The sequence below is a fragment of the Pseudonocardia sp. P-1 genome (genome assembly GCF_058111925.1).
Window position 1 is genome coordinate 3,724,662 of sequence record NZ_CM176614.1, and the last position, 56,376, is coordinate 3,781,037.

The 56,376-nt window shown below is 75.7% G+C and carries 51 protein-coding genes and 3 pseudogenes (2 of these 54 running past the window's edge); 36 read left to right on the forward strand and 18 right to left on the reverse strand.

Features of this window, described 5'->3' with window-relative positions; genetic code table 11:
• Both AC0GKK_RS18330 and mftE read left to right on the forward strand, forming a co-directional pair.
• Positions 1–1,742: the end of an oxidoreductase gene (locus AC0GKK_RS18330; RefSeq protein WP_489882196.1), read on the forward strand. It extends 2,806 nt beyond the left edge of the window; the window shows 1,742 of its 4,548 coding nt (coding positions 2,807–4,548); its start codon lies beyond the left edge, outside the window; it ends in the stop codon at positions 1,740–1,742.
• The gene (gene mftE, locus AC0GKK_RS18335) at positions 1,724–2,446 is read left to right on the forward strand and encodes a mycofactocin biosynthesis peptidyl-dipeptidase MftE (protein WP_489882197.1); all 723 of its coding nucleotides are present in this window, start codon (positions 1,724–1,726) and stop codon (positions 2,444–2,446) included. The genes AC0GKK_RS18330 and mftE overlap by 19 nt, the downstream gene beginning before the upstream one ends.
• A gap of 7 nt (positions 2,447–2,453) precedes the next feature.
• Here mftE and AC0GKK_RS18340 read toward each other — a convergent pair whose 3' ends face one another.
• Complete coding sequence (locus AC0GKK_RS18340; protein WP_405414630.1) at positions 2,454–3,587, reverse strand: alkaline phosphatase family protein; 1,134 nt, start codon at positions 3,585–3,587, stop codon at positions 2,454–2,456.
• A 96-nt stretch (positions 3,588–3,683) separates the two neighbouring features.
• On the opposite strand from AC0GKK_RS18340, the gene mftF reads away from it, so the two are divergent.
• The 7 genes and pseudogenes from mftF to AC0GKK_RS18375 all read left to right on the forward strand — a co-directional run bounded on the left by mftF (position 3,684) and on the right by AC0GKK_RS18375 (position 11,612).
• Entirely contained in the window at positions 3,684–5,177 is a 1,494-nt protein-coding gene (gene mftF / locus AC0GKK_RS18345) for a mycofactocin biosynthesis glycosyltransferase MftF (RefSeq protein ID WP_489882198.1), read from the forward strand.
• Between the two features lie 383 nt (positions 5,178–5,560).
• Positions 5,561–6,076, forward strand: a complete 516-nt coding sequence (locus AC0GKK_RS18350) for a (2Fe-2S)-binding protein (protein ID WP_482638445.1) — start codon at positions 5,561–5,563, stop codon at positions 6,074–6,076.
• Position 6,077: 1 nt separating this feature from the next.
• Positions 6,078–8,561: a xanthine dehydrogenase family protein molybdopterin-binding subunit gene (locus AC0GKK_RS18355; RefSeq protein WP_350591019.1), complete on the forward strand. Its 2,484-nt coding sequence runs from the start codon at positions 6,078–6,080 to the stop codon at positions 8,559–8,561.
• Positions 8,558–9,409, forward strand: a complete 852-nt coding sequence (locus tag AC0GKK_RS18360; protein WP_350591020.1) for an FAD binding domain-containing protein — start codon at positions 8,558–8,560, stop codon at positions 9,407–9,409. Before AC0GKK_RS18355 ends, AC0GKK_RS18360 begins: the two co-directional genes overlap by 4 nt.
• Before the next feature lie 89 nt (positions 9,410–9,498).
• A complete protein-coding gene (locus AC0GKK_RS18365) occupies positions 9,499–10,215 on the forward strand; it encodes an SRPBCC family protein (protein ID WP_350591021.1) in 717 nt (238 codons plus the stop codon).
• A 139-nt stretch (positions 10,216–10,354) separates the two neighbouring features.
• Positions 10,355–11,307 (forward strand): annotated as a pseudogene (locus tag AC0GKK_RS18370) (P1 family peptidase).
• Complete coding sequence (locus AC0GKK_RS18375) at positions 11,304–11,612, forward strand: hypothetical protein (RefSeq protein WP_062398168.1); 309 nt, start codon at positions 11,304–11,306, stop codon at positions 11,610–11,612. Before AC0GKK_RS18370 ends, AC0GKK_RS18375 begins: the two are co-directional and overlap by 4 nt.
• A 59-nt stretch (positions 11,613–11,671) precedes the next feature.
• Here AC0GKK_RS18375 and AC0GKK_RS18380 read toward each other — a convergent pair whose 3' ends face one another.
• The gene (locus tag AC0GKK_RS18380) at positions 11,672–12,193 is read right to left on the reverse strand and encodes a PepSY domain-containing protein (protein WP_482638444.1); all 522 of its coding nucleotides are present in this window, start codon (positions 12,191–12,193) and stop codon (positions 11,672–11,674) included.
• 148 nt (positions 12,194–12,341) lie between these two features.
• On the opposite strand from AC0GKK_RS18380, the gene AC0GKK_RS18385 reads away from it, so the two are divergent.
• From AC0GKK_RS18385 to AC0GKK_RS18400, 4 genes and pseudogenes are all read left to right on the forward strand, one after another.
• Complete coding sequence (locus tag AC0GKK_RS18385; RefSeq protein ID WP_482638443.1) at positions 12,342–13,802, forward strand: hypothetical protein; 1,461 nt, start codon at positions 12,342–12,344, stop codon at positions 13,800–13,802.
• A pseudogene (locus AC0GKK_RS18390) lies at positions 13,799–14,536 on the forward strand (hypothetical protein); the annotation flags it as partial. The gene AC0GKK_RS18385 and the pseudogene AC0GKK_RS18390, both read left to right, overlap by 4 nt.
• A gap of 529 nt (positions 14,537–15,065) precedes the next feature.
• Positions 15,066–18,620, forward strand: a complete 3,555-nt coding sequence (locus AC0GKK_RS18395; RefSeq protein WP_489882199.1) for a hypothetical protein — start codon at positions 15,066–15,068, stop codon at positions 18,618–18,620.
• 922 nt (positions 18,621–19,542) lie between these two features.
• A complete protein-coding gene (locus AC0GKK_RS18400; RefSeq protein WP_346103301.1) occupies positions 19,543–20,535 on the forward strand; it encodes a DUF2399 domain-containing protein in 993 nt (330 codons plus the stop codon).
• A gap of 18 nt (positions 20,536–20,553) precedes the next feature.
• Here the strand turns inward: AC0GKK_RS18400 and AC0GKK_RS18405 are convergent, their stop codons facing one another.
• The 3 genes from AC0GKK_RS18405 to AC0GKK_RS18415 form a co-directional block, all read right to left on the reverse strand.
• Positions 20,554–20,970 carry a PepSY domain-containing protein gene (locus tag AC0GKK_RS18405; RefSeq protein ID WP_346103299.1) on the reverse strand — a complete coding sequence of 139 codons (417 nt, stop codon included), beginning with the start codon at positions 20,968–20,970 and terminating at the stop codon, positions 20,554–20,556.
• Positions 20,971–21,077: 107 nt separating this feature from the next.
• Positions 21,078–22,355, reverse strand: coding sequence for a HAMP domain-containing sensor histidine kinase (locus tag AC0GKK_RS18410; protein WP_489882200.1), 1,278 nt, complete (start codon positions 22,353–22,355; stop codon positions 21,078–21,080).
• Positions 22,355–23,065, reverse strand: coding sequence for a response regulator transcription factor (locus AC0GKK_RS18415; RefSeq protein WP_346103295.1), 711 nt, complete (start codon positions 23,063–23,065; stop codon positions 22,355–22,357). The genes AC0GKK_RS18410 and AC0GKK_RS18415 overlap by 1 nt, the downstream gene beginning before the upstream one ends.
• 103 nt (positions 23,066–23,168) lie before the next feature.
• Here AC0GKK_RS18415 and AC0GKK_RS18420 point away from each other — a divergent pair, with 103 nt between their 5' ends.
• A complete protein-coding gene (locus tag AC0GKK_RS18420; RefSeq protein ID WP_405414648.1) occupies positions 23,169–23,630 on the forward strand; it encodes a hypothetical protein in 462 nt (153 codons plus the stop codon).
• An 84-nt stretch (positions 23,631–23,714) separates the two neighbouring features.
• On the opposite strand, the gene AC0GKK_RS18425 is transcribed toward AC0GKK_RS18420, so the two are convergent.
• Both AC0GKK_RS18425 and moaA read right to left on the reverse strand, forming a co-directional pair.
• On the reverse strand, positions 23,715–23,999 hold the full coding sequence (locus tag AC0GKK_RS18425) for a MoaD/ThiS family protein (RefSeq protein ID WP_251786767.1): 285 nt from the start codon (positions 23,997–23,999) through the stop codon (positions 23,715–23,717).
• A gap of 2 nt (positions 24,000–24,001) precedes the next feature.
• A complete protein-coding gene (moaA, locus tag AC0GKK_RS18430) occupies positions 24,002–25,060 on the reverse strand; it encodes a GTP 3',8-cyclase MoaA (protein ID WP_489882201.1) in 1,059 nt (352 codons plus the stop codon).
• Positions 25,061–25,330: 270 nt separating this feature from the next.
• On the opposite strand from moaA, the gene AC0GKK_RS18435 reads away from it, so the two are divergent.
• Positions 25,331–25,609 (forward strand): hypothetical protein, encoded by a 279-nt coding sequence (locus AC0GKK_RS18435; RefSeq protein ID WP_251786765.1) that lies wholly within the window; start codon positions 25,331–25,333, stop codon positions 25,607–25,609.
• 27 nt (positions 25,610–25,636) lie between these two features.
• On the opposite strand, the gene AC0GKK_RS18440 is transcribed toward AC0GKK_RS18435, so the two are convergent.
• Positions 25,637–26,857: an acyl-CoA dehydrogenase family protein gene (locus tag AC0GKK_RS18440; protein ID WP_062398139.1), complete on the reverse strand. Its 1,221-nt coding sequence runs from the start codon at positions 26,855–26,857 to the stop codon at positions 25,637–25,639.
• Between the two features lie 107 nt (positions 26,858–26,964).
• On the opposite strand from AC0GKK_RS18440, the gene AC0GKK_RS18445 reads away from it, so the two are divergent.
• From AC0GKK_RS18445 to AC0GKK_RS18465, 5 genes and pseudogenes are all read left to right on the forward strand, one after another.
• Positions 26,965–27,369: a TOBE domain-containing protein gene (locus AC0GKK_RS18445; protein WP_062398137.1), complete on the forward strand. Its 405-nt coding sequence runs from the start codon at positions 26,965–26,967 to the stop codon at positions 27,367–27,369.
• Positions 27,370–27,464: 95 nt separating this feature from the next.
• The gene (locus tag AC0GKK_RS18450) at positions 27,465–28,238 is read left to right on the forward strand and encodes an ABC transporter permease (protein ID WP_476654956.1); all 774 of its coding nucleotides are present in this window, start codon (positions 27,465–27,467) and stop codon (positions 28,236–28,238) included.
• A 95-nt stretch (positions 28,239–28,333) separates the two neighbouring features.
• Positions 28,334–28,693 (forward strand): annotated as a pseudogene (locus tag AC0GKK_RS18455) (ATP-binding cassette domain-containing protein); the annotation flags it as partial.
• Positions 28,694–28,780: 87 nt separating this feature from the next.
• Complete coding sequence (locus tag AC0GKK_RS18460; RefSeq protein WP_405414652.1) at positions 28,781–29,350, forward strand: TOBE domain-containing protein; 570 nt, start codon at positions 28,781–28,783, stop codon at positions 29,348–29,350.
• 184 nt (positions 29,351–29,534) lie between these two features.
• The gene (locus tag AC0GKK_RS18465) at positions 29,535–30,716 is read left to right on the forward strand and encodes a S8 family peptidase (protein ID WP_489884034.1); all 1,182 of its coding nucleotides are present in this window, start codon (positions 29,535–29,537) and stop codon (positions 30,714–30,716) included.
• On the opposite strand, the gene AC0GKK_RS18470 is transcribed toward AC0GKK_RS18465, so the two are convergent.
• Positions 30,713–31,576, reverse strand: a complete 864-nt coding sequence (locus tag AC0GKK_RS18470) for a hypothetical protein (protein ID WP_489882202.1) — start codon at positions 31,574–31,576, stop codon at positions 30,713–30,715. The two genes, AC0GKK_RS18465 and AC0GKK_RS18470, sit on opposite strands and share 4 nt — an antisense overlap.
• Before the next feature lie 47 nt (positions 31,577–31,623).
• On the opposite strand from AC0GKK_RS18470, the gene AC0GKK_RS18475 reads away from it, so the two are divergent.
• The 4 genes from AC0GKK_RS18475 to AC0GKK_RS18490 all read left to right on the forward strand — a co-directional run bounded on the left by AC0GKK_RS18475 (position 31,624) and on the right by AC0GKK_RS18490 (position 36,483).
• Positions 31,624–33,255 carry a phospholipase D-like domain-containing protein gene (locus AC0GKK_RS18475; protein ID WP_489882203.1) on the forward strand — a complete coding sequence of 544 codons (1,632 nt, stop codon included), beginning with the start codon at positions 31,624–31,626 and terminating at the stop codon, positions 33,253–33,255.
• Positions 33,256–33,334: 79 nt separating this feature from the next.
• Entirely contained in the window at positions 33,335–34,999 is a 1,665-nt protein-coding gene (locus AC0GKK_RS18480) for an AMP-binding protein (protein WP_489882204.1), read from the forward strand.
• 104 nt (positions 35,000–35,103) lie between these two features.
• Entirely contained in the window at positions 35,104–35,490 is a 387-nt protein-coding gene (locus AC0GKK_RS18485; RefSeq protein ID WP_062398128.1) for a cold-shock protein, read from the forward strand.
• Between the two features lie 69 nt (positions 35,491–35,559).
• Positions 35,560–36,483, forward strand: a complete 924-nt coding sequence (locus AC0GKK_RS18490) for an MsnO8 family LLM class oxidoreductase (RefSeq protein ID WP_489882205.1) — start codon at positions 35,560–35,562, stop codon at positions 36,481–36,483.
• A gap of 18 nt (positions 36,484–36,501) precedes the next feature.
• On the opposite strand, the gene AC0GKK_RS18495 is transcribed toward AC0GKK_RS18490, so the two are convergent.
• From AC0GKK_RS18495 to AC0GKK_RS18505, 3 genes are all read right to left on the reverse strand, one after another.
• The gene (locus AC0GKK_RS18495; protein ID WP_178375886.1) at positions 36,502–37,011 is read right to left on the reverse strand and encodes a DUF2771 family protein; all 510 of its coding nucleotides are present in this window, start codon (positions 37,009–37,011) and stop codon (positions 36,502–36,504) included.
• Between the two features lie 43 nt (positions 37,012–37,054).
• Positions 37,055–38,581 carry an MFS transporter gene (locus AC0GKK_RS18500; RefSeq protein WP_251786760.1) on the reverse strand — a complete coding sequence of 509 codons (1,527 nt, stop codon included), beginning with the start codon at positions 38,579–38,581 and terminating at the stop codon, positions 37,055–37,057.
• 99 nt (positions 38,582–38,680) lie between these two features.
• On the reverse strand, positions 38,681–39,493 hold the full coding sequence (locus AC0GKK_RS18505; protein ID WP_489882206.1) for a glutaminyl-peptide cyclotransferase: 813 nt from the start codon (positions 39,491–39,493) through the stop codon (positions 38,681–38,683).
• Positions 39,494–39,532: 39 nt separating this feature from the next.
• On the opposite strand from AC0GKK_RS18505, the gene AC0GKK_RS18510 reads away from it, so the two are divergent.
• From AC0GKK_RS18510 to AC0GKK_RS18535, 6 genes are all read left to right on the forward strand, one after another.
• On the forward strand, positions 39,533–40,366 hold the full coding sequence (locus tag AC0GKK_RS18510; RefSeq protein ID WP_318299325.1) for a DUF3027 domain-containing protein: 834 nt from the start codon (positions 39,533–39,535) through the stop codon (positions 40,364–40,366).
• A 200-nt stretch (positions 40,367–40,566) separates the two neighbouring features.
• Positions 40,567–42,657, forward strand: a complete 2,091-nt coding sequence (locus AC0GKK_RS18515; protein WP_489884035.1) for a sacsin N-terminal ATP-binding-like domain-containing protein — start codon at positions 40,567–40,569, stop codon at positions 42,655–42,657.
• On the forward strand, positions 42,558–43,172 hold the full coding sequence (locus AC0GKK_RS18520; RefSeq protein ID WP_489882207.1) for a hypothetical protein: 615 nt from the start codon (positions 42,558–42,560) through the stop codon (positions 43,170–43,172). Before AC0GKK_RS18515 ends, AC0GKK_RS18520 begins: the two co-directional genes overlap by 100 nt.
• Positions 43,169–44,443 (forward strand): D-inositol-3-phosphate glycosyltransferase, encoded by a 1,275-nt coding sequence (gene mshA / locus AC0GKK_RS18525; protein ID WP_489882208.1) that lies wholly within the window; start codon positions 43,169–43,171, stop codon positions 44,441–44,443. Before AC0GKK_RS18520 ends, mshA begins: the two co-directional genes overlap by 4 nt.
• On the forward strand, positions 44,440–44,919 hold the full coding sequence (locus AC0GKK_RS18530; protein ID WP_489882209.1) for a type III secretion system chaperone family protein: 480 nt from the start codon (positions 44,440–44,442) through the stop codon (positions 44,917–44,919). Before mshA ends, AC0GKK_RS18530 begins: the two co-directional genes overlap by 4 nt.
• 123 nt (positions 44,920–45,042) lie before the next feature.
• Positions 45,043–46,620, forward strand: coding sequence for an AMP-binding protein (locus AC0GKK_RS18535; protein WP_482638440.1), 1,578 nt, complete (start codon positions 45,043–45,045; stop codon positions 46,618–46,620).
• Positions 46,621–46,711: 91 nt separating this feature from the next.
• Here the strand turns inward: AC0GKK_RS18535 and AC0GKK_RS18540 are convergent, their stop codons facing one another.
• The gene (locus AC0GKK_RS18540; protein ID WP_482638439.1) at positions 46,712–47,275 is read right to left on the reverse strand and encodes an LEA/WHy family protein; all 564 of its coding nucleotides are present in this window, start codon (positions 47,273–47,275) and stop codon (positions 46,712–46,714) included.
• A 189-nt stretch (positions 47,276–47,464) separates the two neighbouring features.
• Here AC0GKK_RS18540 and AC0GKK_RS18545 point away from each other — a divergent pair, with 189 nt between their 5' ends.
• Positions 47,465–48,784, forward strand: coding sequence for a heparan-alpha-glucosaminide N-acetyltransferase domain-containing protein (locus AC0GKK_RS18545; protein ID WP_489882210.1), 1,320 nt, complete (start codon positions 47,465–47,467; stop codon positions 48,782–48,784).
• Positions 48,785–48,823: 39 nt separating this feature from the next.
• Here the strand turns inward: AC0GKK_RS18545 and AC0GKK_RS18550 are convergent, their stop codons facing one another.
• Positions 48,824–49,762: a helix-turn-helix domain-containing protein gene (locus AC0GKK_RS18550; RefSeq protein WP_489882211.1), complete on the reverse strand. Its 939-nt coding sequence runs from the start codon at positions 49,760–49,762 to the stop codon at positions 48,824–48,826.
• Between the two features lie 161 nt (positions 49,763–49,923).
• Here AC0GKK_RS18550 and AC0GKK_RS18555 point away from each other — a divergent pair, with 161 nt between their 5' ends.
• Both AC0GKK_RS18555 and budC read left to right on the forward strand, forming a co-directional pair.
• Positions 49,924–50,367, forward strand: a complete 444-nt coding sequence (locus AC0GKK_RS18555; RefSeq protein ID WP_100878794.1) for a VOC family protein — start codon at positions 49,924–49,926, stop codon at positions 50,365–50,367.
• A 24-nt stretch (positions 50,368–50,391) separates the two neighbouring features.
• Positions 50,392–51,165, forward strand: a complete 774-nt coding sequence (gene budC / locus AC0GKK_RS18560) for a meso-2,3-butanediol dehydrogenase (RefSeq protein WP_489882212.1) — start codon at positions 50,392–50,394, stop codon at positions 51,163–51,165.
• A 5-nt stretch (positions 51,166–51,170) separates the two neighbouring features.
• Here the strand turns inward: budC and AC0GKK_RS18565 are convergent, their stop codons facing one another.
• Positions 51,171–52,130: an FAD-dependent oxidoreductase gene (locus AC0GKK_RS18565; protein WP_489882213.1), complete on the reverse strand. Its 960-nt coding sequence runs from the start codon at positions 52,128–52,130 to the stop codon at positions 51,171–51,173.
• Positions 52,131–52,212: 82 nt separating this feature from the next.
• On the opposite strand from AC0GKK_RS18565, the gene AC0GKK_RS18570 reads away from it, so the two are divergent.
• Positions 52,213–52,638, forward strand: a complete 426-nt coding sequence (locus tag AC0GKK_RS18570) for a PaaI family thioesterase (protein ID WP_489882214.1) — start codon at positions 52,213–52,215, stop codon at positions 52,636–52,638.
• Here the strand turns inward: AC0GKK_RS18570 and AC0GKK_RS18575 are convergent.
• Entirely contained in the window at positions 52,626–53,258 is a 633-nt protein-coding gene (locus AC0GKK_RS18575) for a TenA family protein (protein WP_100878791.1), read from the reverse strand. The two genes, AC0GKK_RS18570 and AC0GKK_RS18575, sit on opposite strands and share 13 nt — an antisense overlap.
• Positions 53,259–53,452: 194 nt before the next feature.
• On the opposite strand from AC0GKK_RS18575, the gene AC0GKK_RS18580 reads away from it, so the two are divergent.
• Both AC0GKK_RS18580 and AC0GKK_RS18585 read left to right on the forward strand, forming a co-directional pair.
• Entirely contained in the window at positions 53,453–54,784 is a 1,332-nt protein-coding gene (locus AC0GKK_RS18580; RefSeq protein ID WP_489882215.1) for an amino acid permease, read from the forward strand.
• A gap of 46 nt (positions 54,785–54,830) precedes the next feature.
• Positions 54,831–55,595, forward strand: coding sequence for a GntR family transcriptional regulator (locus AC0GKK_RS18585; RefSeq protein WP_345640370.1), 765 nt, complete (start codon positions 54,831–54,833; stop codon positions 55,593–55,595).
• Positions 55,596–55,602: 7 nt separating this feature from the next.
• Here the strand turns inward: AC0GKK_RS18585 and AC0GKK_RS18590 are convergent, their stop codons facing one another.
• Both AC0GKK_RS18590 and AC0GKK_RS18595 read right to left on the reverse strand, forming a co-directional pair.
• Positions 55,603–56,112 (reverse strand): VOC family protein, encoded by a 510-nt coding sequence (locus AC0GKK_RS18590; RefSeq protein WP_100878790.1) that lies wholly within the window; start codon positions 56,110–56,112, stop codon positions 55,603–55,605.
• A 57-nt stretch (positions 56,113–56,169) separates the two neighbouring features.
• A protein-coding gene (locus tag AC0GKK_RS18595; protein WP_345640492.1) for an Lrp/AsnC family transcriptional regulator crosses the window boundary here: on the reverse strand, positions 56,170–56,376 show its 3' portion. The gene runs 225 nt beyond the window's last position; 207 of the gene's 432 nt are visible here — the last part of the coding sequence; its start codon lies beyond the right edge, outside the window; the stop codon is at positions 56,170–56,172.

Genomic DNA, 56,376 nt, shown 5'->3' on the forward strand with positions numbered 1-56,376 from the left:
AGCTCAACCACAACGGCGCGCAGGGGTCGGGGATGTACTCGCGCACGGCCGTCGTCGGGCCCTCACCGGTGCCCGACCCGATGTTCCGCGAGGTCCCCGCCGAGCTCGACGCGGCCGGGATCGGCGCGGTCGTCGACGCCTTCGCCGACGTCGCCGCGCGCTGCGTCGAGGGCGGGTTCGACGGCGTCGAGCTGCAGTGCTCGCACGCCTCGCTGCTGCGGCTGTTCCTGTCCCCGGCCACCAACCGTCGCACCGACGCCTGGGGGAGCGACCGGGCGAAGCTGGTGCTCGACGTCGTCGCCGCCGTCCGCACGGCCATCGGCCCGGACCCGGTTCTGGGCCTGCGGATCGGCGTCGACGAGCGCATCGAGGGCGGCATCACCCCCGCCGACGGCGCCGACCTCGCCCGCCGTCTCGCCGCGACCGGGCAGGTGGACCACCTCAACACCTCGATCGGCGTCGCCACCTCGACGCTGCACCTGATCGAGCCGTCCATGCACACCCCGCCGGGCTACGCCGGGCACCTCGCCGCGACCCTGCGCCGCGCCGTCCGTGCCGCCGGGGCGGACCTCCCGGTGATCGGGGTCGGCCGGTTCACCACGCCCGCCCAGGCCGCCGCGGCGCTGGACCGTGGGGAGTGCGACCTCGTCGGCGTCGCCCGCGGGCAGATCGCCGACCCCGGCTTCGCGAACAAGGCCCTCACCGGACGCCCGGTACGCCGGTGCGTCGGGTGCAACCAGGACTGCATCGGCCGGGTCGGGCTGAACCTGCCGCTGGGTTGCGCGGTCGACCCGGCCGCCGGGCGCGAACGGCTCGTCCCGCCCGCCCGGGCCGCCGATCCCGGCGCGGGGCGAGTGCTCGTCGTCGGGGCCGGGCCGGGCGGGCTCGCCGCGGCCGCCGCGCTCGCCGGGCGCGGGCACCGGGTGCTGCTCGCCGAACGGGCCGGCACCCCCGGTGGACGGCTCGCCCTCGCGGCGACCGCGCCCGGGCGGGCCGAGCTCGGCCACGTCGTCGCCGACCTGCTGCGCGAGGCGCACGCGGCCGGGGTCGAGATCCGGTACGGCACGACCGTCGACCGCGGGTTCGTCGAGGAGCTGGAGCCCGCGGCGGTCGTCGTCGCCACCGGGTCGGTGCCCGCCGTCCCGTCGTGGGACCCGGCGCGGCTGACCGTCCCCGTCGACGACGTGCTGGCCGGGGTGCGCCTGCCCGCGGGCCCGGTGCTCGTCGTCGACGAGCTCGGGTTCCACCAGGCCACCTCGGTCGCCGAGCTGCTCGCCGCCCGCGGGCACGCCGTCGAGGTCGTCACCCCGGCGCTGGTCGTCGGGCAGGACCTCGGGCTCACCCTGGACCGCGAGGGGTTCCGCCGCCGCGCGCACGCCGCCGGGATCCGCTGCAGCACCGACCTCGCCGTGCTGGGGGTGCTGCGCAGGGGTGAGCAGAGCAGCGAGCAGAGCGGCGCCGAGCCCGACTGCACCGTGGAGCTGCTGCACCACCCGACCGGCCGCACCGAGCGGCGCGACGTCGGCGCCGTCGTCGCTGCGACGGCCACCGTCCCCGCCACCCGCCTGTGGGCCGCGCTGGCCGGCGGGCCGTGGCCGGTGCACCGGATCGGCGACGCGCTGACCCCGCGCCGGTTCGACGCCGCGATCCGTGAGGGCCGCCTCGTCGACCTCGCGCCGACCGCGCCGCGCCGGACCGGGGCCCGAGCGGGCAGGCTGGGACCGTGCTCCTCGCGGATCTGACCTGGCCCGACCTCGACCCGGCCGCGGCGTACACGCTGCTCGTGCCGGTCGGCTCCACCGAGCAGCACGGCCCGCACCTGCCGCTGGGCACCGACACCGCCGTGGCGTCGGCGGTCGCGTCGGCGCTGCACGACGCCGACCCGGGGCTCGTCCTCGCCCCCGCCCTGCCCTACGGCGCCGCCGGTGAGCACGAGGGCTTCCCCGGCACCGTGTCGATCGGGGAGGACGCGCTGCGCACCGTCCTCGTCGAGTACGGCCGCTCGGCGTGCCGGTGGGCGTCGCGGCTGGTGCTGCTCAACGGGCACGGCGGCAACGTCGCCGCGCTCCGCTCGGCGGTGACCCTGCTGCGCCACGAGGGCCGCGACGCCGGCTGGCTGTCCTGCGTCGCCGACGTCCCCGGGGTGCCGCTGGACGCCCACGCCGGGCGCTACGAGACCTCGCTGCTCGCCCACCTGCATCCCGGCCTGGTCCGCGCCGACCGCGCCGAGGTGGGCGACACCCGGCCGCTGCGCGAGGTCATCGGGGAGCTGCGGGCCGGGGGGATCGCCGCGGTCAGCCCGAACGGCGTGCTCGGTGACCCGGCCGGCGCGTCGGCCGGGGAGGGGCTGCGGCTGCTCGCGGCGATCACGGCGACGGCGTCCGCGGCGGTCACCGCGTGGGACCCCGACCCCGGCACCGGACGCCTCCGCCCGCCGCCGGCGTAGCGCGGGGTCACGCCGCGGGGTGCACCAGCAGGGGCACGAGCTGCTCGGCCGTGGTGAACGAGCCGTGCTGGCCGGGCAGCGTGGACAGGAACGGCTCCGCCTCGCTCCGGACCACCGCCGCCGTCCCGTGCAGCGCGGCGACGACGTCGCCGACCCGGTCGAGCACCCGGTCGGTGACCGGCCCGAACCAGCCCCGGGCCACCGCCTCCTCCCGGCTGACGACGGCGGCGTCGTCGCCGAGCACCGCCTGCCAGGCGGCCAGCGCGTCGGACGCCGCCCCGGGCTCGGTGTAGACGTGCCGGGCACGCGGGTCCCCGCCGAGCAGCGCCACGCCGTCGGACAGCGCCGGGGTGGTGTCGGCGTCGACGGTCCGGTCGACGGTGACCATGCCGTGGTCGCCGGTGACCGCCAGCAGGGTCCCCGCGGGCAGTGCCTCCAGCAGCATCGCGAGCAGCGCGTCGACCTGGCGCAGCTGCCAGCGCCACGCCGGGCTCCCGGGGCCGTACAGGTGACCGACCTTGTCCAGGTCGGCGTGGTAGCCGTAGACCAGCCGCGGGCCGGGGCCCTCCACCCCGGCGAGGATCTCCACGGCCAGGTCGCCCAGCGCGGCGACCCCGCGGTACTCGCCGCCGCGCAGCCCCGACCGGGTCAGCCCGGACGTCCGGAACTCCAGCGGCGACACCGACCGGACCGCGACGCCCGCCGCCGCGGCCCGCTCCAGCACGGTCGGCTCCGGCTGCACCCGCTCCGGGACGAGCCGCTCCCGCAGATCCCGGCGGCCCGAGGACCAGCCCAGCGCGTCGAGCAGCTCGCCGTCGACGCGGAACCGCAGCCCGAGCGTGCCGTGCGCGCCCGGCGGCAGCCCGGTGCCGAGCGAGGTCAGGCTGATCGGGGTGGTCGAGGGGAACCCGACGGTGAGCGGTCCGGCGTCGGCGAGCCCGGCCAGCACCGGCGCGTCGGCGGCGTGGGCGTGCAGCAGCTCGTGGCCCAGCCCGTCGACGAGCAGCAGCACCGCCGCTCCTGCCCGCGGGAGCCCGAACGCGGCCGGCCGGTCGTCGAGCGGGGCGCCGATCGCGTGCAGCAGCGCGGGGAGGACGTCGGCCAGCGTCGCCGAGCCGTAGCGGGGGAGGACCTCGGGCATGCCCCGGAGTCTGCCCGGCGGGACCCGTGCGGACCACGCCGATCGGGCAGGTGCGGGTGTCGACCCGCGACGGCCGGGGATGGAAGGCTCCCGCAGGTGACCGCCGCCCGGACCGACCCCGACCGTCCCTCCGCCACGACCCCCTCGGGCCCGGCGGACCGGCGGCTCCCGGACGGCTTCCGGGTGGTGCTCGACCGTCGCACCCGGCGGCTCGACGGCGGCGCGGCGCTGCTCGGCGGCGCTCCGCCCCGGCTGGTGCACCTGTCCGCGCGGGCCCGCGCGCTGCTGCCCGCCCCCGGGCGGCCGCTGGTCGTCACCGGTCCCACCGAGCGGTCCCTGGCCCGCACCCTGCTCGACGCCGGGCTCGCCCACCCCGTCCCCGACGCCCCGGCCGGGATCACCGCGGCCGAGGTCACCGTCGTCGTGCCGGTGAAGGACCGGCCGCTGGACCGGCTCCTCGCCGCGCTGGCCGGGACCGGGGTGGCCGGCCCGGTCGTCGTCGACGACGGGTCCACCGACCCGGCACCGCTGCGCCGCGCCGTCGAACGGGCCGGGGGGACGGTGCTGCGGCACGACACCCCGCGCGGCCCGGCGGCCGCCCGCAACGCCGGCCTCGCCGCCGCGACCACCCCGTTCGTGGTGTTCCTCGACTCCGACGTCGTCCCCGAACCCGGCTGGCTCCCCCCGCTGCTCGCCCACCTCGCCGACCCCGCGGTCGGTCTCGTCGCACCGCGGATCGTGGCGCCGGACCCGGAACGGGGCGGCGGGCTGCGCGGGGCGGTCGGGCGCTACGAGGCGGTGCGGTCGTCGCTGGACCTGGGCCCCGACCCGGCACTGATCGTGCCGCGGTCCCGTGTCGCCTACGTGCCGAGCGCGGCGATGCTCGTCCGGGTGTCGGCGGTCGGGCCCGTCGCGTTCGACCCGCGGATGCACGTCGCCGAGGACGTCGACCTCGTCCTGCGCCTGCACGCGGCCGGCTGGGCGATGCGCTTCGAACCCGTCGCGCGGGTCGCTCACGACCACCGCACCCACCCGGGGGAGTGGCTGCGGCGCAAGGCGTTCTACGGCACCGGGGCGGCGCCGTTGGCGCGCAGGCACCCCGGGGCGGTGCCGCCGGTGGTCCTCTCCCCCTGGACGGCGGCGGTCTGTCTGCTCCTGCTCGCCCAGCGGCGGGGGGCGACGGCGCTCGCCGCCGTCGTCACCGGGGTCGCGACCGAACGGCTGTCCCGGAAGCTGCCTCGGCTCGACCACCCGCGGCGCGGGGCGGCCCTGCTCACCGCGCTCGGCCTGTCCGGGGCGCTGTGGCAGACGGCGTCGGCGCTGACCCGGCACTTCTGGCCGGTCGCCGCGCTCGCCTGCCTGGTGTCGCGCCGGGCCCGCCGCGCGGTCGTCTCGGCGGCGCTGGCGGAGGGGCTGACCGACTGGTGGCGCCACCGCGACCGTGACCCGCGGGTCCGGACCGGGCCGCTGCTGCACCTGCTCGCGCACCGGCTCGACGACCTCGCCTACGGTGCCGGTCTGTGGTGGGGGGCCGTCGAGCACCGGACCTCCGCCCCGCTGCGGCCGACCGGTCCTGGCGCACGACCCTGACGCAGGTTAGGCTTCCCTGACCTCCGGCGTTGCACCACTCCATCAGGACTGGTCTGAACGGGTGATTCGTGTTGCGTCACGGATCCGATTCTGAGGGCGCCTCTCGCCCACCTTCTCCGCGCCTGCGGTTGCGCACGACAGGCTGTCGCCGTGACGTCGGCACCACGCCAGTCGACCTCCGGTCGCCCCGGTTCCGGCTCCTTGCACCCCAGGAAGATCGGGAGTGTGATGTGGGCGCTGCCACACGAGACGTGCGGCAACTTTTCCGGGCGCGCCGGCGTGGTCGCGAGACAAGCGACGGCGATCGGCGTTCCTCGGACGAAGTCCCCGGTCAGACCCCGCGCTTCGGAGCGTGCGTGGTCGCGTACGAGGAGTGAGAGTTCATGACAGAGGTCCGGGTCACCGTCGACGGCGTGAACTACGCCGACGACGTCGAGCCCCGCATGTTGCTCGCGCAGTATCTGAGGGAGACGCTGGGCAAGACGGGGACGCTGATCGGCTGCGACACCAGCAACTGTGGTGCCTGCACGGTTCATCTCAACGGGCAGAGCGTGAAGTCCTGCTCGGTGCTCGCGGTCCAGGCGGACGGCGCCGAGGTCACCACCATCGAGGGTCTCGCCCGCGACGGTCAGCTGCACCCGGTGCAGGAGGCCTTCCGCGAGTGCCACGGCCTGCAGTGCGGGTACTGCACGCCGGGAATGATCATGGCTTCGGTGGACCTGCTCGGGGACAACCCCGACCCGTCCGAGCAGGAGGTCCGTGAGGGCATCGAGGGCAACCTCTGCCGCTGCACGGGCTACCAGAACATCGTGCGCGCCGTGCAGACCGCGGCGAAGAACATGAAGCCGGGAGCCGCTCAGCCCTCCGGCCAGGCCGCCCCGGTTGCGGGAGGTAACTGACGTGACGACGACCGCCGAACCCACCACGACCGGCGAGATCGGCAAGGCCCGGGTCCGCAAGGAGGACCAGCGCCTCATCACCGGCCGGTCCCGCTACACCGACTCCATCACCCCTCCGGGAACCGTCCACATCGCCGTCGTCCGGTCGACGATCGCGCGGGCGACCATCACCTCGATCGACAAGTCCGAGGCCGAGAAGGCCCCGGGTGTGTTCGGCGTCTACACCGCGGCCGACCTCGGTGCGGAGGAGGTCGGCATGCCCTGCGCGTGGCCGATCACCCCGGATCAGAAGGCCCCGCAGCGCCCGGTGCTCGCCGTCGGCCGCGTCAACTTCTCCGGTGAGGGCGTCGCCGTCGTCGTCGCCCGGTCGGCCGCCGCCGCGCGCGACGCCGCCGAGCTCGTCGAGGTCGACTACGAGCCGCTCGACCCGGTCCTCGACATGGAGGCCGCCGCGCAGGACGGCGCCGAGCTGGTCCACCCGGACCTCGGCACCAACGTCTCCGCGACCTGGGTGTTCGACTCCGCCGCCGCCGGCACCGGTGCCGACGTGGCCGAGGCCATCAAGGCCGCCGAGGCCGACAGCGACTCCGTCGTCGTCCGCCGCCGCTTCCGCCAGCAGCGCCTGATCCCCGCGTTCATGGAGCCCCGCTCCTGCGTGGTGGACCCGACCGGTGAGCAGCTGACCATCTGGGCCGCGACCCAGGTGCCGCACATCCTGCGCACCATGACCACGGTGACCCTCGGGGTGCCGGAGTCCAAGCTGCGTGTCATCGCCCCCGACGTGGGCGGCGGCTTCGGCGGCAAGATCGGCGTCCTGCCCGAGGAGATGCTCTGCGTGCTGCTCGCGCAGAAGCTGGGCAAGCCGGTCAAGTGGACCGAGACCCGCAGCGAGTGCATGCTCACCGCGCACCACGCCCGGGACCAGATCCAGGACCTCGTGATGACCGCCAAGAAGGACGGCACCATCACCGGGTTCGACGTCCACCTCTACGCCGACATGGGCGCCTACCTGGGCCTCGTCGGGCCGGGTGTGCCGATTCTCGGCGCGTTCATGTTCAACGCGATCTACAAGATCCCCGCGCTGAAGTTCACCTGCTCCAACGTCTTCACCAACAAGACGCTGACCGACGCCTACCGCGGCGCCGGCCGTCCCGAGGCGACGTTCGCCATCGAGCGGATGATGGACGAGCTCGCCGTCGAGCTCGGCCGCGACCCGATGGAGCTGCGCGAGCAGAACTGGATCAAGCACGAGGAGTTCCCCTTCACGACCGTCGTGGGCCTGACCTACGACACCGGCAACTACGAGCAGGCCACGCAGCGCGCGATGGACCTGTTCGACTACGCCGGTCTGCGCCGTGAGCAGGAGGAGCGCCGCCGCTCCGGCGACCCGGTCCAGCTGGGCATCGGCATCTCGACCTTCACCGAGATGTGCGGCCTCGCGCCGTCCCGCGTGCTCGGCTCGCTGGACTACGGCGCAGGCGGCTGGGAGGCCGCCAGCATCCGGATGCTGGCCACCGGCAAGGTCGAGGTCACCACCGGTGCCTCCGCCCACGGCCAGGGCCACGAGACGGCGTTCTCGCAGATCGTCGCGGACAAGCTGGGCGTCGCGTTCGAGGACGTCGAGATCCTGCACGGCGACACCCAGGTGGCGCCGAAGGGCCTCGACACCTACGGCTCGCGCTCGCTGGTCGTCGGCGGTGTCGCCATCGTCAACGCCGCGGACAAGGTGATCGAGAAGGCGACGAAGATCGCCGCGCACCTGCTCGAGGCGTCCGAGGACGACATCGAGTTCGCGAACGGGCAGTTCACCGTCCGCGGCACCGACAAGGGCAAGGCCATCCAGGAGATCGCGTTCGCCGCGTTCATGGCGCACGACTACCCGGAGGGCATGGAGCCGTCGCTGGACTCCGACGCCGTCTTCGACCCGGAGAACTTCTCCTACCCGCACGGCACGCACCTCGCCGCGATGGAGGTCGACACCGACACCGGCCGGGTCACGCTGCGCAAGTACGTCTGCGTCGACGACATCGGCAACGTCATCAACCCGCTGATCGTCGAGGGCCAGGTGCACGGCGGTCTCGCCCAGGGCATCGCGCAGGCCCTGTTCGAGGAGGCGAACTACGACGACCAGGGCACCCTGGTCAACGCCACGTTCGTCGACTACACGATCCCGTCCGCGGCGGACCTGCCGAGCTTCACCACCGAGACCGTCTCTACCCCGGCGACGTCCAACCCGCTCGGTGTGAAGGGCGTCGGCGAGGCGGGCACCATCGCCTCGACCCCGGCCATCCTCAACGGTGTGCTCGACGCGGTCCGTCACCTCGGCGTCGACGAGATCGACATGCCGACCACCTCGCAGCGCGTGTGGCGTGCCCTGCAGGTCGCCAAGGGCAAGAGCCCGCAGGAGACCCCGAGCGACACCCACGCGCCCGGCGCCGGCCTCGGTTCCATCGACCCGAACAACCCCAAGGGAGAGGTCCAGTGATCCCGGCGAAGTTCGACTACGTCCGGCCCTCCTCGGTCGAGGAGGCCGTGTCGGCCCTGCAGTCGGCCGGTGAGGACGCGAAGATCCTGGCGGGCGGGCAGAGCCTGCTGCCGGTGCTGCGCCTGCGGATGGCCGCGCCGAGCACCGTCATCGACCTCGGGGGCATCCCCGAGCTCAAGCGGATCGGCGAGGACGACCAGTACGTCATGGTCGGCGCGATGGCCACCCACCACGAGGTCATGCGCAACGACCTGGTGAACACCCACGTGGAGCTCATCGCGCGGGCCACCGAGACCGTCGCGGACCCGCAGGTCCGGCACCGCGGCACCCTGGGCGGCGCGCTCGCGCACGCCGACCCGGCCGGTGACCTGGGCGCGGCCGCCCTGGCGATGGACGCCGAGTTCGTCATCCTGGGTGCCGGTGGCACCCGCCTGGTGACCGCGGCGGACTTCTTCCAGGACTACTTCACGACCGCGATCGGCGAGGGCGAGATCCTCACCATGGTCCGGTTCCCGAAGCGGACCGGCTGGAAGAGCCACTACGAGAAGTTCAACCGGGTCGCCCAGGCGTGGTCGATGGTGGCCGTCGCCGTGGCGCTGAAGGTGGACGGCGGGACCATCACCGAGGCCCGCGTCGGCCTGACCAACATGGGCAACGTGCCGATCCGGGCGACCGGCGTCGAGGCGGCCCTGGTGGGCAAGGCGGCCGGTCCGGACGTCGCGAAGGCGGCCGCCGAGCACGCGCTCGAGGGCACGTCCGCTCCGAGTGACGCGGACGCCGCCGCCGACTACCGTGAGCACCTGGCGAAGGTTCTCACCGGTCGTGCGGTGCTGGCCGCGGCCGGCTGACGTACCCGAGGAACACACCGACGCCGGCGCCGGCCCCGGAACCCCCGGGACCGGCGCCGGCGTTCGTTCGAGGAGGCTGGGCAGAGAAGATGCAACTGGAGAACAAGTTCACGATCGCGGCGCCGATCGAGGACGCGTGGAAGGCCCTCAACGACCCGGAGCTCATCGCCCCGTGTTTCCCCGGGGCCACCCTGACCGAGTACGAGGGCGACTCGTTCCAGGGCACCGTCAAGGTCAAGCTCGGCCCGATCTCGCTCACGTACAAGGGCAAGGGCACCTACATCGAGCGTGACGACGCGAACCACAAGGTCGTCATCGACGCGTCCGGCCGCGACGCCCGCGGCAACGGCACCGCGAAGGCCATCGTCACCGGCACCATGGTCGCCGACGGCCCGGACAAGACCTCGGTCACGATGGTCACCGACATGACCGTCACCGGTCGTCCGGCGCAGTTCGGCCGCGGCGTCATCTCCGACGTCGCCGACAAGATCATCGGGCAGTTCTCGAGCTGCGTCGCGGACAAGCTGACCGGCCCCGGTGCGGCGACCTCCAACGGCGCGGGCCCGAAGCACGCGGCCGACCAGACCAGCCCGATCCCGGCCGTCCCGCCGGGCCCGGGTGAGCAGGCCGCGCCCGCCCCGGTGAAGCGGACCTACCAGCCGCAGAGCAGCCCGGTCGAGGCCATCGACCTGCTCGACTCGGCGGGTGCCCCGGTGCTCAAGCGCCTCGGGCCGGTGCTGGGCGGCGTGGGCGCGCTCGTGCTGCTGGTCGTGCTGATCCGGCGTCTGCGCGGCGCGAAGGGCTGAGTCCCCCGCACGTCCCTCCGGGCCGGTACCGCGTTCCGCGGTGCCGGCCCGTGGCGTTGCGGGGCAGGATGGAGCGGTGCGAGCGGGCGAGCGGAACGGGCTGACCGACGTCGAGGGCCTGCGGGTCGGGCACGCGGCGGTGAACGGGCCGGGTGCCCGCAGCGGGACGACGGTCGTGCTGACCCCGCCGGGCGGCGCGGTCGCCGGCGTGGACGTGCGCGGCGCCGCGCCCGGCACCCGGGAGACCGACCTGCTCGACCCGGTCGCGACGGTCCAGCGCGTGCACGCCGTCACCCTGTCCGGGGCAGCGCCTTCGGTCTCGACGCCGCGTCCGGCGTGATGGCCCGGCTGGAGCGCGACGGCGAGGGGTTCCCGGTGCCGGGCGCCGTCGTGCCGATCGTGCCGGCCGCCGTGGTGTTCGACCTCGGTCGCGGCGGTGACCCCCGGGTCCGCCCGACCGCGGCGACCGGCACGGCCGCCTACGACGACGCACACGCCGGCCCGGTCGTCCAGGGTTCGGTCGGGGCGGGCACCGGCGCGGTGTCCGGCGGGCTGCGCGGCGGGATCGGGTCGGCGTCCGCGGTGCTCACCGAGGGCTCTGCCGCCGGGACGACGATCGCGGCCCTGGTCGTCCTCAACTCCGCCGGTGCGGCCGCGGACCCGGCCACCGGTGAGGTGTACGGCGCCCGGCACGGTCTGCCGGGCGAGTTCGCCGCCGGGGTGGCCCCGGCCCTCGCCCCGCCGGAGCGGCTCGCCGAGCTGTACGCGGGGCACGTGAACCCGCTGGGGACGGCGACGACGCTGGTGGTCGTCGGCACCGACGCGGCCCTGGACAAGGTCGGCTGCACCCGGCTGGCGACGATGGCGCACGACGGCCTGGCCCGGTCGATCTCGCCGGTGCACACGATCCGCGACGGCGACTGCGCGTTCGCGCTGGCCACGGGCACCCGGGCCGCACCGGACGTCGCCGGGGTGTTCGCGCTGCAGGCGGCCGCGGCGGAGGTGACGGCGCGGGCGGTGGCGCACGCGCTGCTCGCGGCGGAACCGGCGCCGGACCGGCCGTCGTACTCGTCGCTCCTGGTGGGCCCGTGAGCGCGCCCAACCCGTGGCTGGGGCGACCGCGCGCCCCGCGCCCGCCGTCGGCGCCGGACCCGGACGCGGTGCGTCTGGTGGGGCTGCCCCGGCGGCGGGCCGCGGCCCGGGCGGTGAACGACGTGGTGCGGGGCGTGGACGTGCGCGCGTTCGACGACGGGTGGACCGTGTCGTTCCTCAGCGGCTACTACACGCTCTGCCACACCCTCGACCAGCTGCTCGACGCCGTGGCCCCGCCCGGGGAGCGGGAGCTGCTGCGGGCGACGGTGCTGGCCGCGGCCGACGGGACCGCGGGCCGGGGCTGACCGCCCGATCGGCGGGCCCCGTGACCCGGGTCCCGCCGGCCCCCGGTCCCGGCGCCGGTTCAGTCGTCGTCGCGGTCGTGCCGGTCGTCGTGCCGGTCGTCGCCGTCGTGCCGGTCGACGTCGTGGTCGAGGACCTGGCCGGTGGCGGCGTCGATGTCGAGATCGTGCTCGGTGGTGCCGTTCACGACCTCGACCTCCCAGTGGTCCCGGCCGTGGCTGCGGTCGTCGTCGCGGTCGTCGTCGTGTCGGTCGTCGTCGCTGTCGGCCCGGTCGAACTCGACCTCGGTGACCCGCCCGCCGCCCGCGGCGGCGAGGGCGGCGCGCTCGGCGGCGGCGCGGTCGACCGCCGGCGGGGCGGGGGTGGGGGCTGCGGGCGCGGTGGCGGCCGCGGGTGCCGTGGGCACGGCGGTGCGGGGCAGCTCCGGGGGCAGCAGGTCGGCGGTGCGTGCGATCGCGGCGCCGGTCGGGACGACGGTGAGCTCGTCCGGGGCGCCGCCCGCGCCGAGCGCGAGGGCGGTGCCCCCGCCGACGAGCAGGAGACCGGTGGCGGCGACGGCGGCGACGGTGAGCGGGGTACGCACGGTGATCTTCCTCCGAGAGGTTCCGGCTGGTCCGGGTCGGTGCGACCCGGATGCTGGTGGGAACTGTGCCGCCGCCCTCCCCAAGGTCGCGCTGCGTGAGCCCTAAGGCGGCGTTAGGGCCCGGAGCGGCCGAACTACAGTCGTCGGGGTGTCGACCATCAGCCCGGACGAGGGAGTGGCGCGCCGGCTGAAGGCCCTGGCCTGCACGGCGCCGCTGCACGACCTCGACGCCCGCAAGGGGCGGCTCGACTGGGACGCGACCGGCTACCAGATGGCCGAGATCGGCCTGCAGGCGATCGACCAGGTCACCCTGGCCATGGACTTCGACCACGGTGCCGACCACGCGGAGGTCGTCCGGCGGCTGCTGCCGTTCGTGGGCGCGCAGGTGCCGGGGGCGCCGCGGTCGGAGTACGTCCGCGTCGCGCAGTGGGTGATCGACAACCTGATCAACGTGGGGTCGATCGACCGCGGGTTCGCCGTGGAGTACGGCACGACCGACGACGAGGGGCGCTACGTGCGTCGCCGGTTCGACTTCAAGCTGCTCGTCGAGGTGGCCGCCCCGGACGGCGGGATCTACCTGCGCGCCTCGGACGAGGCGATCAACGTGCTGGTCGGGGCGCTGGACACCGACGTCGAGTCGGCCCAGGAGGCCGCCGAGACGAAGCTGGAGACGCTGATCGTCCGCGGTCGTCTCGGCGACGCCCGGCTGGCGGCCGAGCAGGCCCGCTACCGGACCGTGCAGTACGCCGAGTCGTTGCGGCGCAAGCTGGAGGCGACCCGGCGCGACGTCCGCTCGGTGGACTGGCTCGACGCCGTCCCGCAGCTGCTCGACGAGGCACTGACCCATATCGAATCCCGCTACCGCGCCGAGACGATGATCAAGGCGAACATCGCCGACGCCCGTGACGAGGCCACCGAGCCCGGGCGCCGCAGGCAGGCCGCGGAGCTGGTGACCGTCGTCGACGACTGCATCCAGCGACACACCCAGCTGCAGGCACGGTTGCAGGAGGCGGGCGCGTCGTTCCGCGCCGAGCAGGACCGCCAGCAGTTCTCCGGGAAGCCGAAGCGGGCCGCCGTCGACGTGTTCGGGCAGCTGCTGCGGCCGTCGCTGGCGCTGACCGTCGAGGCGGCGCACGACCCGGTGACCGGCTACTTCGGTGCCGGGGCCGGGGTGCGGAACCCGTCGGTGCCGAGCCTGGGCGGGCTGGTCGAGACGTTGCTGACACCGCCGAGCGACCGTGACCCGTTCGGCGCCGAGGTTCCCGAGCCGGAGCTGGCGCCGCAGCCGCGCGAGCGGTTCGGGGTGGACACGTGGGCGGCCGCCGACGCGGTGCTGCCCGCCGACGTCGAGCACCCGGTGCGGCTGTCCGCGGCGCTCGCGGCGGCCCGCGCGGCCGGGGCGGACCTGCCGCAGCTGGTCGCGTTGCGGGCGATGCACGCCGTCGGGACGGCGGTGGCCACGGCACGGACCCAGGGCGACCCGTCGGTGCTGGTCGCCGTCGACGACGGGACGGTCCTCGACGACCCCGAGTTCGGCGGCGCGGACCTGCTGCTGGCGCGGGCCGGGGTGCAGGGCGGACAGACGAACCGACGGACGGCGCAGACATGAGTGACACCGAGACCGCGGCCCGCCTGGTCGGCTACGGCATGCGCCCCAAGGCGCTGCCCGGCCGCGACCCCGACTACGCCGACCTGGTCCGGCGCTACCGCGAGGACGACGAGTTCCGCACGACCGTGCAGCGCGTCGCGTCCGGTCTGGGCCTGGTGGTGCTGGCCGTCGACACCGGCCCGGGCATCGTGCTCGCCGCGACCGAGGGCTCGGTGTTCGAGATCCGGATGGACGAGTACGCCCGCCGCACCGCCCTGGCCAACCGGGGCGCCGACAAGGTCCTGCACGGGATCGCGCACCTCGCCGTCGCCGCGCTGGCCTTCCCCCGCCCCGACGACCTCGGCGACGACTCCTACGTCGGCCGGGTCTCGGTGGAGCTCGTCGACGGCGCCGTCCGCGAGGCCTGCCGGGTGCTGAACGAGCGTGCCGCGGGTCCCGCCGACCCCGAGTCCGACGCCCCGCAGCTCGAGGAGGTCTGGCGGGTCTGGCAGCGTCGCCCGGAGGCCACCGCGACCAAGGACGGCCGCGTCGGGGAGTCCACCACCCGCGGAATCGTCGGCAAGGCGCTGCGGTTCCTCGCCGACCAGGGCTTCCTCGTCCCGGTCGGCGCGGAGGGCGCCTACCGGACGACGCCGCGCTACCAGGTGCAGGTGCGCGAGCTCGCGGCCCAGCGGGCCTTCGACGAGCTGCTGGCCCTGAACGTCCTGCCCGCCGCGACCGCCGCCGGGACCCTGGTGACCGAGCACGACGGCGTGTTCGACGCGCCCGGGTCCGGTGCTCAGAGCGCGGCCGGGACGGGAAGCGCGCCCGACCTCGACGATCCGCCGGGGTCGGGGGAGACGGCCGGGCCGTCGTCGGCACTCGATCCGGCACCCGCGGCGAGGCAGCCTGTGGGGGAGACCTCCTCGGACATCGTTCATCCGGTGAACGGGGCGAACGGTGCCGGGACCGACGGCTCGGTCGGCTCGGTCGGCTCAGTCGGCTCGGACACCGTGTCCGTGGAACTCGCTTACCCGGTAAGCGAGTTCGTGCAGAGCGGTGTCGGGGGTGACGGCGTGGCCGGTGACCCGATGGGCGTTGTCGATCCCGTCGGCGGGGCTGTGTCGGGGGAACCCGCTGACCCGGTAAGCGAGTTCGCACAGGACGGTGCCGGGGGTGGCGACACGGCCGGGGACCGACACCCTGCCGATACGGGGACGGAGCGTGCGGATCCGGCCGGCCCGTCGGACACCCCGCCGACCGACCACCCCACGGAGGACCGCGATGTATGAGCTGACCCGCGTCCGCCTGTTCTCCGTCGGTCCGACCGCCGCCCGCTACCAGGACGTCGCGCTCGACCTGCGGGGCGTCGGGGCCCCGGTGAAGGTCGCCGTGCAGGAGGACCTGTTCGCCCCGGACGCGCTCGACCGCACGACGCCGCGTCGGCCGTCGCCGGCCTCGGTGCTGTTCCTGGAGAACGGCGGCGGCAAGTCCGTCCTGCTCAAGCTGATCTTCTCGGTCCTGCTGCCCGGGCGGCGCCAGGTGGTCGGGACCACCAGCACCACGGTGCTGGAGAACTTCGTGCTGGCCGAGGACGTGGCGCACGTCGTCTGCGAGTGGATGCACGTCGGCACCGGACGGCTGCTGGTCACCGGGAAGGTGTCGGAGTGGCGCGGGCACGTCGCCTCCAGCGACCCGGAGAAGCTGGCCGACGCCTGGTTCTCCTTCCGGCCGGTCCCCGGGATGGGCCTCGACGACCTGCCGTTCACCCACGACGGGCGCCGGGTCACCCTGGCCGCCTTCCGGGAGCGCCTGCAGACCGCGCACCGCGAGCACCCCGACGCCGAGCTCGCCTGGGAGACCGGGCACCGGGACTGGACCCGCCACCTCGTCGAGGTCGGCCTGGACCCGGAGCTGTTCCGCTACCAGCGCGCGATGAACGCCGGCGAGGGCGAGGCCGCCGAGGCGTTCTCGTTCTCCTCCGACGAGGCGTTCGTCGACTTCCTGCTGCGCGCGGTGCTCGACCCGGCGGAGCCGCAGAACGTCGCCGAGCTCGTCGCCGGCTACGCCGACCGGCTCGCCCAGCGCGAGGAGCTGGAGACCGAGCGGGAGTTCGTCGACGGCACGCTGTCCCGGCTCGAGCCGATGGTCGACGCCGAGGCCACCGCGACCGCCGCCCGCGACACCGAGACGGCCGCGCGCACCGAGCTGGCGGCGACCGCGTCGCGGATCGCGGCCCGCCGGATCGCCGAGGAGGCCCGCTCGGTGACCGCCGCCGAGGAGGCCACCGGCGCGGTCGAGGCCGAGCAGTCCGCGGCCCGGGCGGCGGAGCGGCTGCAGGACACCGTCGGTGAGCTGCGCAGACTCACCGCGGGGCTCGCCGTCGAGGCCGCCGAGCGGACCGCGGCCGAGGCGACCCGCGAGCGCGACGCCGCGTCGGCCGTCTCGATGGCCCGCGACGCCGTCGAACCGGTCCTGGCGCACCGCGTCGCCGCCGCCGAGGCCGCGCGGCTGCGCGCCCGCGTCGAGGAGGAGGAGCAGAAGGCCCGGCCCGCGCTCGCCGCCCGGCAGGACGCCGCCCGCGCGCTCGCGGTCGCGCTGGCCCGGGTCGCCGCGGAGGCCGACGCCGCCGCCGACGCGGCGGAGGAACACCGCGCCGACGCCGAGGAGCGCGCGGCGGCCGCCCGTCGCGAGCAGGTCACCCGCACCGCCGACGCCGCCCGCGCCGAGAGCGCCGCCGCCACCGCCCGCGAGGCCCTCGACGACCTCGACACCCGGGTCGCCGCCGCCGTCTCCGCCGGGCACCTGAAGGCGGGCTCGACCGCCGCCGACGTCGAGGACTCCGCGGCCGCCGCCCGGACCGAGGCGGAGCGGTGCGCCACCGCGCTCGCCGACGCCGACAGCGCGGCCGCCACGATCCGCGAGGAGCGACGGGCCGCCGAGGCCCGCCGCACCGCCGCCCAGGACGCGGCGGCCGCCGCCCGCGCCGACGCCGCCACCGCCGAGGCCGCGCGCTCCGCCGCGGAGGCCGACGCCGTCGCGCTCGCCGGGGAGGTCCGGCCCGCGGAGCTGCTCGGACTCGACGAGATCCGCCCGGACACCGACGCGGGCCTCGTCGTCGACACCCTGACCACCGCGATCCGCGGCGCCGAGCGGGAGCGGACGACCCTGCACGGCGACCAGCGCCGCGACGAACGCGCGCTCGCCGCGCTCGGCGACGGCGGCCTGCTGCCCGACCCCACGGAGATCGAGGACGTCCTCGCGGCGCTGGAGGCCGCCGGGATCACCGCCTGGTCCGGCCGTCGCTACCTGGCGAAGCTGCCCGCCCCCGACCGGGAGACCGTGCTGACGCGGCTGCCGCACCTGGCGGGCGGGGTGCTGCTCAACGACGCGCGCGACGCCGAGCGGGCCCGCGCCGAGCTGGACGCGGCGCGGCTGCTGCCGGCCTGCCTGGTCGCGGTCGGCACCACCGCCGCGCTGCGCGCCGACGCCGACGCGGCGCCCGGGATCGACTTCGTCGTGCCGCCCAACCCGGCCCTGCACGACGAGGAGGCCGCCGAGCAGGTCCGGGTCCGGCTCGTCGCCGAGACCACCGAGCGCGCCGCCCGGCTCGCCGAGCTGGAGACCGTCCTCGACGACGACCGCAGGCTGCGGGACCGGTTCGCCGCGCTGCGCGACCGACGTCCCACCCTCGCCGACCTCACCGAGGCCGCCGAGGCCGCGGAGACCACGCGGGCCGCCGCCGTCGCCGAGCACGAGGCGACCCGCGCGGAGGTCGAGGACCTCGACGAGCGCGCCGACCGGCTCACCGTCGACCGGCCCGGCCTGGAGCGCACCGCCGGGGACACCCGTCGCCGGGCGGACGCGCTCGCCGCGCTGCGCACCGAGCTCGCCCGCCGGGCGACGCACGAGGAGCGGATGCGCACCGGGGAGGCCGACGCCGCGCGGGCCCGCGAGGAGGCCGACGCCGCCGGGACCACCGCCGACCGCGCCGGTCGCGAGGCCGCCGACGCCCAGCAGACGCGCGACCGGCAGCGCGGCATCGGCACGACCCTGCGCGACGAGGCCGCGGCGCTCCCGGTCTCCGCCGACGAGGTCGGCGGGCGGGACGGGGAGCCGGAGGGGACCCCCGGGACGTCGCTGGCCGAGCTGCGCGAGGAGTTCCAGCGGGCCCGCGACGCCTACGCCTCGGCCTCCGTCGACACCGACCTGCACGGTGCGCTGGAGCGGGCCGAGGCCGACGCGCGGGAGCGGCGGGTCGCCGTCGACGGGCTGCCGCGCACCGTCGTCGAGGCCGCGACGGCGTTCCTGCACACCCCCGACGGCGCCGACGCCGCCAGCCGCCGCGCCGCCGCCGAGCAGGCCCGAACCGCCTACGACGAGGCCGAGAGCCGCCGCGCCGACGCCGCGACCGAGCTGGCCGTCGCCCGCCGAGAACTGGAGCGGTTCACCGGCGGCGAGCGGCCGATCGACCCCTACGACCCGCCCGCGACGCCGAGCACGGCCGCGAGCTGGTCGCCCGCGCCACGGCCGACCTGGACGCGGCGGGCAAGGACCTGGAACGCCGTCGTCGGGCCCGGACCGACGCCGAGGACGCCCACCGCACCGCCACCGACCTCGCCCGCGGGTTCGGGCTGGTCGTGTCCTCGCTGGACGAGCCGCCCGAGCCGTCCGGGGTGCCGTTCGACGGTGACGTCGAGGCCGCCCAGGCCGCGCTCAAGCGCCACCAGAACGCGGTCCGCGACGCGGCGGGGGAGCGGACGCGGGCCGAGAAGAAGGTCCGCGAGGGGGTCGACGCCGTCGCCCGCTTCGCGCAGGACCCGCGGTTCGCGACCCTGAGCTCCCCGGTGCACCGCCACATCGGCGGCGTCGACCGGTCGGAGATGCCCGGCCTCGCCGCCGAGTGGATCGCCGCGCTGCGCCCGCGGCTGCGCTCCCTCGACGACGACCTCGGCAACATCGAGCGGCACCGCTCCGGGATCGTCACCCGGCTGTCCGGGATGGTCGGCGAGGCGCTGCGCACGGTGCGTCTCGCGCAGCGGCTGTCCCAGCTGCCCGAGGGCCTCGGCGACTGGTCGGGCCAGCAGTTCCTGCGGATCCGGTTCGAGGAGCTGCCCGACGCGGCGCTGCGCCACGAGCTCGGCGCCGTCGTCGACCGCACCGCCACCGTCATGGCGGGCGGGAAGGCGAAGGACCGGCGCGACGGCATGTCCATGCTGCTGCGCGGGGTCCGGGCGGCGATGCCGAAGGGCGTCCGGGTCGAGATGCTCAAGCCCGACGCCGTGCTGCGCACCGAGCGGCTGCGCGTCTCCGCGATCAAGGACGTGTTCTCCGGCGGGCAGCAGCTGACCGCGGCGATCGTCCTGTACTGCACGATGGCGGCGCTGCGGGCGCACCAGCGCGGGCAGGGCAGGCGGGCGCACGCGGGCGTGCTGTTCCTCGACAACCCGATCGGGCGGGCGTCGGCGGGGTACCTGCTGGAGCTGCAGTTCGGCGTCGCGCAGGCCCTCGGGGTGCAGCTGGTCTACACGACCGGGCTGTTCGACGCGGGCGCGCTGTCGTCGTTCCCGCTGCTCGTGCGGCTGCGCAACGACGCCGACCTGCGCGCCGGACGCAAGTACCTGTCCGTCGACGAGCGGGTCACCCGGTCGGTGCCCGACGCCGACGCCCCCGGCGGCCGGATCACCGCCGCCCGCGTCTACCGGCGCCCCGAGGCCGCGGTGGCCGCCGGCACCGGCCACGACGGCGCGGGGTCGGCCGGATGACCCCGCCCGGGCCGGTCGCGGAGCGGCTCGCGGAGCTGCTGGCGGCCTCCGGGCGGACCCGGATCCCGCGCTCGGCGGTGCGCGCGGCGTTCCTGCAGGCGGACCCCACGATGGTCGGCAGCGTCGACGCCCGGCGGAACCTCGCCGGGGTACTGGCCGAGCTGGCCGCCGCGGGCGTGCTGGAGCCGACCGGCCGGACCGACGACGGGGTGCCGCCGCTGCCGAACTCGGTACGGCTGGTCCGGCCGCGTACCGACGCCGCACCGGCCGTGGACCGGGGCCCGTGGCATCCCGCGCTGGCGGGGGCCGCGGATCTGCGGCGGCCGTCGCGGGTGCTGCTGCAGGTCAACGACTGGCTGTTCGCCCACGCGTCCCGGGCGGTGGAGGTCCCGCTGCGCGAGCGCGCGCTGGAGATCACCGGCGACGAGAAGGCCTTCGACGGCCCGCTGCCCGGCGGGCTGACGCCGGAGGTCCTGCGGGCCCGCCGGGTCGTCCCGCCGCTGCACCGCGAGCGCCTGCCCGGCGGCGGGCCGGTGCTGCTCGTCGTCGAGAACGCCGACACCCTGGACTCGCTGCGCCGTGCCCTGGCGCCCGAGCCAGGCCCGGTCGGTGGCCTCGCCTGGGGCGTGGGGAACGCGTTCACCGCATCGGTGCTCGCCCTGCGCGACGACCCGCCCGCGGCGGTCCGTTACTTCGGCGACCTCGACGCCGCCGGGCTGCGGATCCCGCGGGCCGCCTCCGACCTCGCCGAGGCGCACGGCCTGCCGCCGGTGCGGCCCGCGACCGGGCTGTACCGGGCGCTGCTGCGGCACGGGCGCCCGGCCTCGGCGCGGACGGTGGACCACAGCGACGTCGAGTGGCTCGACGCCGGACTGCGTGGCCCCGTCCGCGACCTCTTCGCGGCCGGGGCGCGCCTGGCGCAGGAGGCCGTCGGGGTCACGGTCCTGGCCGGCGACCCGGACTGGCGCGACGGGCTCGCCCCGGCCTGAGGGCTCACCCGGTCCGGATCAGCTGTCGTCGCGGTCGTCGTCGGTGCGGTCGTCCCGGTCGACGTCGTGGTCGAGGACCTCGCCGGTCGCGGCGTCGACGTCGACGTCGTGCTCGGCGTCGGCGGTGCGGACCTCCACCTCCCAGTGGTCGCGGCCGTCGGAGCGGGAGTCGTCGTCGCGGTCGTCGTCGCGGCCGTCGTCGGCGCGGTCGAACTCGACCGTCACGACCTGCCCGCCCTCGGCCCGCTCGACGGCGATCCGCTCGGCCGCGGCACGGTCCACGGCGGCACCGGCGCCCGGTGCGGGGGCGGTGTCGGCGGCGCTCTGCGCGGCGGGGGTCACGGCGACCTCGGCCGGCGAGGCGCACGCGGCGCCGCCGCCGACGAGCAGGAGGCCGGTGGCGGCGAGGGCGGCGATGGAGAGCGTCGAGGGCATCGGGATGTCCTTCCGGGAGGGGTCGTGCTGACACCGGTGACGATGCCGCGCAGTTGATCAACGGCGCGTTGCGCGACTCCTAACGGCACCCCAAGATCGGTGCCCGCTCAGCCCGCGGGCGGCCCCAGCTCCAGCTCCACCCGCAGCCCGCCCCCGGCCGGGGAGTGCACCGTCAGCGCCCCGCCGCCCTGGTCGGCGGTGCGCCGGGCGATGTCGAGGCCCAGCCCCGTCGAGCCGCCGCCGCTGACCCCGCGGGAGGTCGGGTCGGTCCCGGGCGGCAGCCCCGGACCGTCGTCGTGCACGACGATCCGGGCGCCGCCGCCGGTCCGGGCCGACAGCTCGACGCCGAAGGCCGTGCCGTCCGGGGTGTGCGCGAAGACGTTGCCCAGCAGCGCGTCCACACACGCCTCCAGGTGGCCGGGTGCGCAGGCCACGGGCAGCGGGCCGTCGGCCAGGTGCAGGGTCACCGAGCGGTCGGTGTCCTCGGCCAGCACCCGCCAGAACTCCACCCGCTCCCGGACGACGGCCGCCGCGTCCGCGCTGCGGGTCGTGCCGCCGCGTCGCCGGGCCTGCTCGATCGCGCCCGTGACCGCGCGCCGGACGCCGTCGACCCCGGCCGACAGCCGTGCGGACTCGTCCGGGTCGCGCAGGGCCTCGGCGTCGAGCTGCAGGGCGGTCAGCGGGGTGCGGACCCGGTGTGCCAGGTCCGCGACGTTCTCCCGCTCCTCGCGCAGCAGCTCCGAGATCCGCCCGGCCAGCCCGTTCAGCGCGCTCGCGACGACACCGAGCTCGACCGGGGCGCCGGGGTCGGCGCGCGCGGACAGGTCGCCGGCCGCGAGCCGCTCGGACACCCCGGACAGGTCGGTGGTGGCGTCGACGAGGGTGCGGGCCAGCCGGTCCGCGAGCAGCAGTCCTCCGGCGAGCAGCACCAGCGACAGCCCGCCCAGCAGCAGCCAGGAGCGGGTCACCCCGCGGGTGAGCTCGGCGTCGGGGACGAACACGCGGATCGCGGCGTTGCCGCCCGCGGCGCCGGTCACCGCGAACACCAGCTCGCGTCCGCCGGCCGCCTCGGTCGACGCGCTCGTCCCGAGCAGACCCAGCCGGACGACCGGGCTCCGCGGTGCGGGCGCGCCGAGCACGGTGCCGTCGGGCAGGAACACCGAGACGTCGGAGGCGTCGCGGCCGTCGGCGTTCTGGACGGCGGGGACCAGCACCGACCGGTCCCCGCCCGCGACGGCCGGGGTCAGCACCTGGGCCTGGACGGTCGCCGCGGACACCGCCGAGCTCTCCGCGACCGTGCGGATCAGCGTCGCGAGCGGGACCGCGAACGCGACCAGCACCAGCAGCACGGTCGCCCCGACGAGGACGAGGATGCGCCGTCGCATCAGGTGGTGCCCTCCCCGGTCCCCGGCGGCGCCGGCGGCGCGGACAGCCGGACCCCGACGCCGCGCACCGAGTGCAGGTAGCGCGGGGCCTGCGCGGTCTCGCCGAGCTTGCGGCGCAGCCACGACAGGTGCACGTCGACGGTCTTGTCGGCGCCGCCGTAGGGCTGCTGCCAGACCTCGGTCACCAGCTCCCGCTTGCTGACGACCTGGTCGGGGCGGGCGGCGAGGTGGTGCAGCAGGTCGAACTCGCGCGGGGTCAGCTCCAGCTCGGTGCCGTCGAGCACCGCGCGCCGCGAACGGGGGTCCACCGACAGCCCGCCGACGACGACGGAGGGGTCGCCCGCCCCGTCGCCGAGCCGGCGCAGCACAGCCCGGATCCGGGCGTCGAGCTGGGCGGCGGCGAACGGTTTGACCAGGTAGTCGTCGGCGCCCGCGTCGAGCACGGAGACGATCTCGGTCTCGTCGTCGCGGGCGGTCGCGACGATCACCGGCACCGTGCTGGCGCCCCGCAGCATCCGCAGCATGGTGGTGCCGTCCATGTCGGGCAGGCCGAGGTCGAGCACTACGAGGTCGGGCCGCTTCCCGACGGCGTGCTCCAGCCCGGCCATCGCGGTCGGTGCGGAGTCGACGGCGTGCCCCCGCTCGGTCAGCCCGCGGATGAGCGCTCCGCGGATGCCGGGGTCGTCCTCGACGATCAGGATCTGGGCCACGGAGGGAGAACCTATCCGCCGCGACCCCGCCCGCGGCGGGCACAGCCGTCGCTTGTGTCCCGTTTAGGGATCCGTTAACCGGGGTCCGGGGCATGCTGTGCGCGTGGAACGACCGACGCGCCCCGTCCTGCAGATCGCGCTCTGGACCGCCGCGGCCGCGGGTGCCCTGCTCCTGGGCCTGACGGCCGTCGGGAGCATCGGCAGCGACCTCGCGGGCACACAGACGCAGCCGCTCAGTGCCGAGCAGGTGGACGCCCGCCTGGCCCAGCAGGCCGCCACCGCCGCGCCACCGGCACCCGCGCCCGTCCCGACGACGGCACCCGCCTCCGCCCCGCCCGCGGTGGTGCAGGCCGGGACGGCGGGCAACGTCCTGGTCCGGTGCGACGGCGCGACCCCGCGGATCGTGTCGGTCAACCCCGCGCAGGGCTGGGAGCGCGAGGACGACAAGGACATCGGCCCGGCCGAGGTCGTCTTCGACGGCGACGACGTCCCGGACGTCCGGGTCACGCTGAGCTGCGCCGGTGGGGTGCCGACCGGCCGGGTCGCGAGCGTCCCCGAGGACTGACCGACTGTCCCCGAGGACCGAGCGACCGTCCCCGAGGACCGAGCCGCCCGGACGGACCGGGCTCCCCGCCGGAGGCGCCGGGTCTCAGCCGCCGGCGAACGGCGGGAGCACGTCGAGCGTGGCCGCCCCGCCGACCGCGGTGGAGCGGTCGCGCACCGCCACCTCGTCGAGCAGGAAGCTGCAGCGCAGCAGCACCTGCTCCAGCTCCGGGCCGTGCGCGGTGCCGAGTGCGGCGACGGCGTCGGCCACCGTCGCGTCGCCGGGGAGCGCGACGGTCTCCTCACCGGTGCCGGCGGCCGCCTTGGCGGCGGCGAAGTAGCGGACGGTCAGCGTGCGGGTCACCAGGGGCGTGGTGAGCGAGGGGGTCATGCTCATCCTCCGATCGCGCTCATGGGGCGCGCGGGCTGCAGGAATCCGGGGTCGTCGATGCCGTGGCCCGCCTTCTTGCCCCACATCGCGTCGCGCCAGACGTCGGCGATCTCGGCGTCGGTCGCGCCGCCGCGGAGCATGGCGCGCAGGTCGGTCTCGCCGGTGGCGAACAGGCAGGTGCGGACCTGGCCGTCGGCGGTGAGGCGGGTCCGGTCGCAGGCCCCGCAGAACGGACGGGTCACCGAGGCGATCACCCCGACGGTGGCGGGGCCCCCGTTCACCACGAACCCCTCGGCGGGCGCACCGCCGCGGTCCTCGTCGGACGGGGTGAGCACGAAGCGCTCCTCGAGCCGCGCGAGGATCTCCTCGGCAGTGATCATCTCGGTGCGGCGCCAGCCGTGCTGGGCGTCGAGCGGCATCTGCTCGATGAAACGCAGCTGGTAGCCGTGGGTCAGCGCGAACTCCAGCAGGTCCGCGGCCTCGTCGTCGTTCACGCCGCGCAGCAGCACCGCGTTGATCTTCACCGGGGACAGGCCCGCGGCGTGCGCGGCGGCCATCCCGTCGATGACGTCCGACAGCCGGTCGCGCCGGGTGATCTGCGCGAACCGCTCCGGACGCAGGGTGTCCATCGAGACGTTGAGCCGGTTCACCCCGGAGGCCGCGAGGGCCTCGGCGCGGCGGGCGAGCCCGATGCCGTTGGTGGTCAGCGAGATGTCCGGGCGGGGCTCCAGCGCCGACGCCGCGGAGAAGATCTCCTCCAGGCCCTTGCGCAGCAGCGGCTCCCCGCCGGTGAAGCGCAGCTCCTCGATCCCGAGGTCGCGCACCGCCAGCGCGATCAGCCGGTTGAGCTCCGCGTCGGTCAGCTGCTCCTCGCGGGGCATCCAGTCCAGGCCCTCGGCGGGCATGCAGTAGGTGCAGCGCAGGTTGCAGCGGTCGGTGAGCGAGATCCGCAGGTCGGTCGCGACCCGTCCGAACCCGTCGACGAGGCGGGGGTCGGCCGGCCGGGCCGGGTCCCGGGACGTGCCGCCCCGCAGCGACGGCAGGCCGAGCTCGGTGGTCATGGGCCCGAGGCTAACCCCCGCCGTGCGGGCCCGCCCAGGGCGGGTTTCCGCAGCTCAGAACCGTGATCCGCACCCGCGGACGTGGCCGGGGCCACGCCGTCGCAGGTGCGGAACTAGTCATCGTGTACCTAGTCGACAGGACAGGGACATCGAGACGTCCCGCCCGCCGTCCCGGGAGGGCTCCCGGGCGGCCCCGCCTAGCGTCCCGGGCTCCAGGACGACACGGACCGGCCGCCCCGGTGGCCGGTCGCCCCACAGGAGGGAACCGCCATGTTGTCGAAGCTCGTCCCCGCCGCCCTGGCCGCAGCCGCGGCCGCCGTCGTCGTGGCCCCGGCCGCGTCGGCGGCACCCGCGCCGGTGTTCACGTCCTACGACGCCTGCCAGGCCGAGGGCTCGCGCCAGCAGATCGCCGCCGGGGGGCCGTTCAGCGGTTTCACCTTCACCTGCGAGAAGACCTACTCGGTGGGAGCGGGAACCGCCGGGTGCCCGCCCACCGCGGCCGACGGCTGCATCGGCGAGTACTGGATCCTGCGCTCCCGCAACGTCTGAGCCCGCCGCGTCGCCGTCGGACCGGGATCAGGACCGGTGGGCCTTCAGCTCCTGCCGGGCCACCGAGCGGATGTGCACCTCGTCCGGCCCGTCGGCGAAGCGCAGGGCGCGCGCCCAGGCGTAGAAGTAGGCCAGCGGGGTGTCGTCGCTCATCGCGGCCCCGCCGTGCACCTGCATCGCCCGGTCGATCACGGTGCACGCCATCCGCGGCACGACGACCTTGATCGCGGCGATCTCGGTGGCCGCGCCCTTCGCGCCGTGGTTGTCGATCAGCCACGCCGTCTTGAGCGTCAGCAGCCGGGCCTGCTCGATCTCCATCCGGCACAGTGCGATCTGCTCGCGCACCACGCCCTGCTCGGCCAGCGGCTTGCCGAACGCGACCCGCGCCTGGGCGCGCTCGGTCATCAGGTGCAGCGCGCGCTCGGCCATGCCGATCAGCCGCATGCAGTGGTGGATGCGGCCGGGGCCGAGCCGGGCCTGGGCGATGGCGAATCCGCCGCCCTCCTCGCCGAGCAGGTTCGACGCCGGCACCCGCACGCCCTCGAGGCGCAGCTCGGAGTGCCCGTGCTGGTCCTGGAAGCCGAACGTCGGCAGGTGCCGCTCGATCGTCAGTCCGGGGGTGTCGCGCGGGACGAGGATCATCGACTGCCGGCGGTGCGTCGACACGGTGTCGTCGCTGTCGTCGGCGGTCTTGCCCATGACGATGAAGATCCGGCAGCGCTCGTCCGCGGCACCGGAGATCCACCACTTGCGGCCGTCGATGACGTAGTCGTCGCCGTCGCGCCGGATCCGGGTCTCGATGTTCGTGGCGTCCGACGACGCGACGTCCGGCTCGGTCATCGCGAACGCCGAGCGGATCTCGCCGTCGAGCAGCGGCTCCAGCCACTGCTGCTTCTGCTCGTCGGTGCCGAACAGGTGGAGCGTCTCCATGTTCCCGGTGTCCGGGGCCTGGCAGTTGATCGCCTCCGGCGCGATGACCGGGGACCAGCCGGAGACCTCCGCGACCGGCGCGTACTCCAGGTTCGACAGCCCCGAGAGGTCCGGCAGGAACAGGTTCCACAGGCCGCGCCCGCGGGCCTTCGCCTTCAGCTCCTCGACCACCGGGGGCAGGGCCCACTCCTCCGGGGTGCCGCGCCGCTCGGCCCGGAACGCGTCGTAGGAGGCCTCGGCCGGGAGGACCTCCTCGTCGAGGAAGGCGCGCATGCGCGCGGTGTAGTCGGCCGCCACGGCGCTGGGTGCGAAGTCCACGCCACCGATCAGATCACAGGTCCGCAGGCCCCGGCAGTGCGCGATCCCGACATCGTGCGGGGTATCCACCGTGGCACCCCCGCAGGCGCGACCATAGTATCCGGGTCGTGCCGCACTTCAGGATCTCCGAGGCCGCCCGACTGCTCGGCGTCAGCGACGACACCGTCCGCCGCTGGGTGGACGCGGGGACGCTGCCGGTGCAGGCGGACGCCTCGAACCGCAAGGTCATCGACGGCGCCGCGCTCGCCGCGTTCGCCCGGGATCACGCGTCCGCCCCGCCGGACCCCTCGGTGGTGCAGCGCTCGGCCCGCAACCGCATGGTCGGCCTGGTCACCTCGGTGCTGGCCGACACGGTGATGGCGCAGGTCGAGATGCAGTGCGGCCCGCACCGCGTGGTGTCGCTGATGAGCAGCGAGGCCGTGCGCGACCTCGGTCTCGAGCCCGGGGCGCTCGCGGTGGCGGTGATCAAGTCGACGAACGTGGTGGTGGAGACGCCGGGCGGGCACCTGTGACCCCGGGGGCCGGCACCGCCCCCGCGCCGGCCCCGACCCGGCGCCGCGAGGGCGCCGCCGACCGCCACGGCACGGGCGTCGGACTGCCGGTCTGGATGTGGGTCCCGGCCGGCATCGGATTCCTGGTCATCGCGCTCCCCGTGCTCGGGCTGCTGTGGGAGGCCGACTGGGCGGAGACCCCCCGCCTGCTCACCAGCGACGCCGCGCTGTCGGCGCTGCGCCTGTCGTTGCTCACCGCGGCGATCTCCACGACGCTGTGCCTGCTGCTCGGCGGGCCGCTCGCGGTGGTCCTGGCCCGCGGCCGGATCAACCGGCTGCCCCGCCTGATGCGCGCGGTCCGCTCGGTCGTCCTGCTCCCGCTGGTGCTGCCGCCGGTCGTCGGCGGGCTCTCGCTGCTGTTCCTGCTCGGTGCGAACGGCCTGGTCGGGCGGGGCCTGGACACCGCGTTCGGGATCTTCATCCCGTTCTCGACGGCCGCGGTGGTCCTGGCGCAGACCTTCGTCGCCATGCCGTTCCTCATCGTGTCGCTGGAGGGCGCCCTGCGGACCGCGGGAGAGCGCTACGAGGCGACCGCGGCCACCCTCGGCGCGTCGCCGGGGCTGGCCTTCCGCCGGGTCACCGTGCCGCTGGTGCTGCCCGGACTGGCGTCCGGGCTGGTGCTGGCCTTCGCCCGCTGCATGGGCGAGTTCGGGGCGACGATCGCGTTCGCCGGCAGCCTGGAGGGCACCACCCGGACCCTGCCGCTGCTGGTCTACCTGCAGGGCGAGACCGACGTCGCGGGAGCGGTCGCGCTGTCGCTGCTGCTGGTCGTCGTGTCGCTGGTCGTGATCGTCGTCGGGCGTCCGCGCGGGCTGGACGGCCGCGGATGAGCAGCGGCGGCGACACGGTCGAGCCCGGTGTGGACATGAGGGCGCGGCTGGACCGGGACGGGTTCGCCCTGGACATGGAGCTGTCGGTCGCCGCGGGCGAGGTGCTCGCGGTGCTCGGCCCGAACGGGGCGGGCAAGTCCACGATGCTCGGCATCCTGTCCGGGCTGCTGCGCCCGGACTCCGGGCACCTGCGCGTCGGCGGCCGGACCCTGCTCGACACCGCCGACGGGACCTTCGTGCCGCCGCACCGGCGCGGTGTCGGCCTGCTCGCCCAGGAGCCGCTGCTGTTCCCGCACCTGTCGGCGCTGGCGAACGTCGCGTTCGGGCCGCGTGCGCAGGGCACGCCCCGCGCCGCGGCCGACTCCCGGGCCCGCGAGCTGCTCGACGCCGTCGGTGTCGGCGGGCTCGCCGCCCGCCGCCCCGCGCAGCTGTCCGGCGGACAGCAGCAGCGGGTCGCGCTGGCCCGCGCGCTGGCGCCCGGGCCGGGGCTGCTGCTGCTCGACGAGCCGCTCGCCGCCCTCGACGTCGACGCCACCCCCGCGATGCGCACCCTGCTGCGCCGGGTCATCGCCGACGGCAAGCAGACCGCCCTGCTGGTCACCCACGACGCGCTCGACGCGCTCGTGCTCGCCGACCGCGTCGTCGTGCTGGACCGGGGCCGGATCGTCGAGTCCGGCCCCGCCCGGGACGTCCTGGCCCGGCCGCGGAGCGCGTTCTCCGCCCGCATCGCCGGCCTGGACCTGGTGCCGGGCGTGGCCGAGGGCTCCGGGGTGCGTACCGCGGACGGGACCGAGATCCGGGGCCGGGTCGTCGAGGTCGCCGAGGGGGAGCCCGCCGTCGCGGTGTTCCCGCCGTCCGCGGTCGCGGTGCACGCGAGCAGGCCCGAGGGCAGCCCGCGCAACGTCGTACCGGTCCGGATCGCCGCGCTGGAGCCGCGCGGGGACACCGTGCGGCTGCGGGCCGCACCCGTCGCCGGGGGGCCGGACTGGGTGTCCGGGCTGGCCGCCGACGTCACCCCGGCCGCCGTCGCCGAACTGGGTGTCGAACCCGGTCACGAGGTGTGGTTCGCGGTGAAGGCGACCGAGGTCGCCGTGCACGGCCGGCACGCCTGAGGGCCACGGCCGATCCGCTGATCGTGCAACTCGGAGCCCTGCCGGGCCCCGGTCGGCAGGCGTCCCCGGCACTGCCGGTACCGAAACGCTCCGTCACCCGGGTGGTCCCAGGTGTCACCCGGGCCACCATCGTGTCTCTCGCACCAGGCGTCACAGGCGCATAGCGTCGCTGTCCGTGAGCCCCATGCGTCCCCGCGCCGCCCGTCTGGTCACTGCCGGTGTCCTGGCGGTCGCGCTCGGTGTTCCTCTCGCACCGACGGCGTCCGCCGCCGGGACGGCGCCGTCGGCACCCGCCGGGTACCTGGTGCAGACGGCGACCGACGGGCAGACGCGGGCCGCCGCGGAGTCCGTCGGCGTCGAGCCGAAGGTCACCTTCGACAGCGTGGTGCACGGCTTCGCCGCGGACCTCACCCCCGCCCAGGCGACCGAGCTGCGCGACCGGCCCGGCGTCGTCGGGGTGGAGGAGGACCGCACGATCACCCCGCTCGACCCGCAGGCCGTCCACCAGGACGCGCCGGTCGGCCCGCCCGCGGGTGCCGAGCAGGCGCCGGGCAACTGGGGGCTCGACCGCATCGACCAGCCGAACCTGCCGCTGGACGGGCAGTACCGGCACACCGCGACCGGCGCCGGCGTGGACGTGTTCGTCCTCGACACCGGCGTCGACGCGAGCCACCCGCAGTTCGGCGGCCGGGCGAGGTTCGAGCTCAACACGATCGACCGGACCGACACCGACTGCGACGGGCACGGCACCGTCGTCGCCGGGATCGCCGCGTCGAGGGACTACGGCGTGGCCCCGGGCGCGACCGTGCGCGCCGTGAAGGTGCTCGACTGCAACGGCACCGGGACGCTGTCGTCGCTGATCTCCGGTCTGGACTGGGTGTCGAAGAACAAGCGCGGCCCCGCGGTCGCGGTGATGTCGTGGAGCTACGGCGGCTCGCCGATGCTCCAGCAGGCCGTGCAGCGCATGATCGACTCCGGGGTGTTCGCGACCTCGTCGGCCGGCAACACCGGCGGCGACGACTGCACCGCGCTGCCCCGAGCGATCGGTGACGTGCTGGTCGTCGCGAACTCGACGATCGACGACAAGCGCTCGTCGAACTCCTCGACCGGCCGTTGCGTCTCGCTCTACGCACCGGGCACCCGGATCGTCGCGCCGGTCCCCGGGGGCGGCACCGCCTCCTACAGCGGGACCTCGATGGCCGCGCCCTTCGCGGCCGGGGTGGCGGCGCTGTACAAGCAGGCCCGCGGCGACGCGCCGGCCACCACCGTCAAGAAGTGGATCGTCGACAACGCGGTGCCGGGGAAGATCGACGGCGGCGGCACCGGCGGTACCCCGAACCGGCTGCTGCAGACCGGCGGGCTCTAGGCCCGGGCCTCGTCGGCCCACTCCCACAGCTCGTACACGGGCTGGTCGAGCAGGTCGTTCAGCTCGGCGGGCGACACCGACGGCGTCGCGAGCCACAGCACCTGGTCGGTCCACAGCCAGGCGATCCGAGGCGCGCCGCGGTCGCGCAGGGCACGGGCGGCGGCGACGAGCGGGCCGGGGTCGAGGGCCTTCGGGTGGCCGGCGGTCACGACCGCGACGGCCGTGCCGTCCACCTCGACCGACGCTCCGGCGACGGCGACCCGGTGGTCCGGACCGGCGAGCCGGTCGAGCGCGGCGGCGTGCTCGGCGGGGTCCTGCTCGGCCCAGGTCGGGAGGAGGGCCAGCAACGCGTCCCAGCCGTCCGGTCCGGCCTCGCCCAGCGCGCCCAGCACGGCCCCGGTCGTGACCGGCTCGCCGTGGTCGGCGACCCCGCCGGCCAGCGCATCGGGCTCGACGACGCCGGACGGCAGCACCCCCGCGCGCTCGAGTACCGCGACCGTGTGCGCCAGCCGGTCCCGGCCCTCGGCCGACAGGTCCGGGACGACCCGCACCGCGACGGGCGGCGCCGGGGTCGTCGGCGACCCGGGCAGCGGCGTCGGCAGCACCACGGGCACCGGGACCGGGGGTGCGGCCGCGTCCGCGCGGTCCGCCGCCCGCCACGAGCGCCACGCCATCAGCCCGAACACCGCGACCGCGGCCGCGGCCAGCAGGAACGGGAACGCACGGTCGAGCGGTCCCCGGCCCGGCGCCCCCACCATCTCGATCTGCACCCCGGTCACGACGAACCAGCCGCCGACCACCACCGCGCCCGTCGCCGCGACGGCCGCGGAGACCCGGTCCACCGTTCCCGGACGTGCCATGCCCGCAGAGTAGGCGCGACCCCCGGCGCGCCGGATAGCGTCCGGGCATGCCCGGCTCCCCGCCCGCCGACCTGGCGTCGCTGACCCGTCGCTACCTGGCCCCCGCCGCCCCGGACTGCCCCACCTTCGTCGAGGACACCGAGTGGGAGCCGATCGTCGACGGCGTCGACTACTTCGCCCGGCTGCGGGCGCTGTTCGACCGGGCCGGACCGGGGGACACGGTGCTGGTCACCGGTCTGAACCTGGAACCGGACATGGATCTGAACGGTCTCGACCCGGACGAGGACGGCTACGAGGCCCTCGCCGACCGTTTCGCCCGTCTGGTCGACGCCGGCGTGGACGTGCGGGTGCTGCTCACCGCGGCGCTGTTCTCCGGATCGGTGCCCGGCGTGGCGATCGGCCCGTTCCGGGCGAACGCGTTCGCCGCGCTGGAGCTGCGCCGCCGCACGCAGCTCGCCGGGCGGGTGCTGCTGGACTGGTCCGGCTCGGGCATCGGCTGCCACCACCAGAAGGTGGTGCTCGCCCACGTCGGCGGGGATCTGACCGCGTTCGTCGGCGGGCTGGACCTGTCGGCCAACCGGTTCGACGCCGAGCCGCACGACCGGCTCTCGATCGGCGAGGAGCGCTGGGGCTGGCACGACGGCGCCGCCGCGCTGCACGGGCCCGGTGCGGCCCGGGTGTGGGAGGTGTACCGGGGCCGGTGGACCGAGGCCGCGACGCTGCCGCCGCGCCGGTTCATGGTCACCCCCACCGGCTGGGAGCCGATGAACCCCGAGCCGTTCCGGCACGACCTGCCGCCGTCGCCGCCGGCCCCGCCGCGGTCCGCCCCGGGCACCGCGGTGCAGGTGCTGCGCTCGCTGCGGCCGTGGAAGATCGACCACTTCGGGATGCTCTACCGGCGGCACTGGACGGTGCTCCCCCGCAACGGCACCCAGGAGGTCTTCCACACCCTGTCCACCGCGATCCGCGGTGCGCGCCGCTACGTCTACCTGGAGGACCAGTACTTCTTCGAGGTCCCGGGCGGCCGCCGGGCGTTCCGGCTCTACGGGCTGCTGCGCGACGCCGCCGCCCGCGGGGTGAGGGTCGTGCTCGTGTGCTCCGGGCGCAAGGACCCGGTCGACGCCGGGGTGAACAAGTTCCGCCGTCGCGTCACCGGTGACGTGCAGCGGGGCGTGATCGACCAGCTCGACCCGGCCGACCGCGGCAACGTGATCATGCACCGGATCGAGGACCTCACCGTCCACACCAAGCTGGCGCTGGTCGACGACGTCTTCGCCTCCATCGGGTCGGCCAACTTCTTCTCCCGCTCGATGCGCGGCACCGACACCGAGCTCTCGACGGCGTTCGTCACCACCGGCGACCAGGTGCGCGACCTGCGGGTACGGCTGTGGGCCGAGCACCTGCGCACCGAGCTGACCGACGAGCTCGCGCCCCGGCTGGCCGATCTGGACCTCGCGCTGGGCATGTGGCGCCCGGAATGGCTGCCACCGGACGCACCGGCCGGGACCTGGCGGGTGCCCGGCTACCCCGCCGGGTTCGCCCCGGCCGAACGGGTGCTGGTGCCGGTCGGTCCGTGGCCCGAGCCGTCGCCGCGGCCGTTGCGCCGCGCGGCCCACGGGGCGCGGCGCGGGGCGGCGAAGGTCGCCGACTCGGGGCGGCGGCGCCTGTCCTCGTCCTGACCGACGGGTGTTGGCAACCGCGTCGTCCGGGGGCGAGGATGTGACGACCCGCACCGAACCGCCCGAGGAGTACGACGTCGTGACCTCAGCCGCCGCAACCCCCGCCGTCCCGTCCTACGCGTCCGGGACCTCGGACACGCCGTTGCTCGGCGACACCATCGGTGACGACCTCGACCGCACCGTCGCCCGCGTCCCCGACAACGACGCGCTCGTCGAGGTGCAGACCGGACGCCGCTGGACCTACCGCGAGCTGCGGACCGCCGTCGACGACCTGGCCACCGGGCTGCTCGCCGCCGGTCTCACCGTGGGGGACCGGGTCGGGATCTGGTCGCCGAACACCGCGGAGTGGACGCTGACCCAGTTCGCGACGGCCAAGATCGGCGTCGTCCTGGTCAACATCAACCCGTCCTACCGGACCCACGAGCTGGAGTTCGTGCTCAAGCAGGCCGGGATCTCGACGCTGGTGTCGGCGTCGTCGTTCAAGACCTCCGACTACGAGGAGATGATCGCCGAGGTCCGGGCGGACTGTCCCGACCTGCAGCGCGTCGTGATCACCGGCTCCCCCGAGTGGGACGCGCTGGCCGCGGGCGACGCCTCCCGCCGCGACGAGCTGGCGCAGGTGCAGGCGTCGCTGACGGCCGACGACCCGATCAACATCCAGTACACGTCCGGGACGACCGGGTTCCCGAAGGGCGCGACGCTGTCGCACCACAACATCCTCAACAACGGCTACTACGTCGGCCGGACCTGCGGGTACACCGAGGCCGACCGGGTCTGCATCCCGGTGCCCTTCTACCACTGCTTCGGCATGGTCATGGGCAACCTCGCCTGCTCCAGCAGCGGCGCGACGATGGTCATCCCGGCGCCGGGCTTCGACCCGAAGGCGACCCTGCACGCCGTGCAGCAGGAGCGCTGCACCTCGCTCTACGGGGTGCCGACGATGTTCATCGCCGAGCTCAACGACCCCGGCTTCGGCGACTACGACCTGTCCAGCCTGCGTACCGGGATCATGGCCGGCTCGCCGTGCCCGGTCGAGGTGATGAAGCAGGTCGTCGACCGGATGGGCATGACCGAGGTGACCATCGCCTACGGCATGACCGAGACCAGCCCGGTGTCCACCCAGACCCGCGCCGACGACTCCCTCGAGCGCCGGGTGTCCACGGTCGGGCGGGTGCACCCGCACCTGGAGGTCAAGGTCGTCGACCCGGAGACCGGCCGGACGCTGCCGCGCGGCGAGCCGGGCGAGCTGTGCACCCGTGGCTACTCGGTGATGCTGGGCTACTGGGAGCAGCCGGAGAAGACCGCCGAGGTCATCGACCGCGCCCGCTGGATGCACACCGGCGACCTCGCCGTGATGGACGACGAGGGCTACCTCAACATCACCGGCCGGATCAAGGACATGGTCATCCGCGGCGGCGAGAACGTGTACCCGCGCGAGATCGAGGAGTTCCTCTACACCCACCCCGACGTCGTCGACGCCCAGGTCATCGGGGTCCCCGACGAGCGCTACGGCGAGGAGCTCTGCGCCTGGGTGGTGCTGCGCGAGGGCGCCGCGCCCATGACCGCCGACACGCTGCGCGAGTTCGCCACCGGGAAGCTGGCGCACTACAAGATCCCGCGCTACGTGCTCGTTGTCGACGAGTTCCCGATGACGGTCACCGGCAAGGTCCGCAAGGTCGAGATGCGGGAGAAGTCGGTCGGGCTGCTGGACCTGGAGAGTGCGGCGAGGGTCCGAAACGCCTGACCCCGGACGGGTCCCAGGCGTACCATCGGTGACGGCGCGTCCGGCGAGCCCGGGCGCGTTTGTCGTGCACGCAGCAACACAGCAAGCAGGAATCGAGGACGACGGTGCCCACCGGCAGGGTGAAGTGGTACGACGCGGAGAAGGGCTTCGGCTTCCTCTCCCAGGACGGCGGTGAGGACGTCTACGTGCGCAAGGCGGCGCTGCCGTCCGGCGTGGAGGCGCTCAAGTCCGGCCAGCGGGTCGAGTTCGGGATGGCCGAGGGCCGCCGCGGGCCGCAGGCGCTCTCCGTGCGCATCGTCGAGAAGCAGGCGTCCGCGGTGGAGAACGCGCGCCGCCCCGCCGAGGAGCTGCACGGTCTGATCGAGGACATGATGGGTCTGCTGGAGAACAAGATCCAGCCGGCGTTGCGGCACGGGCGCTACCCGGACCGCAAGACCTGCAAGCTGGCCGCCGAGGTCGTGCGGGCCGTCGCCCGCGACCTGGACGGCTGACCGGCCGCTGCCGGGCGCGGCGGAATGGCGGCGGGTGCGGGCGGCGTTGGGGCGACTGTGCGCCTGTCGATGTTGGACCGCTCGCGGACGCGGGCCGGGGAGCCCGACGCCGCCGCGGTCCGCAGCACGGTGGCGCGGGCCGTCCGCGCCGAGCAGCTCGGCTACCACCGGTTCTGGGTGGCCGAGCACCACGCCGTGCCCGGGATCGCGTCGGGCAGCCCGCCGGTCCTGATGGCCGCGGTGGGCGCGGCGACCGCGCGGATCCGGGTCGGCTCGGGCGGGATCATGCTGCCCAACCACCAGCCGCTCGTCGTCGCGGAGCAGGTGGCGTTGCTGGAGGCGCTGCATCCCGGGCGGATCGACCTGGGCATCGGCCGCTCGCCCGGGTTCACCGAGCCGGTCCGCCGCGCCCTGCGCGCCGGCGGGGCCGACGACGCGGAGTTCCGCGCCGCCCTCGACGAGCTCCGCTCCTTCCTCGACGGCAGCGGCCCGGTGACGGCCCGCCCGCGGCTGGAGCACGCCGTACCCCTGTTCCTGCTCGCCACCGGCGCGGGACTGCCGCTGGCCGGGGACCTGGGGCTGCCTGCCGTCGTCGGCGGACCGGTGCTCGACGATCCGGCGGCGCTGGCGGACTACCGCGAGCGGGCCGGGGACGCGGCGCACCTGGTGGTGTCCGCCGACGTGCTCGTCGGGGACCCGCAGCTGGCGCTGTCCGAGGCGTGGGCGCACGCCGCGGCCCGCACCACCGGGGAGTTCCCGCCGCTGGAGCCGCCGGACCCGCACCGCGCGACGACCCGGCGCCAGCGCGAGACCGTGGACCGGGCGCTGGCGAACGCGATCGTCGGCGACCCCGACACCGTCGCCGAGCGGCTCGACGACCTCGTGGCCCGCACCGGCGCCGACGAGCTGCTGGTGTTCTCCTCGACCCACGACCGCGACGCGCAGGCCGACTCCGACGCCGCGCTGGCCCGGCTGCTCGGCGCGGGCCGCTGAGCCCCGGGTCGCGCCCGCTCAGCCCTGCTCGCCGACCAGCACCCAGGTCGCCCGGACCGGGAACTGGATGTCGGTGCTCTCCGGGTCGATCGACGGCGGCGCCCCGAACACCTGCACCTGTGCGGTGACGAGCCGGTCGCCCGGCTCGGGCAGGGACAGCGTGAAGTCGGTGCGGGTGTCCGGCGCGGCGATCGCGCTGCGCTGCTGGACCGGGGTCGGGTCGGTGCCGCGGGTGAACGCGTAGGCGACCTGCCAGGGCGCGGAGGAGACTTCCTCGGGCACCGTGATGCGGACCTCCGTCCCGGGCGGGACCTGTGCGGTCACCCGGGCGTTCGGGGCGTCCTGGCAGTTCTGCAGGCTGGTGTCGCAGAACTGGGTGGGCGCGGCGGTCAGCGAGGTGCCACCGACGTCGAACGTCACCGTCGGGGCCTCGCCGCCGCACCCGGCGAGGACGAGGGCGGCCGCGGCCAGGGTCCCGGCCAGCACGCCGGCGGACCGGCGGGGGCGCGGTCGGGGGCGGGTGATCACGCCGACCAGCGTACGGATCCGGGCCCGGCGCGCGGGTGGGCCCTCAGCGGGCGACGGCCGGGCGCGGCCCCAGACCGGGCACCAGCGAGGTGCCGCGGCGCACCAGCGCGGCCTGCAGCGCGAACACCGCCACCACCCCGGTCACGATCACGAACCCGGTCCGGAACGTGTCGTGCGGGGCGAGCACCCCGATCGCCCCGCCCAGCACCCAGGCCAGCTGCAGGACCGTCTCCGACCGCCCGAACGCCGACGCCCGCGCGTCCTCGGGCAGGTCGCGCTGCACCACCGCGTCGAGGCAGACCTTCGCCAGCGCGCTCGCCGTCGACGCGACCAGGGCCGCGACCACCGCCGTCGGGACCCCCGGCAGCAGCGCCACCGCCGCCGCGGCCAGCACCGCCGCCGCGGCCGCCGCGAGCACCACCGGCTCGACCCGGGAGAAGCGGCTGCGCGCCCCCACCGCGTTGCCGGCGAACAGCCCGACGCCGGCGGCCGCGCCGACCATCCCGATCACCACCAGCTGGCCCGCGGGATCGCCGTCGGGGGACTGCTCGGCCCCGGCCTTCACCACGAACGCGACGAACAGCGTGAGGAACCCGGTCAGCACCCGCACCGTGCTCGTGCCCCACAGCGCGACGAGCACCGCCCGCGTCGCCGGGGCGCGGGACCGGCGCTTGCCCGGCCGGGTGGCGGGCACCGCCGCGGTCACCTCGCCCGCGGTGGACTCGACCCGGCGGGGGATCCGCAGGCAGAGCACGGCACCGGCGACGCCGAGCACCGCCGTCCACCACAGCGGCCCGGCCCCGCCGACGGCCAGCGCCGCCCCGCCCGCGACGGCCCCGGCGATCCCGCCCGCGGCCATCCCGAACGTGGTGAGCCGGGAGTTCGTCGTCGCCAGGGTGATCGTCGACGGCAGCACCCGCGGGGTCACGGCCGCCTTGAGCACCAGGAACGACTTGGACAGCACCATGATCCCCAGCGCGGCCGGGTAGAGCAGCCAGTCGTCGAGGTGGAACACGAGCACCACGGCGAGCACCGCGCGGCCGGCACAGGACACCGCCATCGCGATCCGCCTGCCCCGCTGCAACCGGTCCAGCGCGGGACCGATCACCGGCGCCACCAGCGCGAACGGCGCGACGGTGATCGCCAGGTAGAGCGCCACGTTCGCGGTGGACTCCGCCGTCGCCGCCGCGAAGAACAGCGTGTTCGCCAGCGCGACGGCGACCGCCGCGTCGAGCGCGTAGGTCAGCATCGTGGCGTAGGTGAGCGCCGTCAGCCCGGACCGGTCGGCACCGTCGGCGGTCGCGGCGCGCCGGAACAGCGCGACCGCGCGCCCGCCCAGCTCGCGGGTGCGGTGCACGGCGACCCGGGTGACCGTCACCGTGCGGGGGACCGTGGCCGGGCCGGGGCGGGGCAGCTCGTCGGTGGCGGCACCGGCGGAGCGCGCACGGCGCAGCGCCGGGTCCGAGGCGATCGGGGTGGTGGTCGGGCCGGTGGTCGGGGAGGTGCGCGGGGCCGGGCCACGTCTCGACCCGGCCGCCCGGCGGCGGCTGCGGAACGGGTTCGGTGCCACGCGGTCATTGTGCAGGCGGGCACCGACGGTTCCGGCGATCCCGCCGGGTGGTGTCACCCGCCCGGCGCAGCGCGGGTCAGGCCGGGGGCGCAGCGCGGGTCAGGCCGGGGGCACCGGGAGCCGCACCCGGAACGTCGTCGGCCACAGCTTCCCGGTGAGCAGGTACTCGTCGCCGTCGACGTGGGCGATGCCGTTGAGCACGTCGGTCCCGGCCCGCTGCCCGGCCGGCAGCAGCCCGGTCGCGTCGACGACGGCGTCGACCACCCCGGTCGACGGGTCGATCCGCACCAGGTCGTCGGTCTGCCAGACGTTGGCCCACACCCGGTCGCCGACGCACTCCAGCTCGTTGAGCCGGGTCACCGGGGCGCCGTGCAGGGTGACGGCCACCGAGCCGGTCCCCGCCAGGTCGGCCGGGTCGTGGAAGAACAGCCGGTCGGTGCCGTCCGAGCGCACCACGCGGTCGCCCAGCAGGCACAGCCCCCAGCCCTCGCCGTCGACGGGCACCTCGCGCAGCGGCCGCAGCGTCGCCCGGTCCCACTCGACCGCCACCCCGTCCTGCCAGGTCAGCTGCCAGATCCGGTCCCCGACGACGGTGATGCCCTCCCCGAAGTACGCCGGCGGCAGCGGGCTCGCCGCCCGCACCGCGCCCGTCGCCGGGTCCAGCGCGCGCAGCTGCGAGCGCCCCACCCGGCCGGTCCCCTCGTAGAGGGTCCCGTCGCGCAGCTCCAGGCCCTGGGTGAACGCCTGCGGGTCGTGCGGGATCTCGGCGAGGACCTGCGGACGGACCACCGGAACGGTGCCCGGGGCGGGCAGCCCCGGCGCCGGGGCCGCGGCCCCGCAGGCCGCCAGGGCCAGCAGGAGGGGGAGCAGCCCCGTCACGGAGGGGCGGCGGAGCAGCGCTCGGGCGGGCACCCGCCCAGGATGCCCGGGCACGGGTGGCACACTGGTGAGGTGAGCACTGGTGAGGTGGGTGTCGAGGTCGGCGACTCCGGTGACGAGCGGGCGGAGACGCCGCAGCCCCGGGTGACACCCGCGCCGTCGCACCTGTTCGACGCGGTGGACGAGGCGCGGGCCGCGGCCGTCGAGGAGGCGGCCGACGAGCTGGGCGACGAGGCGGCCGTGGCCGCCGTCGGCGCGCACCTGGGCACGACCGCCGAGGACGACGGCTCGGTCACCCATTCCTTCGCCGCGCACCTGCCCGGCTACCGCGGCTGGCGGTGGGCGGTCACCGTCGCCGCCGCGGCCGGTGACGGGCCGGTGACGGTCTCGGAGTCGGTGCTGCTGCCCGGCTCGACCGCGCTCGTCGCGCCCGACTGGGTGCCGTGGGACCAGCGCGTGCGCCCCGGGGACCTCAAGCCCGGCGACCTGCTGCCCACCCCGGCCGACGACCCCCGCCTGGTACCGGGCTACGTCGACTCCGGGGACCCGGCCGTCGACGCGCTGGCCCGCGAGGTCGGCCTCGGCCGCGAGCGGGTGCTGTCGTTCGAGGGCCGCATCGCCGCCGCCGAGCGCTGGCAGGACGGGGAGCGCGGCCCGGCCGCCGATCTCGCCCGGTCCGCCCCCGCGTCCTGCGGGACCTGCGGGTTCCTGGTGCCGCTCGCCGGGTCGCTGCAGGGCGTGTTCGGGGTCTGCGCGAACGGCTCCTCCCCGGCCGACGCCCAGGTCGTCGCCGTCGGCTTCGGCTGCGGCGCGCACTCCTCGGTCGCCGAGCCGTCCGGCTCCCCGGTCCACGTCTCGGCCCTGGTCTACGACGACGGCGTCGACCTCGAGCCGGTCGGGTCCTGAGCCCTCCCGGCGTCGCGGACGGCACCGACCCGTTCGGCACGGCGGCGCTGCGGGACGGGGTCCTGGCGGCCTGGTCGTCGTCGCCGACCCGGTTCCGTGAGGACGTCAACGCCGAGGACGACCTGCGCCGCGGCGGGTACGCCGACACCTGGGTCGCCGAGCTGCTCCAGAACGCCGCCGACGCCGCGCTCGCCGCGGCCCTGCCCGGCCGGGTCCGGGCCGTCGTGGTGGACGGTGAGCTGCGCGTCGCCAACACCGGTGCCCCGCTCGACGCCGCCGGGGTCGCCGCGCTAGGGGCGCTGCGGGCCTCGGCCAAGCGGGACGCGGCCGGCGCGACCGGCCGGTTCGGCGTCGGGTTCGCCGCGGTGCTCGCCGTCTGTACCGACCCCCGGCTGGTGACGGCGGCCGGGGCCGTCGCGTTCTCGGCCGCGCGGACCGCGGTCGAGGTGGCCGGGCTGGGCGGTGCCGCGGCCGCCGAGCTGTCCCGCGACGCCCGGGTGCCGGTGCTGCGGCTGGCCTGGCCCGCGCCGGAGGAGGAACCGCCGCCGCCCGGGTTCGCCACCGAGGTCCGGCTGCGCCCGGCGCCCGGCACCGACCCGCACGACCTGCTCGACGAGCTCGCCCGCACCGCCGGGGACCTGCTGCTGGCCCTGCCGGGGCTGGAGTCGGTCACGGCGGGCCCGGTGACCGTCGCCCGCACCGACCTCGGCGACGGCCGGGTGCGCGTCGGCGACGCCGGGTACCTGCTGGTCACCGGGGACGCGGGCGTCCGCTGGGCGCTGCCGCGCCGCGGCGACCGGCCCGCCCCGTACGGACCCGACGCCGGCGAGGTCCTGTACGCCCCCACCCGCAGCGCCGAGCAGCTGTCGCTGCCCGCCCGGCTGGTCGCACCGTTCCCGCTCGACCCGGACCGCCGCCGGATCCGTGCCGACGACCCGGGCGTCGACGCGCTGGTCGATGCCGCGGCGGCCGCCTACGCCGACCTCGTCCGGCGCGTCGGCCCCGCCGACCGCACCGCCCTGGTGCCGGAGCCGGGGTTCCCGCGCTCACCGCTCGACGGCCGGCTGCGCGAGGCGGTCACCGCCGCGCTGACCCGCACCCCGTGGCTCCCCGCCGCCACGGGCGACGCGGACGTGCTCGCACCGGAGCGGGCCGAGTGGCTCGACGTGCCCGCCGACGGGCTGCCCGAGCTGCTCGCCGCGACCGGTCCGGCGTTCGCCCGCCTCGTCGCGTCCGGGGTCGTCCCGCCCGCCGGGCTCGGCGTGGACCGGGTCGGCCCCGCCGCGCTGGCGGAGCGGCTCACCGGCCTCGAGGCGGATCCGGGCCGGTGGCGGGAGCTGTACGCGGCGCTCGCCCCGGCCGCCGACACCGTCCCGGGGCTGGCCGCCGAGCTGGGCGCGCTGCCCGTCCCGCTCGTCGACGGCCGCCTGGTGCCCGGGCCCGCCTCGGTGCTGCTCCCCGTCGGGGGCGACGCGGCCGGGGTGGCGGCGCTCCCCGAGCTGCGGATCGCCCACCCCGACGCCGTCCACCCGCTGCTGCGCCGTCTCGGGGCCGCCGACGCCGACCGCGACACCCTGCTCGACGCGCCCGCGCTGCACGCCGCCGTGGAGCGGTCCGTCGACGACGCCGAGGCGGGCCTGGACACCACCGCGGCGGCCCGCGCCGTCCTCGCCCTGCTGGACACCCCCGGCGCCGCGCCGGACCCGCGGTTCGGGGCCCTCGCCCTCACCGACGAGGACGGCCGCCCCGCCCGCGCCGACGAGCTCGTCCTGCCCGACGCCGCCGTCCGGGACCTGCTCGACCCGGACGCCCCGGTCGGCGTGCTGGGGCCGGAGTGGGCCGACGTGCCCCGCGACGCCCTGGTCGCCGCCGGCGTGCTGGACCGGTTCACGGTCGTCGCGTTCGACCCCGACGTGCTGCACGACGCCGAGCACTACCCCGGCGACGGCGACCCCCGCCCGCCGTCCGCGACCTCGACCTCGTCGCCGACGACCGCTGGCCCGCGGCCCTGGCCCTGCTCGCCGGCGACCGCGACACCCGGGCCGCGCTGCTCACCGGCTACACCGCCTGGTGGCTGTCGCGCCACGTCCGCCTCGGCGGCCGGCTGGCCGGCACGTGGCGGCTGCGCTCGGCGACCGGGCTGGCCGGGCTCTACGACGAGGTCGGGGCCCTGCCCGGTGTCGACGACGCGGTGCTCGCCGCCGTCGGCGTCCGGGACCGGGTCGTCGTCGACGGGCCGGACGAGGTCACCGAGCTGCTCGACCGGCTGGCCGACCCGGCGCGCACGGTGACCGGGGAGGTGGCCGCGGCCGCCTACTCCGCGCTCGCCGCGGCCGTCGCGGACGGCCGGGTGGACCTCGACGACGTCGACCCGCCGGACCGGGTCCGCACGGTGACCGGGTCGGTCGCGCCGACCGACCGCGCCGTCGTCCTCGACGCGCCGTGGGTGCTGCCCGCGCTGGACGCGCTGCCCGCCGTCCCCGGCGGGCCCGACCCCGCCGCCCTCGCGGAGCTGCTCGACGTGCCGCTGGCCTCGGACCGGGTCGCCGGGACCGCCCGCGGCACCGGTACCCCCGGCCCGTGGACGGCCGACCCCGAGGTCGTCCTGGCACTGGCCGCGCTGGGGGAGACCGCGCCCCCGGGGCGGCTGCACCGGCACGACGAGCTGGTCGTCGACCTCGACGACGGCGCGACGGTGACCGTCCCGGCCTGGCCCGGCCGCGGCGACGACTGGCACGCCGCGGACCCGCTGCGGGCGCTGGTGGCTGCGCTGGCGCTCCGGCGCCGTGTCAGGATGCTCGGGTGAGTGAGCGACTGCCCCGACGGGTCGCGGTGCTGTCGGTGCACACCTCCCCGACCGAGCAGCCCGGCACCGGCGACGCCGGTGGGATGAACGTCTACGTCGCGCAGACGGCGATCCGGATGGCCCGCCGCGGCGTCGAGGCGGAGATCTTCACCCGCGCCACGTCGTCGGAGCAGCCACCGACGGTCGAGCTGGAGCCCGGCGCGACGGTCCGGTTCGTCGCCGCGGGCCCCTTCGAGGGTCTCGGCAAGGACGACCTGCCGAGCCAGCTGTGCGCCTTCACCGCCGGGGTGCTGCGGGCCGAGGCCCGCCACGACCCGGGCTGGTACGACGTCGTGCACTCCCACTACTGGCTGTCCGGCCAGGTCGGCTGGCTGGCCCGGGACCGCTGGGGGGTGCCGCTGGTGCACTCCGCGCACACCCTGGCCAAGGTCAAGAACGCCGCGCTCGCCGCCGGGGACACCCCCGAGCCGCGGGTGCGGGTGATCGGCGAGGACCAGGTCGTCGCCGAGGCCGACCGGCTGGTGGCGAACACCGAGATCGAGTCCAAGCAGCTGCTGGACCTCTACGACGCCGACCCGCGCCGCACCGTCACCATCCCGCCCGGGGTGGACACCGACCGCTTCCGGCCCGGGGACCGCGCTGCGGCCCGCGCCGAGCTGGGCCTGCCCGCCGGGGCGGTGGTGCTGGCGTTCGTCGGACGCATCCAGCGGCTCAAGGCCCCCGACGTGCTGCTGCGCGCCGCGGCCGAGCTGGCCGCGCGCGCACCGGGGCTGCGGGAGCGCCTCGTCGTGCTCGTCGCGGGCGGGCCGTCCGGGTCGGGGCTGGCCGAGCCGACGTCGCTGCACGAGCTGGCGGCCGAGTTGGGGATCACCGACCTCGTCCGGTTCCTGCCGCCCCGGGCCGGCGACGAGCTGGTGACGGTCTACCGGGCGGCCGACGTCGTCGCCGTCCCGAGCCACAACGAGTCCTTCGGGCTGGTCGCGCTGGAGGCCCAGGCGTGCGGGACGCCGGTGGTGGCGACCCGCGTGGGCGGGCTGCCGGTCGCCGTCGCCGAGGGCCGGTCCGGGCTGCTCGTCACCGGGCACGACATCTCCGACTGGGCCGACGCGCTGGGCGAGCTCGCGCTCGACCCGGGCCGTCGAGAGCAGATGGGGCGGACCGCGGCGACGCACGCGCACCGCTTCTCCTGGGACCGCACGACCGACGCCCTGCTGGGCGCCTACGACGAGGCCCGCACCGAGTTCGCGGCGCGGCGACGGGGGGACGTATGAGCGACCTGGAGCAGCGGATCGGGGCCGCGCTGGCCGACTCCGGCGCCGAGCACGTCCACCGCGGGCCCGGGCAGTGGCTGGTCACCCTCCCCGGCGAGGCCCGGCTCCAGACCCAGACCTGGCTGATCCTGCGCGAGCAGACCCTCGCGGTGCAGGCGTTCGTGTGCCGCAGGCCCGATGAGAACCACGAGGGCGTCTACCGGTTCATGCTGCTGCGCAACGCCAGGCTCTACGGCGTGCACTACTGCCTGGACCGGGTCGGGGACATCCACCTCGTCGGGCGGCTGGCGCGCCACGCCGTCACCGCGGACGAGCTCGACCGTGTCCTCGGCTCGGTGCTGGAGGCCGCCGACGGCGACTTCAACACCTTCCTGGAGCTCGGCTTCGCCTCCTCGATCCGCCGCGAGTACGCCTGGCGCAGCGAGAACGGCGAGTCGACCGCGAACCTGACCGCGTTCGAGCACCTCTTCCGGTGACCCGCGGGTAACTTTTCACCGCGCCACGACGACGGTACGGGCGCGGTGCCTCTAGCATGACGCCGAACCCGGCCGGATCTCCGCGCCGTCCGTCCCCCGCAGGACCTCGCGAAGGAGCGAACCTTGTCGTTGCGCAGCCCGTACCCGGACGTCGAAATCCCTGACGTCTCGCTCACCGAGTTCCTGTTCGCCGACGGGTTCGGCGACCGGGCGGACGCGCCGGCGATCGTCGACGGCACCACCGGTGACCAGCTGACCTACACCGAGTTCCACGGCCTGGTCGAGAAGATCGCCGGCGGGCTCGCCGCCCGCGGCATCGGCACCGGCGACGTCGTCGCGCTGTTCGCGCCGAACCTGCCGCAGTGGGCGGCGCTGTTCCACGGCATCCTGCGCGCCAACGGCATCGTGACCAGCGCGAACTCGATGTACACCGGCGGCGAGCTGGCCCACCAGCTGAAGGACTCCGGCGCGAAGATGGTCATCACCGTCTCGCCGTTCCTCGACCGGGCCGTGGCCGGGGCGAAGGAGGCGGGACTGTCCGAGGACGTCGTGCTCACCATCGACGCCACCGAGGGCCACGACTCGCTCCGCGATCTCGTCGGCTCCGGCGCCCCGGCCCCCGAGCTGACGACCACCGCGACCGACACCGCGGTGCTGCCGTACTCGTCGGGCACCACCGGCCTGGCCAAGGGCGTGGTGCTGACCCACCGCAACCTGGTGGCGAACCTGCTCCAGATCCAGGCCATGGGCGACGTGACCAGCGAGACCAAGATCATGGCGTTCCTGCCGTTCTTCCACATCTACGGCATGACCGTGATGATGAACCAGGGTCTGCACGCGCGCGCCACCGTCGTCACCATGCCGAAGTTCGACCTCGAGCAGTTCCTGACCATCACCCAGGACCTGCAGGTCGACCGGCTCTACATCGCCCCGCCGGTCGCCGTCGCGCTGGCCAAGCACCCGATCATCGACAAGTTCGACCTGTCCTGCGTGAAGACGATCTTCTCCGGTGCCGCCCCGCTGGACGGCGAGCTCGGCCGCGCCGTCGCCAAGCGGCTGGACTGCACCGTGCTGCAGGGCTACGGCATGACCGAGCTGTCCCCGGTCAGCCACTGCATGCCCGACGACCGCGGCGACCTCGACCTGAACTCGTCGGGCTTCGCGCTGCCGAACATCGAGTGCAAGCTGGTCGACCCGGAGTCCGGCGAGGAGGTCGGCGTCGGCGAGCGCGGCGAGCTGTGGGTGAAGGGCCCGAACGTGATGGTCGGGTACCTCAACAACTCCGAGGCGACCGACGCCACCAAGGACGCCGACGGCTTCCTGCACACCGGTGACATCGCCGTCGTCGACGACGAGGGCGTCTACTCGATCGTCGACCGGGTCAAGGAGCTCATCAAGTACAAGGGCTACCAGGTGCCGCCCGCCGAGCTGGAGGCGCTGCTGCTGACCCACGACAAGATCGCCGACACCGCGGTCATCGGGGTCAAGGACGCCGACGGCGAGGAGGTCCCGAAGGCGTTCGTGGTGAAGCAGGCCTCGGGTGAGGACCTGACCGAGGACGACGTCATGGGCTTCGTCGCCGAGAAGGTCGCGCCGCACAAGAAGGTGCGCGTGGTCGAGTTCATCGACCAGATCCCGAAGTCGGCCTCGGGCAAGATCCTGCGCAAGGACCTGCGGGCCCGGGAGAACGAGAGGGCCTGACCCTTCCGAACGGCCGGGACGGCGCCGTGACCTGCAGCGATGCGGGGGCGGCGCCGTTCCGTCGTCTGTGGGTGCGGGCCGGGCCCGCCGGTCAGACCGCCGCCTCGAAGGTCACGCTCGCGCCCGCCGCGTGGTCCGACCCCTCGACGTCCTCGCCCTCGGCGTCGACGGCGGTGAGTGTGACGGTCACGACGAACTCCCGCACGGGCGCGGGGGTCAGGGGGAAGACCAGGTCGAAGCGGGCGGTGCCGCCCGGCGGCAGCCGCACCTCCGGTGTGCTCTCCTCGGCGTGCGCGGTCAGCTCGGCGCCGTCGGCGGTGGCGCCGACGTCCAGCCCGGTGAGGTCGGCGGGCGACCCGGTCGGGTTGGTCAGGGTCACGGTGACCGTCGCCGTGCGCGCGCCCGCGCCCCCGGGGCCCCCGCCGCGCGGCGGGGACACGTCGACGACGCTGCCGCCGGGGAAGGTGTGCGGCCGTCCGAAGCCGCCGGCGACCGGGGCGTGCCCCGCAGGCCCCGCGGGGCCGTCGGCGTCCGCGGCGTCGGCCTCCGCGGCGGCGCGGGCGGCGACCTCGGAGCGGTCGACGGTGGTGGAGCACCCGGCGGCGGCGAGCAGGGCCAGGGCGAGGGCGAGCAGGGCACGCAGCGGTCGGGGCATCGTGTGCCTTCCGGGAGGGGACCGGTGCCCGGGACGCCGGGCGTCGCACGGGGCGGGATCACCATCGCGCGCCACCGGCCGGTGGCCCCGGGACTTCCGGCCCGGTCCCGGCGGGACCTTCGTCCCGCCGTGTCCGGGAGCGGCCCCGGCGCGGCTAACGCCGTCGCGGTGACGCGCGAGCCCCGGCCCATGGGGACGACGACCACCTCCCGGCGGCGTGGCCCGGACCCGGCGCCGCCGCCGGGGCGGGTCGTGGCGGTGGACGCCGCCCGCGGCCTCGCGCTGATCGGGATGATCGCGGTGCACCTGTTCTCCGAGTCCGGCCCGGACGGCGCCGCCTCACCGGTCCAGAGCGTGCTCGCCGGGCGGGCCGCGCCGCTGTTCGCCGTCCTCGCCGGGGCCGCCGTCGCCTTCACGACCGGCCGCGCCCGCGTCACCGGGGCCCGCGCCGCCCGGGTCGCGGCGGCCCGGCTCGGCACCCGCGCCGTGCTGGTCTGCCTGATCGGCCTGGCACTGGGCTCGTTCGACACCGACCGCAGCCCCGGCGTCATCCTGGTGTTCTACGGCGTGCTGTTCGTCCTGGCCGTGCCGCTCGTACTGCTGCCGACCCGCGTGGTGCTCGCCGTCGGGGTCGCCTCCGCCTGCGTGATGCCGGTGGTGAGCCACCTGGCCCGCACGCACCTGCCCGCCCCGCTGGGGACCGATCCGTCGTTCGTGTCGGTCGCCACCGAGCCGCTCACAGCGCTGCGCGAGGTGTTCCTGACCGGCAACTACCCGGTCGCGACGTGGTTCGCCTACGTCTGCGTCGGACTCGTCGTCGGGCGGCTGGACCTGTCGTCGCGACGGGTGGCGTTGCGTCTCGTCGCCGCAGGCACCGCCGCCGCGGCCGCCGCCTGGTGGGCGTCGTGGCTGCTGCTGCACCCGCTCGGGGGTCTGTCCGGGCTGCTCGCACTGCCGCTGGGTACCGAGGACCCGGTGTCGGAGCTGCTGTCCGTGGGCGCGGGAGGGGTCGTGCCCACCGACAGCTGGTGGTGGCTGGCCGTGCTCGGCCCGCACACCGGCACCACCCCGCAGGTCGTGCAGTCGTCCGGGATCGCCGTCGCCGTCGTCGGTGTGCTGTGCGTCGCGGCGGGGCTGCCGGGCCGGGCCGGGCACGTGGTGGCGGTGGTGACGGCGCCGCCGGCCGCCATGGGGTCGATGACGCTGACCCTGTACTGCACCCACGTGCTGTACCTGATCTCCCCGTACGCGCGGACGGACTCGGTGCCGGCCTTCGTCGCCGAGATCGCCTGCTACGCCGTGTTCGCCACGGTCTGGCGGAGCCGGTTCCGGCGCGGTCCGCTGGAGGGACCGGTCGGCCGACTCGTCGGGCGGGCCGGGGTGTGGGCCGGTGGCCGGGGGGCCGGCGCCCGACGCGAGCCCGCCCCCTCGGCCCGGTCCGGGGTACGGGATCCCGCCACCGCGGACGGGGTACCGGAGCCCGCGTCCGAGGGGTCGGCGGAGCCGTAGGCCCCGCCGAGGGTGCTGCCGCCGGTGTGCGTGGTGCCCTCAGCCGGCCGCGGTGTCCTCCGGGGTCTCGCCGAAGGCCCGGGCGTAGGCCGTCCGGAACAGGGCCGGCCGGACGAATCCCCACCGGCCGGCGACCAGGTCCACCGGCACCGCCGGACCCGCGTCGCGCAGCGCGGCACGCACACCGTCGAGCCGGGCCCGCCACAGCACGGCGGCCGGGTCCGTCCCGGCCCGCCGCAGCCCGGCGACGGCGGCCCGGGCCGGGCCCCCGGTCAGCCGGGCCAGCTCAGCGGGGTCGAACGGCCGGTGCGCGTGGGTGCGCAGGTGCTCGGTCACGCTGCGGACCAGACGGGAGGGCAGGGCCGGGGTGCGTGCGCTCCCGCGCCGGCCGGCCTCGTCGAGCACGGTGTTCGGGAACGTCTCCAGGAACCGCGAGGCCAGCAGCCCGAACGCCTCGTCGAGGGCGACGGACCCGTCCAGCAGCATCGGGTTGCCGAGCACCCGGTCGCGCACGTGCACCACGGTCGTGGCCCAGCGCCGCGCGTGCGCCCCGCTCAGCGGGATGATCCCGGACAGTCGCACCCGGTCGACCGCGACGCCGTGCACCTGCCCGGCCCAGCGGGTCAGGGCCGCTGTGTCGAGGGCGACGACGTCGAGGTCGATGTCCTCGGCGAGGTCCCGGAAGCGGCCCTCGGGCGGGAGCACGCCGACGTTGCCGGGCTGCAGCAGCACGGTGCCGTACGCCTCGGTGTCCAGGCGCATGCGTCCGCCCTGCACCAGGTCGATCATGAAGGCGTTCTCGACCGGGTCGACCGTCGCGTCGATCTCGGCGGTGACCCACAGATCGCTCAGCGAGAACCCCGGGGCGGCGACGGTCTCGTTCCCCATTTCGAAGTCGCGGCCGTCGCCCACCGGCCGTACGACCGCGCCTGCGTAGAACTCCGCGGCGAACCGTTCGACGTCGGCTGCCGACCCCATGCGCAGGCTCAGCCGTCGCACTCCGTTGCCGGGCGATTGTCCGTCCACTCGCCCTCCACCGGTGCACCGGGTGATCGGATGCGGAAAGTTACCCCGTGACCGGGCGTCGGCGCGACCCGCGCCACCGCGGAACGGTCGGGGCCCGGCCGTAGCCTCCACCCATGGCGACCCCCTGGACGATCACCGTCGACTGTGCCGACGCACGCCTGCTCGCGGAGTTCTGGAGTGCCGCGCTCGGCTACGCCCCCGCCCCTCCGCCGACCGGGTTCGAGAGCTGGGAGGCGTGGATGGTCCACCACGAGGTGCCCGCCGACGAGTGGGGTGACGTCGCCGCGATCAGCGACCCGGACGGCGCGGGCCCGCGGATCTCGTTCCTGCGGGTCGACGAGCCCCGCACGGTGAAGAACCGGTTGCACCCGGACCTGCAGGTCTCCGGCGGCCGGCATCTGCCCGCCGAGCTGCGCGGCGAGCGCCTGGCGGCGGAAGCACGACGGCTGTGCGCGCTCGGCGCCCGGGTCGTCGAGGAGCACCTGTCCCCGGGTTCTCCACATGTGGACCACCTGTGGATGGCCGACCCGGAGGGCAACGACTTCTGCATCGTGTGAGCCCACCCCGGGTACCCGCCGATCATGGGAACGAAGGACGGCACGGTCGCGATCGTCACCGGAGCGGGCTCGGGCATCGGCGCCGCCACCGCGCGGCGGTTCGCGGCGGACGGGGCCACGGTCGTGCTGACCGGGCGGACGAAGGAGAAGCTCGACGACGTGGTGGCCGGCGCCGACCCGGCGGTCGCCGAACGGATGCACGTGCTGGTCGCCGACTCGTCCGACGAGGAGGCGATCACCCACCTCGTCGACGAGGTCGCGTCCGGCTTCGGGCGGCTGGACACGCTGGTCAACAACGCCGCTGTCGCCCGGCCGGGCACCGCGGAGCAGACCTCGACCGAACAGTGGCGGTTCGTGCACGCCGTCGACGTCGACGGGGTCTTCTTCGCCTCCCGCGCCGCGGTGCCGCACCTGCGCACGACCCGGGGGTCGATCGTGAACGTGACCTCGGTGTCCGGGCTGGGCGGGGACTGGGCGAACGTCGCCTACAACTCGGCGAAGGGCGCCGTCGTCAACCTCACCCGGGCGATGGCGCTCGACCACGGCGGCGAGGGGGTCCGGGTCAACGCGGTCAGCCCGTCGCTGACCCACACGGAGATGACCGAGGGCATGACCGGCGACGAGGACCTGATGGCCCGCTTCGCCGACCGCATCCCGATGGGCCGCGGCGGCGACCCCGCCGAGGTCGCCGACGTGATCGCCTTCCTCGCCGGGCCCGACGCGCGGTTCGTCACCGGGGTCAACCTGCCCGTCGACGGCGGGCTGTCCGCGTCGAACGGGCAGCCGCGGATGTCCTGACCGGGTCAGGGGGCGTCGGCGAGGTCCGCGACGTCGCCGGCGCAGCCCCAGGACAGGGTGATGCCGGAACCGCCGTGCCCGTAGTCGTGGATCACCCGCGGCCGGGTCGCGGTGGCGGGCTCGGCCTCCAGCCGCACCTCCGGGCGGGCCGGGCGCAGGCCCGCGAGGTGCTCCAGGACCTCGGCGTCACCCAGGGCGGGGACGATGTCGCGGCAGCGTCGCAGGATCGCCTCGCCGGCGGCCGGGTCCGGCGTCGCGTCCCAGACGCCGTCGTCGAGGGTGCCGCCGAGGACGCAGTCGTGCGCGCGGGGGTGCACGTACGCGCGTCCGCCGGGGTGCGCCTCGTCGCGGACCGACATCGTCAGGCCGGGGTTGGTGACGCGCACGATCTGTCCCCGCACCGGGGTCACCGCGGTGTCACCGACCAGTGTGCGCGCGCCCATCCCGGAGCAGTGCACGACGAGGTCGGCGTCCCGGCCGGCCTCGTCGAGCGAGCTGACGCGGCGGCGTTCCAGGACGATCCCGCGGCGCCCGGCCTCGGCGGCCAGCCAGGGCAGGTGCACCGGCATCTCGACCAGCGGCACCGCGAAACGCAGGCCGTGGGCGTAGCCGGGTGGCAGCTCGCCGGGCCGGGCCGGGCGGGCCCCGCCGACGGCGTCGGCCCACCACTGCGGTTCCGGCTCGGTCCGGTAGAGGGTCAGCGACTCCCGCATCACGACGCCGGGGACGCCGTCGGCGGCCTGTCGGGCCAGCTCGGTGAAGGTGCGCCGGCCCCAGTCGAGGAGCTTGTCCCGCGGCCCGGCGCGGGTCGGGAACCACACGGCCGCGGCCAGGTGCGACGTCGACGCCTCCACCGGTGCGTCGGCCAGCACCCGCACCGACCAGCCCCGCTCCCGCAGCCGGACCGCGCAGCTCAGGCCCGCGATCCCGGCGCCGACCACCACCGCCCGCCGGTTGCCTCCCATGCCGGCGATCCTCGCAGCCACCGGCCCCGGATCGTCATCCGGACGTCGACGCCCGGCCACCCGCGGGGCGCACACTCGGCCCGTGACCGCACCGCTGCTGACCGGCCCGGCACTGGCCCGCCGGGCCGCGCTCGTCCTCGCCGTCCCGCTGCAGGCCGCGCTGGGCGCCCGGCTGCTCGACGACGCCGACCCGGCCGCCGGGGTCGCGTTCACCGTCGACGAGCTCGCCGACGGCGGTGCGCACGCCGGTGCGCTGGCCGTCGGGCTGGAGGTGGCCGCGCTGCTCGCGGCCCTGCCGCACCTCACCGAGGCCGAGCACGCGGTGTCGGTGTCCACCGCGGTCACGCTGCCCGCGCAGGCCCCGCGGGGCCGGGAGGTCGCGTTCCGCGGAACGCTCGACCGGCGCACCGGCCGGTCCGCGTTCACCGCGGTGACGGCCGTCTGCGACGGCGTCGTGGTCGCCCGGGCCCAGGTCGTGAAGGCCGTCGTCGGCCTTCAGCCGGGGTAGGCGGCGTCGAAGAACGCCAGCTCCAGGTCCACCGCGCGCACGAACAGCGCCGCCACCCGCTCCCGGTGGGTGGGGTCGAGGCGGTCGGCGGCGCGGTCGAGCTCGTCGCGCAGGAACGCGACCCACTCCTCGAACTCGACGCCGCGGTGCAGCTCGATCCACTCACGGGAGATCCGGTCGTCGGGGGTGGTGGCGCCCGGCCGTGTCGCCCAGTCCAGGTACAGCCACTCGGCGACGACCAGCACGGCCAGCGTCTCGGCGTACCCGGCGTCGCGCGCGGAGTCCATCAGGTCGACGAACCCGACGGTCGGCGCGGTCCGCTCCGGCTCGGTGTTCCCGTCCAGCTCACCGAGCGAGCGCTCGAAGTAGTCGTTCTCCGGGCCCGCGACCAGCCCCAGCTGACGGGCCAGCCGGACCCGCGGGCCGGGCCGGTCGGCCGTCGCGACGGCGGCGCCGAGCAGCGCGAGGAACGAGTCGACGAACTGCAGGTCCTGCTCCAGGTAGTGCCGCAGCACGCCGCGGTCCAGGCTGCCGGACCACAGCTCGTCGACGAACCGGTGTCCGACCGCCGCGTCCCAGGTCGCGGCCGTCGACTCGCGCAGCTGCACGCTGAATCCCATGCCGCCCAGGCTAGGCGCAGCCCCCCGGACGCGGCCCGGGGTGTGACAACGGGCGACGCCCGGGTGACCATTGCGCAACGCACCGGCCGCCGCCGGCTGTGGCACCGAGGAGGGGAGGCGCCATAACGGAGACCGCGAACCGGACGGAGGCCGGTGGCGAGCTGAAGGCGGGGCTGCGCGACCGGCACGTCACGATGATCAGCATCGCCGGGGTGATCGGCGCCGGGCTGTTCATCGGCTCCGGCAGCGCGATCGCCACCGCGGGCCCCGCGGTGCTGCTGGCCTACCTCTTCGCCGGGACGCTGGTCGTGCTGGTGATGCGGATGCTCGGCGAGATGGCGGCCGCGCAGCCGGACTCCGGCTCGTTCTCCACCTACGCCGACCGGGCGATCGGGCCGTGGGCCGGGTTCACCGTCGGCTGGCTGTACTGGTGGTTCTGGGTCCTCGTGATCCCGGTGGAGGCCACCGCGGCCGCGGGCATCCTCAACTCGTGGCTGCCGGGGGTGCCGCAGTGGGGCTGGGCGCTGGCCGTCACCGTGCTGCTGACGGTGACCAACCTGTTCTCCGTCGCCAACTACGGCGAGTTCGAGTTCTGGTTCGCACTCCTCAAGGTGGTCGCGATCATCGCGTTCATCGTCGTCGGGGTGCTCGCGGTGCTGGGCCTGTTGCCCGGCTTCGTCGGCGACGACTCGTCGGTGTCGGGGCTGTCCCGGCTGGTGTCCGAGGGCGGGTTCCTGCCGAACGGGCCGGGCGCGGTGGTCGCCGCGGTGCTGGTGACGATGTTCAGTTTCATGGGCACCGAGATCGTCACAATCGCGGCCGCGGAGTCCGGCGACCCGGCCCGCGGGATCGGCCGGGCCACCCGCTCGGTGATCTGGCGGATCGCGGTGTTCTACCTGGCCTCGATCCTGCTCGTCGTCGCGATCGTGCCGTGGAACGACCCGCGGCTGCCCGAGGTCGGCTCCTACCAGGCGGCCCTGGAGGCGCTGGGCGTCCCGTCGGCCAAGCTGATCGTCGACGTCGTGGTGCTCGTCGCCGTCGCCAGCTGCCTGAACTCGGCGCTGTACACGGCGTCGCGGATGCTGTTCTCCCTCGGTCGCCGCGGGCAGGCCCCGGACCTGGTCAACCGGACCACCGGGCAGGGCGTGCCGCGGTTCGCGGTGCTCGGGTCGACGCTGGTCGGGTTCGTCGCGGTGATCGCGAACTACGCCTTCCCGGAGGAGGTCTTCGCCGCGCTGCTCGCGACCTCCGGCGCGATCGCACTGCTGGTCTACCTGGTCATCGCGGTGTCCCAGCTGCGGATGCGCCGGGTGCTGGAGCGCGACGGCGTCGCGATGCCGGTGCGGATGTGGGGCTACCCGGTGCTCACCTGGGCGGTGATCGTCGTGATCCCGGTGGTGCTCGTCTACATGGCCACCCGCGAGGGCTCGCGCTTCGAGCTGGGCATGACCGCGCTCATCGCGGCCGGCGTCGTGGGTGTCGGCGTGCTGCTCACCCGGCGTCGCGCGCGGGCTGCCGTGCGGTGACCCCACGGCGCTCGCCTACGGTGATCACGCGCGAGGGGGTGGGGCGATGACGGCGCGAGCACTGGTCCGCAACGGGGCCATGCCGCTGTGGCAGCAGCTGTTGGCGGACCTGCGCCGCCGGCTGTCCGACGGCGAGTTCGACGAGGCGCTGCCCGGCGAGTTCGCGCTGGCCGCCGACTACGGGGTCAGCAGGCACACCGTGCGCGAGGCGCTGCGCCGGCTGCGGGACGACGGCGCCGTCGTCGCCGGGCGGGGGCGGGTCGCCCGCCCGACCGTGCGCTCGGAGATCGAGCAGCCGCTCGACGAGCCGTACTCGCTCTACGTGGCGGTCGAGTCCGCCGGGCGCACCCAGCGCAGCGTGGTGCGGACCTTCGAGGTCCGCGCCGACGGCGTGGTCGCGGCCCGGATGGGGCTGGAGGAGTCCACGCCGCTGGTGCACCTGGAGCGGCTGCGTCTCGCCGACGCCGAGCCGCTCGCCGTCGACCGGGTGTGGCTGCCCGAGGAGCTGGCGGCGCCGCTGCTCGACGTCGACTTCACCCACACCGGCATCTACCCCGAGTACCGGCGCCGCTGCGGGATCCGCGTCGACGGCGGCATGGAGAACATCCGGGCCGTGCTGCCCGGGCGCGGCGAGCGGGAGCTGCTCGGCATCGACGAGGGCGTCGCCGCCCTGTCGATCGAGCGGCTCGGCCTGTCCGCCGGGCGCCCCGTGGAGTGGCGGCACACCCTGGTCCGCGGCGACCGGTTCTCGGTCACCGCCCGGTTCTCGTCCCGCTCGGGTTACCGGGTGGACCTCAACGAGCCCGGCTGAGACGGGCTCAGGCCGGGACCGAGACGCCGATCCCGCCGCGGGTGTCCGCGCCGTAGCGGGCGATCTCGGCCGCGATGTCGAGCGGCTCGATGCGCATGTCGTGGTCGTCGCCGTCGATCAGGGCCGCCGGGACCAGCCAGCACACCTCGAACTCCAGACCGTCGGGGTCCTTCGCGTAGAGCGCCTTGGTCGTGCCGTGGTCGGAGGCGCCGACCAGCGCCCCGGCCGCCTGCAGCCGCTCGCCGATCCGGGCGAGCTCGCCGAGCGTGTCGACCTCCCACGCCAGGTGGTAGAGCCCGACGGTCCCGCGGCCCGCCTGCGAGGCCCCGGCCTGCGCGCCGATCCCGAACAGGGCGAGGTCGTGGTCGTTGGTCGAGCCCTCGGCCTGCAGGAACGCGCCGCGCCCGCCCGGGAGCTCGACGACCGGGCGGAAGCCGAGGGTGTCGCGGTAGAAGCCGACGCTGCGCGGGACGTCGCGGACGTAGAGGACGGCGTGGTTGAGTCGCTGGACGGGCACGGCTGCTCCTTTGGTTGAACTCTCAATCGACTACGGTACGCGGTGTCCCGTGAGAGTTCAACGAGTCACCAGCCAGGTCAGTACCACGGCCGAGCGGGTGTGGTCGACGTTGGCCGCGAGCCGCAGCCGCTCCAGAGCGTCCTCCAGGGACCGCACGTCGCGCGAGCGCAGCAGGACCAGTGCGTCGGCCTCCCCGGTGACCGTCCCCGCCGTGACGACCTCGGGCACCGCCGACAGCATCCGCTGCAGCTCGGCCGGGGCCAC

Excerpts from the sequence above, each read along its gene's own strand:
- AC0GKK_RS18340 (WP_405414630.1), bottom strand. The coding sequence starts at position 3,587 with ATGCCCGAGGTCCTCCCCCGCTACGGCTCGGCGACGCTGGCCGACGTC.
- AC0GKK_RS18350 (WP_482638445.1), top strand. The coding sequence starts at position 5,561 with ATGACAGAGGTCCGGGTCACCGTCGACGGCGTGAACTACGCCGACGAC.
- AC0GKK_RS18365 (WP_350591021.1), top strand. The coding sequence starts at position 9,499 with ATGCAACTGGAGAACAAGTTCACGATCGCGGCGCCGATCGAGGACGCG.
- AC0GKK_RS18395 (WP_489882199.1), top strand. The coding sequence starts at position 15,066 with ATGTATGAGCTGACCCGCGTCCGCCTGTTCTCCGTCGGTCCGACCGCC.
- AC0GKK_RS18400 (WP_346103301.1), top strand. The coding sequence starts at position 19,543 with ATGACCCCGCCCGGGCCGGTCGCGGAGCGGCTCGCGGAGCTGCTGGCG.
- AC0GKK_RS18405 (WP_346103299.1), bottom strand. The coding sequence starts at position 20,970 with ATGCCCTCGACGCTCTCCATCGCCGCCCTCGCCGCCACCGGCCTCCTG.
- AC0GKK_RS18410 (WP_489882200.1), bottom strand. The coding sequence starts at position 22,355 with ATGCGACGGCGCATCCTCGTCCTCGTCGGGGCGACCGTGCTGCTGGTG.
- AC0GKK_RS18425 (WP_251786767.1), bottom strand. The coding sequence starts at position 23,999 with ATGACCCCCTCGCTCACCACGCCCCTGGTGACCCGCACGCTGACCGTC.
- moaA (WP_489882201.1), bottom strand. The coding sequence starts at position 25,060 with ATGACCACCGAGCTCGGCCTGCCGTCGCTGCGGGGCGGCACGTCCCGG.
- AC0GKK_RS18435 (WP_251786765.1), top strand. The coding sequence starts at position 25,331 with ATGTTGTCGAAGCTCGTCCCCGCCGCCCTGGCCGCAGCCGCGGCCGCC.
- AC0GKK_RS18450 (WP_476654956.1), top strand. The coding sequence starts at position 27,465 with ATGTGGGTCCCGGCCGGCATCGGATTCCTGGTCATCGCGCTCCCCGTG.
- AC0GKK_RS18460 (WP_405414652.1), top strand. The coding sequence starts at position 28,781 with ATGCGCACCCTGCTGCGCCGGGTCATCGCCGACGGCAAGCAGACCGCC.
- AC0GKK_RS18465 (WP_489884034.1), top strand. The coding sequence starts at position 29,535 with ATGCGTCCCCGCGCCGCCCGTCTGGTCACTGCCGGTGTCCTGGCGGTC.
- AC0GKK_RS18470 (WP_489882202.1), bottom strand. The coding sequence starts at position 31,576 with ATGGCACGTCCGGGAACGGTGGACCGGGTCTCCGCGGCCGTCGCGGCG.
- AC0GKK_RS18475 (WP_489882203.1), top strand. The coding sequence starts at position 31,624 with ATGCCCGGCTCCCCGCCCGCCGACCTGGCGTCGCTGACCCGTCGCTAC.
- AC0GKK_RS18490 (WP_489882205.1), top strand. The coding sequence starts at position 35,560 with ATGTTGGACCGCTCGCGGACGCGGGCCGGGGAGCCCGACGCCGCCGCG.
- AC0GKK_RS18530 (WP_489882209.1), top strand. The coding sequence starts at position 44,440 with ATGAGCGACCTGGAGCAGCGGATCGGGGCCGCGCTGGCCGACTCCGGC.
- AC0GKK_RS18540 (WP_482638439.1), bottom strand. The coding sequence starts at position 47,275 with ATGCCCCGACCGCTGCGTGCCCTGCTCGCCCTCGCCCTGGCCCTGCTC.
- AC0GKK_RS18545 (WP_489882210.1), top strand. The coding sequence starts at position 47,465 with ATGGGGACGACGACCACCTCCCGGCGGCGTGGCCCGGACCCGGCGCCG.
- AC0GKK_RS18550 (WP_489882211.1), bottom strand. The coding sequence starts at position 49,762 with ATGGGGTCGGCAGCCGACGTCGAACGGTTCGCCGCGGAGTTCTACGCA.
- AC0GKK_RS18555 (WP_100878794.1), top strand. The coding sequence starts at position 49,924 with ATGGCGACCCCCTGGACGATCACCGTCGACTGTGCCGACGCACGCCTG.
- budC (WP_489882212.1), top strand. The coding sequence starts at position 50,392 with ATGGGAACGAAGGACGGCACGGTCGCGATCGTCACCGGAGCGGGCTCG.
- AC0GKK_RS18565 (WP_489882213.1), bottom strand. The coding sequence starts at position 52,130 with ATGGGAGGCAACCGGCGGGCGGTGGTGGTCGGCGCCGGGATCGCGGGC.
- AC0GKK_RS18575 (WP_100878791.1), bottom strand. The coding sequence starts at position 53,258 with ATGGGATTCAGCGTGCAGCTGCGCGAGTCGACGGCCGCGACCTGGGAC.
- AC0GKK_RS18580 (WP_489882215.1), top strand. The coding sequence starts at position 53,453 with ATGATCAGCATCGCCGGGGTGATCGGCGCCGGGCTGTTCATCGGCTCC.
- AC0GKK_RS18585 (WP_345640370.1), top strand. The coding sequence starts at position 54,831 with ATGACGGCGCGAGCACTGGTCCGCAACGGGGCCATGCCGCTGTGGCAG.